Annotated in this window: 51 protein-coding genes and 6 pseudogenes (1 of these 57 only partly in view); 29 read left to right on the forward strand and 28 right to left on the reverse strand. The window is 73.0% G+C overall.

The window, feature by feature from the left end:
• Window positions 1–350 precede the first annotated feature (350 nt).
• Window positions 351–1313, forward strand: a complete 963-nt coding sequence (locus VE614_RS27785; RefSeq protein ID WP_324942973.1) for a hypothetical protein — start codon at window positions 351–353, stop codon at window positions 1311–1313.
• 22 nt (window positions 1314–1335) lie between these two features.
• Here the strand turns inward: VE614_RS27785 and VE614_RS27790 are convergent, their stop codons facing one another.
• Window positions 1336–1761, reverse strand: coding sequence for a Rieske (2Fe-2S) protein (locus tag VE614_RS27790; RefSeq protein WP_324942977.1), 426 nt, complete (start codon window positions 1759–1761; stop codon window positions 1336–1338).
• 201 nt (window positions 1762–1962) lie between these two features.
• Between VE614_RS27790 and VE614_RS27795 the strand changes: the two genes are divergently transcribed.
• Both VE614_RS27795 and VE614_RS27800 read left to right on the forward strand, forming a co-directional pair.
• Complete coding sequence (locus VE614_RS27795; RefSeq protein ID WP_324942980.1) at window positions 1963–3039, forward strand: LacI family DNA-binding transcriptional regulator; 1077 nt, start codon at window positions 1963–1965, stop codon at window positions 3037–3039.
• The gene (locus VE614_RS27800) at window positions 3036–3944 is read left to right on the forward strand and encodes a carbohydrate kinase (RefSeq protein WP_324942982.1); all 909 of its coding nucleotides are present in this window, start codon (window positions 3036–3038) and stop codon (window positions 3942–3944) included. The genes VE614_RS27795 and VE614_RS27800 overlap by 4 nt, the downstream gene beginning before the upstream one ends.
• A gap of 62 nt (window positions 3945–4006) precedes the next feature.
• On the opposite strand, the gene VE614_RS27805 is transcribed toward VE614_RS27800, so the two are convergent.
• Window positions 4007–4870 (reverse strand): helix-turn-helix domain-containing protein, encoded by an 864-nt coding sequence (locus VE614_RS27805; RefSeq protein ID WP_324942985.1) that lies wholly within the window; start codon window positions 4868–4870, stop codon window positions 4007–4009.
• A 100-nt stretch (window positions 4871–4970) separates the two neighbouring features.
• Between VE614_RS27805 and VE614_RS27810 the strand changes: the two genes are divergently transcribed.
• On the forward strand, window positions 4971–5537 hold the full coding sequence (locus tag VE614_RS27810; protein ID WP_324942987.1) for a YceI family protein: 567 nt from the start codon (window positions 4971–4973) through the stop codon (window positions 5535–5537).
• A gap of 70 nt (window positions 5538–5607) precedes the next feature.
• On the opposite strand, the gene uvrA is transcribed toward VE614_RS27810, so the two are convergent.
• Window positions 5608–8622 (reverse strand): excinuclease ABC subunit UvrA, encoded by a 3015-nt coding sequence (uvrA, locus tag VE614_RS27815; protein WP_324942989.1) that lies wholly within the window; start codon window positions 8620–8622, stop codon window positions 5608–5610.
• Window positions 8623–8845: 223 nt separating this feature from the next.
• Here uvrA and VE614_RS27820 point away from each other — a divergent pair, with 223 nt between their 5' ends.
• The 3 genes and pseudogenes from VE614_RS27820 to VE614_RS27830 all read left to right on the forward strand — a co-directional run.
• Window positions 8846–9532 (forward strand): maleylpyruvate isomerase family mycothiol-dependent enzyme, encoded by a 687-nt coding sequence (locus VE614_RS27820; protein WP_324942991.1) that lies wholly within the window; start codon window positions 8846–8848, stop codon window positions 9530–9532.
• Window positions 9533–9583: 51 nt separating this feature from the next.
• Window positions 9584–10240: an MBL fold metallo-hydrolase gene (locus tag VE614_RS27825; RefSeq protein ID WP_324942994.1), complete on the forward strand. Its 657-nt coding sequence runs from the start codon at window positions 9584–9586 to the stop codon at window positions 10238–10240.
• A 304-nt stretch (window positions 10241–10544) separates the two neighbouring features.
• Window positions 10545–10736, forward strand: a pseudogene (locus tag VE614_RS27830) (peptide ABC transporter ATP-binding protein); the annotation flags it as partial.
• Window positions 10737–10758: 22 nt separating this feature from the next.
• Here the strand turns inward: VE614_RS27830 and aroQ are convergent.
• Window positions 10759–11232 carry a type II 3-dehydroquinate dehydratase gene (gene aroQ, locus VE614_RS27835; protein WP_324942996.1) on the reverse strand — a complete coding sequence of 158 codons (474 nt, stop codon included), beginning with the start codon at window positions 11230–11232 and terminating at the stop codon, window positions 10759–10761.
• 96 nt (window positions 11233–11328) lie between these two features.
• On the opposite strand from aroQ, the gene VE614_RS27840 reads away from it, so the two are divergent.
• Together VE614_RS27840 and VE614_RS27845 are read left to right on the forward strand one after the other, a co-directional pair.
• On the forward strand, window positions 11329–12375 hold the full coding sequence (locus VE614_RS27840; protein WP_324942999.1) for a S66 peptidase family protein: 1047 nt from the start codon (window positions 11329–11331) through the stop codon (window positions 12373–12375).
• A gap of 95 nt (window positions 12376–12470) precedes the next feature.
• Window positions 12471–13748 carry an MFS transporter gene (locus VE614_RS27845; RefSeq protein WP_324943002.1) on the forward strand — a complete coding sequence of 426 codons (1278 nt, stop codon included), beginning with the start codon at window positions 12471–12473 and terminating at the stop codon, window positions 13746–13748.
• A 79-nt stretch (window positions 13749–13827) separates the two neighbouring features.
• On the opposite strand, the pseudogene VE614_RS27850 reads toward VE614_RS27845, so the two are convergent.
• From VE614_RS27850 to VE614_RS27875, 6 genes and pseudogenes are all read right to left on the reverse strand, one after another.
• Window positions 13828–13995: pseudogene (locus tag VE614_RS27850) on the reverse strand (ionic transporter y4hA); the annotation flags it as partial.
• A gap of 316 nt (window positions 13996–14311) precedes the next feature.
• Window positions 14312–15304 carry a TerC family protein gene (locus VE614_RS27855; protein WP_324943005.1) on the reverse strand — a complete coding sequence of 331 codons (993 nt, stop codon included), beginning with the start codon at window positions 15302–15304 and terminating at the stop codon, window positions 14312–14314.
• A gap of 263 nt (window positions 15305–15567) precedes the next feature.
• Window positions 15568–17556, reverse strand: coding sequence for a TerD family protein (locus VE614_RS27860; RefSeq protein WP_324943008.1), 1989 nt, complete (start codon window positions 17554–17556; stop codon window positions 15568–15570).
• A 59-nt stretch (window positions 17557–17615) separates the two neighbouring features.
• Complete coding sequence (locus tag VE614_RS27865) at window positions 17616–18194, reverse strand: TerD family protein (RefSeq protein ID WP_324943011.1); 579 nt, start codon at window positions 18192–18194, stop codon at window positions 17616–17618.
• 242 nt (window positions 18195–18436) lie between these two features.
• Complete coding sequence (gene uvrB / locus VE614_RS27870) at window positions 18437–20590, reverse strand: excinuclease ABC subunit UvrB (RefSeq protein ID WP_324943014.1); 2154 nt, start codon at window positions 20588–20590, stop codon at window positions 18437–18439.
• A 147-nt stretch (window positions 20591–20737) separates the two neighbouring features.
• The gene (locus tag VE614_RS27875; protein ID WP_324943017.1) at window positions 20738–21604 is read right to left on the reverse strand and encodes an MHYT domain-containing protein; all 867 of its coding nucleotides are present in this window, start codon (window positions 21602–21604) and stop codon (window positions 20738–20740) included.
• A 279-nt stretch (window positions 21605–21883) separates the two neighbouring features.
• Here VE614_RS27875 and VE614_RS27880 point away from each other — a divergent pair, with 279 nt between their 5' ends.
• Both VE614_RS27880 and VE614_RS27885 read left to right on the forward strand, forming a co-directional pair.
• A complete protein-coding gene (locus tag VE614_RS27880; protein WP_324943020.1) occupies window positions 21884–22759 on the forward strand; it encodes a glycerophosphodiester phosphodiesterase in 876 nt (291 codons plus the stop codon).
• A 75-nt stretch (window positions 22760–22834) separates the two neighbouring features.
• Window positions 22835–23398 carry a methylated-DNA--[protein]-cysteine S-methyltransferase gene (locus VE614_RS27885; RefSeq protein WP_324943023.1) on the forward strand — a complete coding sequence of 188 codons (564 nt, stop codon included), beginning with the start codon at window positions 22835–22837 and terminating at the stop codon, window positions 23396–23398.
• 40 nt (window positions 23399–23438) lie between these two features.
• On the opposite strand, the gene VE614_RS27890 is transcribed toward VE614_RS27885, so the two are convergent.
• Window positions 23439–23867 carry a VOC family protein gene (locus VE614_RS27890; RefSeq protein WP_324943026.1) on the reverse strand — a complete coding sequence of 143 codons (429 nt, stop codon included), beginning with the start codon at window positions 23865–23867 and terminating at the stop codon, window positions 23439–23441.
• A gap of 106 nt (window positions 23868–23973) precedes the next feature.
• On the opposite strand from VE614_RS27890, the gene VE614_RS27895 reads away from it, so the two are divergent.
• Together VE614_RS27895 and VE614_RS27900 are read left to right on the forward strand one after the other, a co-directional pair.
• Window positions 23974–24873: a pseudouridine-5'-phosphate glycosidase gene (locus VE614_RS27895; protein WP_324943229.1), complete on the forward strand. Its 900-nt coding sequence runs from the start codon at window positions 23974–23976 to the stop codon at window positions 24871–24873.
• Complete coding sequence (locus tag VE614_RS27900; RefSeq protein WP_324943029.1) at window positions 24870–25811, forward strand: carbohydrate kinase family protein; 942 nt, start codon at window positions 24870–24872, stop codon at window positions 25809–25811. The genes VE614_RS27895 and VE614_RS27900 overlap by 4 nt, the downstream gene beginning before the upstream one ends.
• Before the next feature lie 83 nt (window positions 25812–25894).
• Here VE614_RS27900 and VE614_RS27905 read toward each other — a convergent pair whose 3' ends face one another.
• Window positions 25895–26689 (reverse strand): methyltransferase domain-containing protein, encoded by a 795-nt coding sequence (locus VE614_RS27905; RefSeq protein WP_324943032.1) that lies wholly within the window; start codon window positions 26687–26689, stop codon window positions 25895–25897.
• 205 nt (window positions 26690–26894) lie between these two features.
• On the opposite strand from VE614_RS27905, the gene VE614_RS27910 reads away from it, so the two are divergent.
• On the forward strand, window positions 26895–28022 hold the full coding sequence (locus tag VE614_RS27910; protein WP_324943035.1) for a magnesium and cobalt transport protein CorA: 1128 nt from the start codon (window positions 26895–26897) through the stop codon (window positions 28020–28022).
• Window positions 28023–28033: 11 nt separating this feature from the next.
• On the opposite strand, the gene VE614_RS27915 is transcribed toward VE614_RS27910, so the two are convergent.
• Together VE614_RS27915 and VE614_RS27920 are read right to left on the reverse strand one after the other, a co-directional pair.
• Window positions 28034–28453, reverse strand: a complete 420-nt coding sequence (locus tag VE614_RS27915) for a CBS domain-containing protein (protein WP_324943038.1) — start codon at window positions 28451–28453, stop codon at window positions 28034–28036.
• A gap of 233 nt (window positions 28454–28686) precedes the next feature.
• A complete protein-coding gene (locus VE614_RS27920; RefSeq protein ID WP_324943040.1) occupies window positions 28687–29340 on the reverse strand; it encodes a uridine kinase in 654 nt (217 codons plus the stop codon).
• A 165-nt stretch (window positions 29341–29505) separates the two neighbouring features.
• Here VE614_RS27920 and VE614_RS27925 point away from each other — a divergent pair, with 165 nt between their 5' ends.
• The 3 genes from VE614_RS27925 to VE614_RS27935 all read left to right on the forward strand — a co-directional run bounded on the left by VE614_RS27925 (window position 29506) and on the right by VE614_RS27935 (window position 32523).
• Window positions 29506–30207 carry a DUF2293 domain-containing protein gene (locus tag VE614_RS27925; protein WP_324943043.1) on the forward strand — a complete coding sequence of 234 codons (702 nt, stop codon included), beginning with the start codon at window positions 29506–29508 and terminating at the stop codon, window positions 30205–30207.
• Between the two features lie 204 nt (window positions 30208–30411).
• Window positions 30412–30891 (forward strand): DUF1772 domain-containing protein, encoded by a 480-nt coding sequence (locus tag VE614_RS27930; protein ID WP_324943046.1) that lies wholly within the window; start codon window positions 30412–30414, stop codon window positions 30889–30891.
• A gap of 144 nt (window positions 30892–31035) precedes the next feature.
• Window positions 31036–32523 (forward strand): glutamate synthase subunit beta, encoded by a 1488-nt coding sequence (locus tag VE614_RS27935; protein ID WP_324943049.1) that lies wholly within the window; start codon window positions 31036–31038, stop codon window positions 32521–32523.
• A gap of 123 nt (window positions 32524–32646) precedes the next feature.
• Here the strand turns inward: VE614_RS27935 and VE614_RS27940 are convergent, their stop codons facing one another.
• Window positions 32647–33132, reverse strand: coding sequence for a carboxymuconolactone decarboxylase family protein (locus tag VE614_RS27940; protein ID WP_324943232.1), 486 nt, complete (start codon window positions 33130–33132; stop codon window positions 32647–32649).
• A 121-nt stretch (window positions 33133–33253) separates the two neighbouring features.
• On the opposite strand from VE614_RS27940, the gene VE614_RS27945 reads away from it, so the two are divergent.
• Window positions 33254–34702, forward strand: a complete 1449-nt coding sequence (locus VE614_RS27945) for a PLP-dependent aminotransferase family protein (RefSeq protein WP_324943052.1) — start codon at window positions 33254–33256, stop codon at window positions 34700–34702.
• 85 nt (window positions 34703–34787) lie between these two features.
• Here VE614_RS27945 and VE614_RS27950 read toward each other — a convergent pair.
• The 3 genes and pseudogenes from VE614_RS27950 to VE614_RS27960 form a co-directional block, all read right to left on the reverse strand.
• A pseudogene (locus VE614_RS27950) lies at window positions 34788–34937 on the reverse strand (SAM-dependent methyltransferase); the annotation flags it as partial.
• Between the two features lie 126 nt (window positions 34938–35063).
• Window positions 35064–35339, reverse strand: a complete 276-nt coding sequence (locus VE614_RS27955) for a DUF397 domain-containing protein (protein ID WP_324943055.1) — start codon at window positions 35337–35339, stop codon at window positions 35064–35066.
• A complete protein-coding gene (locus tag VE614_RS27960) occupies window positions 35340–36200 on the reverse strand; it encodes a helix-turn-helix transcriptional regulator (protein WP_324943058.1) in 861 nt (286 codons plus the stop codon).
• Between the two features lie 244 nt (window positions 36201–36444).
• Here VE614_RS27960 and VE614_RS27965 point away from each other — a divergent pair.
• The 3 genes and pseudogenes from VE614_RS27965 to VE614_RS27975 all read left to right on the forward strand — a co-directional run.
• Window positions 36445–37110: pseudogene (locus tag VE614_RS27965) on the forward strand (ATP-binding protein); the annotation flags it as partial.
• 248 nt (window positions 37111–37358) lie between these two features.
• Window positions 37359–37796, forward strand: a complete 438-nt coding sequence (locus tag VE614_RS27970) for a hypothetical protein (protein WP_324943060.1) — start codon at window positions 37359–37361, stop codon at window positions 37794–37796.
• A gap of 207 nt (window positions 37797–38003) precedes the next feature.
• Window positions 38004–39866, forward strand: coding sequence for an ABC transporter ATP-binding protein (locus VE614_RS27975; protein ID WP_324943235.1), 1863 nt, complete (start codon window positions 38004–38006; stop codon window positions 39864–39866).
• Window positions 39867–39885: 19 nt separating this feature from the next.
• Here the strand turns inward: VE614_RS27975 and VE614_RS27980 are convergent, their stop codons facing one another.
• A complete protein-coding gene (locus VE614_RS27980; protein ID WP_324943063.1) occupies window positions 39886–40068 on the reverse strand; it encodes a hypothetical protein in 183 nt (60 codons plus the stop codon).
• A gap of 311 nt (window positions 40069–40379) precedes the next feature.
• The gene (locus VE614_RS27985; RefSeq protein ID WP_324943066.1) at window positions 40380–41744 is read right to left on the reverse strand and encodes an amidohydrolase; all 1365 of its coding nucleotides are present in this window, start codon (window positions 41742–41744) and stop codon (window positions 40380–40382) included.
• Between the two features lie 137 nt (window positions 41745–41881).
• Between VE614_RS27985 and VE614_RS27990 the strand changes: the two genes are divergently transcribed.
• Window positions 41882–42820 carry an endonuclease/exonuclease/phosphatase family protein gene (locus VE614_RS27990; protein WP_324943068.1) on the forward strand — a complete coding sequence of 313 codons (939 nt, stop codon included), beginning with the start codon at window positions 41882–41884 and terminating at the stop codon, window positions 42818–42820.
• Window positions 42821–43079: 259 nt separating this feature from the next.
• On the opposite strand, the gene VE614_RS27995 is transcribed toward VE614_RS27990, so the two are convergent.
• Together VE614_RS27995 and VE614_RS28000 are read right to left on the reverse strand one after the other, a co-directional pair.
• Window positions 43080–44945 carry an FUSC family protein gene (locus VE614_RS27995; RefSeq protein ID WP_324943071.1) on the reverse strand — a complete coding sequence of 622 codons (1866 nt, stop codon included), beginning with the start codon at window positions 44943–44945 and terminating at the stop codon, window positions 43080–43082.
• 167 nt (window positions 44946–45112) lie between these two features.
• Window positions 45113–46150 (reverse strand): beta family protein, encoded by a 1038-nt coding sequence (locus tag VE614_RS28000; RefSeq protein WP_324943074.1) that lies wholly within the window; start codon window positions 46148–46150, stop codon window positions 45113–45115.
• Between the two features lie 172 nt (window positions 46151–46322).
• Between VE614_RS28000 and VE614_RS28005 the strand changes: the two genes are divergently transcribed.
• Both VE614_RS28005 and VE614_RS28010 read left to right on the forward strand, forming a co-directional pair.
• Entirely contained in the window at window positions 46323–48422 is a 2100-nt protein-coding gene (locus tag VE614_RS28005; RefSeq protein ID WP_324943077.1) for an AAA family ATPase, read from the forward strand.
• Window positions 48419–49618, forward strand: coding sequence for an McrC family protein (locus tag VE614_RS28010; RefSeq protein ID WP_324943081.1), 1200 nt, complete (start codon window positions 48419–48421; stop codon window positions 49616–49618). Before VE614_RS28005 ends, VE614_RS28010 begins: the two co-directional genes overlap by 4 nt.
• 87 nt (window positions 49619–49705) lie before the next feature.
• Here the strand turns inward: VE614_RS28010 and VE614_RS28015 are convergent.
• A pseudogene (locus VE614_RS28015) lies at window positions 49706–49989 on the reverse strand (nucleotidyltransferase domain-containing protein); the annotation flags it as partial.
• A gap of 230 nt (window positions 49990–50219) precedes the next feature.
• Between VE614_RS28015 and VE614_RS28020 the strand changes: the two are divergent.
• From VE614_RS28020 to VE614_RS28030, 3 genes and pseudogenes are all read left to right on the forward strand, one after another.
• Window positions 50220–50672 (forward strand): hypothetical protein, encoded by a 453-nt coding sequence (locus VE614_RS28020; protein WP_324943084.1) that lies wholly within the window; start codon window positions 50220–50222, stop codon window positions 50670–50672.
• Window positions 50669–50773 (forward strand): annotated as a pseudogene (locus tag VE614_RS28025) (RidA family protein); the annotation flags it as partial. The gene VE614_RS28020 and the pseudogene VE614_RS28025, both read left to right, overlap by 4 nt.
• A 44-nt stretch (window positions 50774–50817) precedes the next feature.
• A complete protein-coding gene (locus VE614_RS28030; protein ID WP_324943087.1) occupies window positions 50818–51285 on the forward strand; it encodes a GNAT family N-acetyltransferase in 468 nt (155 codons plus the stop codon).
• A 57-nt stretch (window positions 51286–51342) separates the two neighbouring features.
• Here VE614_RS28030 and pip read toward each other — a convergent pair whose 3' ends face one another.
• Both pip and VE614_RS28040 read right to left on the reverse strand, forming a co-directional pair.
• Window positions 51343–52311: a prolyl aminopeptidase gene (pip, locus tag VE614_RS28035; protein WP_324943089.1), complete on the reverse strand. Its 969-nt coding sequence runs from the start codon at window positions 52309–52311 to the stop codon at window positions 51343–51345.
• A 92-nt stretch (window positions 52312–52403) separates the two neighbouring features.
• A complete protein-coding gene (locus VE614_RS28040; RefSeq protein WP_324943091.1) occupies window positions 52404–53144 on the reverse strand; it encodes a uracil-DNA glycosylase in 741 nt (246 codons plus the stop codon).
• A 333-nt stretch (window positions 53145–53477) separates the two neighbouring features.
• On the opposite strand from VE614_RS28040, the gene VE614_RS28045 reads away from it, so the two are divergent.
• The gene (locus tag VE614_RS28045) at window positions 53478–53975 is read left to right on the forward strand and encodes an RNA-binding S4 domain-containing protein (RefSeq protein WP_324943238.1); all 498 of its coding nucleotides are present in this window, start codon (window positions 53478–53480) and stop codon (window positions 53973–53975) included.
• 20 nt (window positions 53976–53995) lie between these two features.
• Here the strand turns inward: VE614_RS28045 and VE614_RS28050 are convergent, their stop codons facing one another.
• Together VE614_RS28050 and VE614_RS28055 are read right to left on the reverse strand one after the other, a co-directional pair.
• Entirely contained in the window at window positions 53996–54478 is a 483-nt protein-coding gene (locus tag VE614_RS28050) for a DoxX family protein (RefSeq protein ID WP_324943094.1), read from the reverse strand.
• Between the two features lie 82 nt (window positions 54479–54560).
• Entirely contained in the window at window positions 54561–55256 is a 696-nt protein-coding gene (locus tag VE614_RS28055; protein WP_324943097.1) for a class I SAM-dependent methyltransferase, read from the reverse strand.
• A 162-nt stretch (window positions 55257–55418) separates the two neighbouring features.
• On the opposite strand from VE614_RS28055, the gene VE614_RS28060 reads away from it, so the two are divergent.
• Window positions 55419–55685: a DUF6343 family protein gene (locus tag VE614_RS28060; RefSeq protein WP_324943240.1), complete on the forward strand. Its 267-nt coding sequence runs from the start codon at window positions 55419–55421 to the stop codon at window positions 55683–55685.
• A 136-nt stretch (window positions 55686–55821) separates the two neighbouring features.
• Here the strand turns inward: VE614_RS28060 and VE614_RS28065 are convergent, their stop codons facing one another.
• Window positions 55822–55827: the 3' portion of a tetratricopeptide repeat protein gene (locus VE614_RS28065; protein WP_324943100.1), read on the reverse strand. It continues 372 nt past the right edge of the window; 6 of the gene's 378 nt are visible here — the last part of the coding sequence; its start codon lies beyond the right edge, outside the window — the gene reads right to left on this strand; its stop codon occupies window positions 55822–55824.

The raw sequence follows: 55827 nt of genomic DNA on the forward strand, positions 1-55827 counted from the left end.
GTCCGGGATCTGTCCCGGCTCGGGGCGGTAGCTGGAGGGGTCGGCCATGTCTCACACCCTACTGGCGAGGACCGACACTCCGGCGGGCCGTGGCCGGTGCCCGCGGCCTTCCGCGAGATGACGCAGGGGAGGGCACTCGTCGCGGGCAGGGGCGAACCTCGGCCAGGAGTGCGCCACGGTTGGGCTTCAGGTGTTGTCGGGGCTTGGTCAACACGCTTCAATGCGGGGGAACTCAGGGCCGTGAACCACGGCGTACGGATGTGAAGGACCCCCGACGCCGGCGGGGGTGGCCCCGCTCGGAACCCCCGCGAACGGTCTGACCAGCCGTTGTCATCCAGAAAGGCCCCTGCATGCCGCACGCCACACAGCACGCGGACGCCGCCCCCGACGTCGCCGCCGCGGACCTGGACCTGGACACGGCCCTGCGAGGCGGCCCCTTCCACGTCGCGCTGCGCGCCGCGATCGCCGCCCGCGGACTGCCCCTGCAGCGGGTGCAGCACCATCTGTCGCGGTACGGCGTGAAGGTCGGCGTCACGAGTCTGAGCTACTGGCAGCAGGGCGCCCGCCGGCCGCAGCGCCCCGAGTCGCTGCGCGCCGTCCGCGCGCTGGAGGAGATACTCCAGCTGCCCGACGAGTCGCTGATCCGGCTGCTCGCGGAGGCCGACGAGCGCTCCGCGCGGCGGCCCGCCACCCGCTCCTACCGGTCCCTCGTCGAGGCCTCGGACGTCCTGGACCGGCTGCTGGCCGAGCTGGGCGCCCGGCTCGACTGCGGTCTGCACATGCTCGGCCACCACGAGCGGGTGCGGATCGGGGCGCGCCGCGAGCTGGCGGCACGGGAGTCGCACCACATCGTGCGCGCCCACGAGGACGGCGTCGACCGCTTCGTGGCCGTGCACCACGGCGACCCCGGGTGCGCGCCGGAGCGGATGACCGTGCACGCCCTGGACAACTGCCGCACCGGGCGCGTGCGCTGGCACCGGCAGACGGGAGTGGTCGTCGCCGAGCTGCTCTTCGACACCCGGCTGCGGGCCGGGGACACGTTCCTCTTCCGGTACGGCGTCGAGGACGGCACGGCCGGGGCGTCGCGCGAGTACCTCCGCGGGTTCGGACCGGCGGGCGGGCAGTACGCGCTCCAGGTGCGGTTCGACGAGCGTGCCCTGCCGGTGCGCTGCCACCGCTTCACCCAGCACTCGGCTGCGGCGCCCCGCAGCGGCCGCCGGGAACTGGCCCTGACCGGCCGCCACCACTCGGTCCACCTCGTGGAGCCCCGGGTGCGGTCCGGGATCGTGGGCATCGCGTGGGACTGGGAGTGAGGGCCACGCCCTGAGGCAGGCGTCAGGCCTTCGGGCCCGCGACGATCCTTCCGTTCTCGCTGCGGACCGCCAGCTCCACCAGCGGCACCGTGGCCGGGGACTGCAGCACCTCGCCGGTCGCGGCGTCGAACTCGCTGCCGTGGCAGAAGCAGGTCAGCCGGGTCCCCTCCAGCTTGGTGATGGGGCAGCTCGCGTGCGTGCAGATCGTGCTGTACGCCTTCAGGGCGCCCTGCTCGTCGCGGCTGACCACCACGTTGTGCTCGCGGTAGAGCCGGGCGCCGCCCTTCGCGACCTCGCTCTCCGCCCCGAGGTCGACGGGCGCGGTCGGGGCGGCCGGGGCCTTGCGGGCGCCCTCCGGGGCGCAGGCGGCGAGGCCCAGCCCGGCGACGGGGGCGAGCGCGGCTCCGCGCAGGACGGTGCGGCGGCTCGCGGAGGGGCGGGCGGACATGGGGTCTCCCTGGTCTGGGCCGGTCGTGAGGCGTGGGGCGGTGGCGCCCGGGGGGGGGGTAAGCCGACGATAACCGGGGCCCGGTCCGCGGAGACCGGGTGGGGTGGCGGCGGCGCGTAAACGCTTGCGCAAGCGTTTACGCGCGTCCTCCGATGGGATACCTTGCCGCGCAGGACGCGAGGAGAACGAGGAGCGGACCGCATGCCGACCATGGCCGACGTGGCGCGCAGCGCCGGGGTCTCCGTGGCGACCGTCTCGCACGTGCTGAACGGCACCCGGCCCGTGCTGCCCCACACCCGCCAGGCCGTCCTCGACGCGATCGACGAACTCGGCTACACCCCGAACACCCTCGCCCGTTCCCTGGTGACCTCCCGCACCCGGTCCATCGGGCTCGCGGTGTCGGCGATCAGCAACCCGTACTTCACGGAGATCCTCCAGGGCGTCGAGGCCGCCGCCCTGGAGCACGGCTACGGCCTGCTCATCGCCGACCCGCACGACGACCCCCGGCACGAGCGCAAGGTCGTCCAGCTGCTGCACGAGCGCCGGGTGGACGGGATGATCGTCGCCCCGTCCGCCGACCCCCGCGAGCTCGTCGCCTATCTGCGCCGCCACAACGTGCCGGCCGTCCTCCTGGACCGCGTGCTCGACGACCGCGCGGAGGGCGCCCAGCGCTTCGACCAGGTCTGTGCGGAGAGCGCCGAGCCGATGACCCGGCTGGTCACCCATCTCGCCGGACTGGGCCACCGCCGGATCGGCCTGGTCGCGGGCCGGCCCGGGCTCAGCACCACCAGCGAGCGGATCACCGGCTACCGGCACGGCCTCGCGGCGGCCGGGCTGCCCTTCGAGGAACGGCTCCTGCTGCACGGCGACTCCGAGACGGCGGGCGGTGAACGGGCCACCGCGGCCCTGATGTCCCTGGCCGCGCCGCCGACCGCGCTGGTCACCGGCAACAACGCGATGACCATCGGCGCCCTGCGCGCCCTGCGGGAACGGGGCCGCACCGTGCCCGGCGACCTCGCGCTCGCCTGCTTCGACGACTTCGCCTGGGCGGATCTCTTCTCGCCCCGGCTCACCGCGATCGCCCAGCCCAGCAGGGAGCTGGGCGCGACGGCGGTGCGGGTGCTCCTGGAGCGCCTCGACGCGCCGGACCGGCCCGCCCGGACCGTGCGGCTGCCCTGCGCGTTCGTCCACCGCACCTCGTGCGGCTGTCCCGACCGGCCCCGGCGGCCGGATGCGTCCGAGGGGCCCCAGCGGCCCGAGAGAGGAGCCGACTCGTGATCGTCGTCGCCGGTGAGGCCCTGATCGACCTGGTACCGCAGGGCCCGGGTGCCCTGGCGAACCTGCGCCCGGCGCTCGGCGGCGGCCCGTACAACACGGCTGTCGCGCTCGGCCGGCTGGGATCCCCGGTCGCCTTCTGTTCGCGGGTCTCGTCCGACGCCTTCGGTGAGGCCCTGCTGGACGGGCTGCGCGAGGCGGGGGTGAACGTGTCGGGGGTGCAGCGCGGCACCGAGCCGACCACGCTCGCGGTCGCCACGATCGACGCACACGGCTCGGCCGCCTACTCCTTCTACGTCGACGGCACCGCCGACCGGCTGTTCACCGCGCCCGCCGCCCTCCCGACGGGGACCCGCGCGGTGTCCTTCGGCACCTGCTCGCTCGTCCTGGAGCCCGGGGCGAGTGCCTACGAGGAGCTGATGCGGGCCGCCGCCGGACAGGGGGTGTTCACCGCGCTCGACCCGAACGTCCGGGCGGGTCTCATCGCGGACGCGGACGCCTACCGGGCCCGGTTCCTGAAGTGGCTGCCGTCGGTGACGCTGCTGAAGCTGTCCGAGGAGGACGCGCGGTGGCTGGGCGGCACCCCGCGCGAGTGGCTGGCGGCCGGGCCCTCCGCCGTCGTGATCACCCGGGGCGGCGACGGGCTGACCGTCGTCACCCGGGACGGCGCGGAGTACTCCGTGCCGGGCGAGAAGGTCTCCGTCGTGGACACCATCGGCGCCGGCGACACGGTCAACGCGGCCCTGCTGCACGGCCTGGCCGAAGAGGACGCCCTCTCCCCCGCCGCGCTGGCCGGCCTGGGCGCCGACGGCTGGACCCGGCTGCTGCGGTTCGCGGCCCGCGCGGCGGCGATCACCTGCTCACGGGCGGGCGCGGAGCCGCCGTACGCGCAGGAGCTGGACGGCTGACGGACGGCTGTGTGCCGCCCACATCCGAACGGCCGGCGGCCCGGGCACGGTCCGCCGTCGGTTCAGCCGGCCCGGCCCACGGCCCGCAGGGCGCCCGGGTGGCGGCCGTCGAGGCGGTCCAGGGCGGCGGCCGTGGCTTCGTCGGCCGGCAGGTGCACGACGATCCGCTGGCCGTCGTCCGGCAGCGCCAGCGTCTCGTGCAGCAGCCGCAGCGGTCCGGCCTCCGGGTGCTCGACGCGCTGGCCGCCGACCCGCCGGGGGGCCGTCGCGAGATCGGCGAACCGGTCGGCGAACTCCGCACCCGCCGTCACCGTGAGTTCCTCGGCCAGCTCGGCGGCGTACGGGTCCCGCAGGGGCACGTCGTGCCGGAGCTGGGCGACCAGGTTGTCGGCCTCGCGTTCCCAGTCGGGATAGGCGTCGCGGGCGCGGGCGTCGGTGAACAGATGGCGGAGCAGGTTGGGGTGCTCGGCGTCGAGCACCCCGATCGGGCCGAACAGCCGGGCGTAGCCGGTGGTGTGGGCGAGGACGTCGCCGATCCAGTTGAGCACCACGGCGGGGGCGGGCTCCAGGCGTTCCAGGACGGCGCGCACCGTGGCGCGCGGGGTGCGGCTGAGCGGCGGGGCCGCGCCGCAGACCAGCGGGTCGCCGCCGTCCGCCTCCTTGACCAGGCGGCGCAGCACCATCCGGTCGCGCAGGGACAGGTCGAGCGCGTCGGCGAGAGCGCCGAGGACCTGGGCGGAGGGGTTGCGGTCCCGTCCCTGTTCCAGCCGGGTGAGGTACTCGACGCTGATGCCGGCGAGCGTGGCCAGTTCGGCGCGGCGCAGTCCGGGCGTGCGGCGGCGGGTCCCCGGGTGCAGCCCGACCTCCTCCGGGGTCACGGCCTCGCGCCAGGTCCGCAGATAGGTGCCCAACTCGTTGTCGCTCACCCCGCGAACGTACCAACGCCCGCGCGCGGGAGGGTGTCCCTGTGACTACCAGGCTTCGCCCGGTCTCCCTGCCGCGCCGCGCTGCCCCGAGGGTGGAGGCATGACGCAGAACGACTTCTCGAACACGCTGACCACCGCTCCCCTGCCGCTGGCGCCCGGTGACTGGGAGCTGGACCCGCTGCACTCGGCCGTCAACTTCACCATCCGCCACCTGGGGATCGCGAAGGTCCGGGGCCGCTTCGCCGATGTGCAGGCCGCCCTGCACGTCGGCGAGGCGTTGGCCGACGTGCGGGTGACCGCGGAGATCGCCCTGGCCTCCGTCGACACCGGGAACCCGGACCGGGACGCGCACGTCCGCGCGTCCGACCTGCTCGACGTGGAGAAACGGCCGACGATGACGTTCCGTTCGACACGGGTGTCGGGCGCGGGCGAGGACTGGACCATGGAGGGCGACCTGACGATCGGTGAGGTGACCCGTCCGGTGACGCTCGCCGTGGAGTTCGGCGGCGTGGTGGACGTGCCGGTGGACGGCTCCCGGCACGCCGGGTTCGAGGCGACGGGCGAGATCCGCCGCAGCGACTTCGGCCTCGGCTTCGCTCCGGGGCTGCTCGGTGACACGGTGAAGATCCAGCTGGACATGCAGTTCGTGGAGCCGCGGGGCGCCTGAGGCGGAGACGGACGCGCGGTGCCCCGGGGGAACGGGGGTCCCCCGGGGCACCGCGCGTCGGTGTGGGCGCTCAGGCCTTGCGGGCCCGCGTCGTCCTCTTCGCGGGCGCCGCCTTCTTGGTGGCCCCGGCCGCCTTCTTGGCCGCCGTGCCGTCGGCGCCCTTGGCGGCGGCCGTCTTCCTGGCCGCGGCCTTGGTGGCCGTCTTCCGCGCGGGGGCGCGCACCGGCTCGGCGTCGCTGATCCGGTCGGCGCCGAGGACGTCCCGCAGGAACTTGCCGGTGTGGCTGGCCGGCACCGCCGCGACCTGCTCGGGCGTGCCCTCGGCGACCACGAGACCGCCGCCCGCGCCGCCCTCGGGGCCCATGTCGACGAGCCAGTCGGCGGTCTTGATCACATCGAGGTTGTGCTCGATGACGATCACCGTGTTGCCCTTGTCGACCAGGCCCGACAGGACCGTCAGCAGCTTGCTGATGTCCTCGAAGTGCAGACCGGTGGTCGGCTCGTCCAGGACGTAGACCGTGCGGCCGGTGGAGCGCTTCTGCAGCTCGCTGGCGAGCTTGACGCGCTGGGCCTCGCCGCCGGACAGGGTGGTCGCGGACTGCCCGAGCCGGACGTAGCCGAGGCCGACGTCGTGGAGCGTCTTGAGGTGACGGTTGATCGCCGGGACGGCCTCGAAGAAGTGCATGGCCTCTTCGATCGGCATGTTCAGGACCTCGGCGATGGACTTGCCCTTGTAGTGGACCTCCAGGGTCTCCCGGTTGTACCGGGCGCCGTGGCAGACCTCGCACGGGACGTACACGTCCGGGAGGAAGTTCATCTCGATCTTGATCGTGCCGTCGCCCGCGCAGTTCTCGCAGCGGCCGCCCTTGACGTTGAAGGAGAAGCGGCCGGGCAGGTAGCCGCGGACCTTCGCCTCGGTGGTCTCGGCGAACAGCTTGCGGATGTGGTCGAAGACGCCGGTGTAGGTCGCCGGGTTCGACCGAGGGGTGCGGCCGATGGGCGACTGGTCGACGTGCACCACCTTGTCGACGAGGTCGTCGCCGTCCACGCGCGTGTGCCGCCCGGGGACGTTCCGCGCGCCGTTCAGCTCGCGGGCCAGGTGGGTGTAGAGGATGTCGTTGACCAGGGTCGACTTACCGGAGCCGGAGACGCCGGTGACCGCGGTGAAGACGCCCAACGGGAACGAGACGTCGATGTCCTGGAGGTTGTTCTCCCGGGCGCCGTGCACGGTGAGCTGCCGGGACGGGTCGATCGGGCGCCGGATGTCCGGCACCGGGATGGACTTCTTGCCCGACAGATACTGCCCGGTCTGCGACTCGGCGTTGGCGAGCAGCTCCTTCAGGGAGCCGCTGTGCACCACCTTGCCGCCGTGCTCACCGGCGCCGGGGCCGATGTCGACGATCCAGTCGGCGATCTTGATGGTGTCCTCGTCGTGCTCGACGACGATGAGCGTGTTGCCCATGTCGCGCAGCCGGACCAGGGTCTCGATCAGCCGGTGGTTGTCGCGCTGGTGCAGGCCGATCGACGGCTCGTCGAGGACGTAGAGAACGCCGACGAGGCCGGAGCCGATCTGGGTGGCCAGGCGGATGCGCTGAGCCTCGCCGCCGGAGAGGGTGCCGGCCGCGCGGTTCAGCGAGAGGTAGTCCAGGCCGACGTCGACGAGGAACCGCAGCCGCTCGTTGACCTCCTTCAGCACCCGCTCGGCGATCTTCTTGTCGCGGGCGTTGAGCTTCAGCTCGCCCAGGAAGTCCGCGCAGTCGCTGATGGACATCGCGGAGACCTCGGCGATCGACTTCCCCATGATCGTGACCGCGAGGACGATCGGCTTGAGGCGGGTGCCCTCACAGGTGGGGCAGGGCACCTCGCGCATATAGCCCTCGAAGCGCTCCCGGCTGGCGTCGGACTCGGCCTCGCTGTGCCGTCGCTTGACGAAGGGCACGGCGCCCTCGAAGGGCGTGGTGTACACCCGCTCGCGGCCGTACCGGTTGCGGTAGCGGACCTCGATCTGTGTCTTGTGGCCGTACAGCAGGGCCTTCCTGGCGCGCTGCGGCAGGCCCGCGAACGGGATGTCCGTGCGGAAGCCGAGCGCGTCGGCGAGGGCGCCGACCAGGCGGCCGAAGTAGTCCTTGGTGTGGCCGTGCGACCAGGGGTGGATGGCGCCCTCGTCCAGGGACTTGTCCGGGTCGGGGACGATCAGCTCCGGGTCGACCTCCATGCGCGTGCCGATGCCGGTGCACTCGGGGCAGGCGCCGAAAGGCGAGTTGAAGGAGAAGGAGCGGGGCTCCAGCTCCTCGAAGGACAGGTCGTCGTAGGCGCAGTACAGATGCTCGGAGTACATCCGCTCGCGCTCGGGGTCGTCCTCGGGGAGGTCGACGAAGTCGAGCACGACCATGCCGCCGGACAGACCGAGGGCGGTCTCCACGGAGTCGGTGAGGCGGCGCTTGGCGGACTCCTTCACCGTGAGGCGGTCGACGACCACCTCGATGGTGTGCTTCTCCTGCTTCTTCAGGGTGGGCGGGTTGGAGAGCTGGATCGTCTCGCCGTCCACCCGCGCGCGGGAGTAGCCCTTGGTCTGGAGGTCGGCGAAGAGATCGACGAACTCGCCCTTGCGCTCGCGCACCAGCGGCGAGAGCACCTGGAAGCGGCTCCCCTCCGGCAGCTCCAAAACCTTGTCCACGATGGCCTGCGGCGACTGGCGCGAGATCGGGCGGCCGCACTCGGGACAGTGCGGCTTGCCGATGCGGGCGAAGAGCAGTCGCAGGTAGTCGTAGACCTCGGTGATGGTGCCGACCGTCGAGCGCGGGTTGCGCGAGGTCGACTTCTGGTCGATGGAGACCGCCGGGGACAGGCCCTCGATGAAGTCGACGTCCGGCTTGTCCATCTGACCGAGGAACTGGCGGGCATACGAGGAGAGCGATTCCACGTAGCGCCGCTGGCCCTCGGCGAAGATCGTGTCGAAGGCCAGGGAGGACTTGCCCGACCCGGACAGGCCCGTGAAGACGATGAGCGAGTCACGAGGCAGGTCGAGCGAGACGTTCTTCAGGTTGTGCTCGCGCGCGCCACGGACGATGAGACGGTCGGCCACGCCGGTCCGCACCTTTCTTGAGAGAAGTGACAGGGGCGGGGCCCCCGTCGTTCCCAGACTAGGGGGAGCCACTGACAACGCCGGTCGGATTTCCCGGTCGCATAACAATCCCCGACCCTCCAGCATGCCCGACGCCGCCACCGACCATATAGCACGTGCATTCGATTTGCGGTCCTGGTCCGCCGCCTTCACCCGAAGGAGTGGCGGGGCTAGGGTCGGGCTCATGATTGATCACGCGCGTGACCTGGCGTCTGTACGGGAGGCGACCGAGCGGCTGCTGAGCGCAGCGGCCGGGCTGGACAACGCGGACGTGACGGAACCGTCACGGCTGCCGGGCTGGAGCCGCGGCCACGTCCTCGCCCATCTGGCCCGCAACGCGGACGCCCTCGTGAACGTCCTGGAGGGGCGTCCCATGTACGTCTCCGCCGAGGCCCGGGACGCCGACATCGAGCGGGACGCCGCGCGTCCCCTCGACGAGCAGCTCGCCGACGTCCGCGCGAGCGCGGAGCGGTTCCGGGCGGCGGGGGCGGCGCCCGCCGACTGGTCGCGGACCGTGGAGCTGCGCAACGGCGTCACCGACTCGGCGTCCCGGGTGCCGTTCCGGCGGTGGGTCGAGGTCGAGCTGCACCATGTGGACCTCGGCATCGGGTACGAGCTGGAGGATCTTCCGGCGGAGTTCGCCGAGCGGGAGATCGACTTCCTCGCCGACCGCTTCACCGGACACCCGGACGTGCCGCCGACCCGGCTGACGGACGGCACGCGCGCGTGGCGCACCGGCCGCGAGGCGGACGGCCCCGAGGTCACCGTGCGGGGCGCCCGCGCCGATCTGCTGGGCTGGCTCGCCGGCCGCCGCGACGGCTCGGCGCTGACCGTGGAGGGCGGGCCACTGCCCTCCCTGCCCCCGCTGTGAGCCTCTGCGACGACCTGCTCGGGGCGGGCCTCCCGCCCTAGACTGGCGGCCATGACGTACAGCGGACAGGTGACGGTCGGCGGCCCGGCGGACGTGCACGAGCTCAAGGACCTGATGATCACGAAGATCGCGGTCGGCCCGATGAACAACAACGCCTATCTGCTGCGTTGCCGGGCCACCGACGAGCAGCTGCTGATCGACGCGGCCAACGAGGCGCGGACCCTGCTCGGCATGATCGGTGACGACGGCATCGCGTCCGTCGTCACCACGCACCGGCACGGGGACCACTGGCAGGCCCTCGCCGAGGTCGTCGCGGCCACCGGGGCCCGCACGTACGCGGGCCGGGACGACGCCGAGGGCATCCCCGTGCCGACCGACGTCCTGGTCGACGACGGCGACGTCATCCGGGTGGGGCAGGTGGAGCTGACCGCGCGCCACCTCGTCGGCCACACACCCGGGTCGATCGCGCTCGTCTACGACGACCCGCACGGCCACCCCCATGTGTTCACGGGCGACTGTCTCTTCCCGGGCGGTGTGGGCAACACCCACAAGGATCCGAAGGCGTTCGCCAGCCTGATCCATGACGTGGAGACCAAGATCTTCGACGTCCTCCCGGACGAGACCTGGGTCTATCCGGGACACGGTGACGACACCACGCTGGGCGCGGAGCGTCCGCAGCTGCCGGAGTGGCACAAGCGGGGGTGGTGAACACCGCCTCGTGAACGTGGGAGCCCGGGCAGAGGGCGCGCGGTGCTCGACTCGCGCCCCGTGTGAATCGACTGCACGCTCCGGCGCCCCGCGCGCGCTCCCGGCGCACGGGGTTGCGCGGTTCACTGGAGACAGCCCCGCGCGGAACGACGGCTTCCGCGTGGCACGGGCCGCCGGTCCCTTCCTCCCGCCCTCGGCCGGCGGCCCACGGCCCGGCCCGGCAGGGCCTGTTCACAGGAACGCAACCCCCGTTCCCAGCCTGCGGACATTGACTGGCGTGACCTCGACAAACGCGGGCCGCGCTGTCAAGGACGACGGCATGACCATGGTGCTGGCGACACACGAGACGGGCTTCGCGCGGGAGGTCGCCGACCAGGTTTGTTTCCTGGACGGAGGGGTCGTGCTGGAGCGCGGGACCGCCGAGCAGGTCTTCGGCGACCCACGGCAGGAGCGCACACGGCGCTTTCTACGGCGCATCGTGGAGGCCGGGCGCCTGCAGGACCGCCCGCGCGCCGGTGTCACGCATTCGCGCGGGTCGGCCCGAGCAGCGCGGCGACCCGCTCCACGCCGAAGACATAGCCCTGGACACCGCATCCGGCGATGACGCCGTCGGCGCGCAGGGAGACGTAGGAGATGTGCCGGAACGACTCCCGCTTGTGGATGTTGGAGATGTGGACCTCCACCACCGGCATGCCGTCACAGGTGTTCAGCGCGTCGAACAGCGCGATGGAGGTGTGCGTGTAGGCGCCCGGGTTGATGACGATCCCGCAGTGGTTCTCCCGCGCCTCGTGGATCCAGTCGATCAACTCGCCCTCGTGGTTGGACTGGCGCAGGTCCACCGTGCCGCCGTGCGCGGCCGCCGCCTCGGCGCACCGCGCCTCGACGTCGGCGAGCGTCTCGGAGCCGTAGATCTCCGGCTGGCGCTGCCCGAGGAGGTTCAGGTTGGGGCCGTTGAGAATCATGATCGGGGCGTTGGCCAGGGTGCGGGGCACTGTTCCTCCGGTCCGTTCGGGGCGGTCCGGCGGGACCGCTGCTCGCCCCGGTTTATCACGGTGCGCCCACCGGGTGACCGCCCCTACCCTTCCGGCATGATCACACCCGCCTACCCGCCCAAGCCCTCGCCCGGCGACCGCATAGCCGTCGTCTCACCGGCCAGCGGTCTGCCCGGCCCGTTCCCGCTCCCCTACGAGCTGGGCCTGGAACGACTGCGCAGCGTGTACGGCCTCGAACCGGTCGAGTACCCGGCGACGCGGACGATGGGCGCGACGCCGCGGGAGCGGGCCGACGACCTCCACGCCGCCTTCGCCGACCCGGACATCAAGGCGGTGATCGCCTCGATCGGCGGCGACGACCAGATCACCGTGCTGCCGCTGCTGGACCGGGAGTTGATCCGCGCCCACCCCAAGCCGTTCGTCGGGATGAGCGACAACACCAATCTGCTGGCCTTTCTGCGCAACACCGGCATCGTCGGCTACCACGGCGCGAGCGTGATGGTCGAGCTGGGCCGCCCCGGCGCCATGCACCCGCTGACGGCCGACTCGCTGCGCGCGGCGCTGTTCACCTCCGGCCCCTACGAGCTGCGCCCGGCCGACCGCTGGAACGACGTGGACCGCGACTGGGCCGATCCCGCGACCTTCGACGAGGAACCGCAGTCCCGGCCCAGCACCGGCTGGACCTGGGTGAACGCCGACCGGGTGGTGGAGGGACGCAGCTGGGGCGGCAACCTGGAGATCCTCGGCTGGCTGCTGATGGCGGACCGCGAGATCGCCCGCGACCCGGCGGAGTACGACGGCGATGTGCTGTTCCTGGAGACCTCGGAGGAACTGCCGAGCGCCGCGGAGGTCTTCCGCACGCTGCGCAACATGGGCGAGCGCGGCCTGCTGCGGCGCTTCTCCGCGCTGCTGATGGCCCGGGCGAAGACCTGGTCGTTCGCCCACCCCAACAGCCCGGAGGAGGGCACCCGTTACGCCGCCGACCAGCGCGAGGCCGTCCTGCGCGCCATGCGCATCTATGCCCCCGGCACCCCCATCGTCTTCGATGTGGACTGCGGGCACACCGACCCCCAGCTGGTGATCCCGTACGGCGGCACCGTGCGCGTCGACGGGCCCGCCCGGCGCATTACGGTCACGTACTGACCGGGGACGGCCACCTCCACGCGCCCCCGTAACTCGCTGTCACTGTGGGTAGTTGACGCGGCATGCAAGACGTACGCACCGTAAGGACCCCCTCCATGCTGCGGCTCGCGACCGCCGCCCTGGCCGGCACGGCCATCGAGTTCTACGACTTCTTCGTCTACGGGACCGCGGCGGCGCTGGTCCTGGGACCGCTGTTCTTCCCGACCGTCTCGCCGCTGGCCGGCACCCTGGCCGCGTTCGCCACGTTCGGCGTGGGATTCGTGGCCCGGCCGCTCGGCTCGGTGCTCTTCGGGCACATCGGGGACCGGCACGGGCGCCGGCCGGTCCTCGTCGCCTCCCTGCTGCTGACGGGCGCCTCGACGGTCGCGGTCGGCTGCCTGCCGACGTACGGCGCGATCGGGACGGCCGCTCCGCTGCTCCTCGTCGTCCTGCGCTTTCTGCAAGGGCTGGGTCTCGGCGGGGAGTGGGGCGGGGCCGTGCTGCTGACCGTCGAGCACGCGCCCGCCGAGCGGCGCGCCCTGTGGTCGAGCTTCCCGCAGGTCGGACCCGCGGTGGGCTTCCTGCTCGCCAACGGCTCGATGCTGACCCTGTCGGCCACCCTGTCCGAGGCGGAGTTCGCCCGGTGGGGCTGGCGGGTGCCGTTCTGGGTGGCCGGGGTGCTGGCCGTGGTGGGGCTGTGGCTGCGCTCGTCGCTCGCCGAGAGCCCCCGCTTCCTGGAGATCGAGGAGCCCGCGCGCGTGCCGCTCGCCGAGGTCGTGCGCCACCACTGGCGGCTGGTCCTGCTCACCGCCGGCGCGCTCGCCGTCGGCTACGCGCTCTTCTACGCCGTCACCACCTGGTCCCTCGCCTACGCGACCGAGCGGCTGGGGGTCGGCCGCAGCGTCATGCTGGCCTGCGTGATGGCCGCCGTGGTGGTCAAGGGCGCGCTCACCCCGGTCGCGGCGGTGCTCGGCGACCGCTACGGGCGCCGGCCGATGTGCCTGACCGGCTGTACCGCCGCCGCCCTGTGGATGTTCCCGATGGTCGCGCTGCTCGCCACCGGCGCGCCGCTGCTGATGTTCGTCGGCTTCCTCGGCGCGATGCTCTCGTTCATCACGATGTTCGCGGTGGTCGCCGCCTATCTGCCCGAACTGTACGAACCCCGGGTGCGCTGCACCGGCGCCGCCGTCGGCTACAACCTGGGCGGAGTGGTCGGCGGTGCGCTCACTCCGATCGCGGCGACCGCGCTGGCCGAGCAGGGCGGACGGGTGCCGTGGGGGGTCGGGGCCTATCTGACCGGGATCGCGCTGCTCAGCCTCGGGTGCTTCGCGCTGCTGCCGGAGACCCGTCCGGTACCGGCGGCGGCGCCGAAACCGGCGCCGGTCCTGGACTGACCTCCGGGAGAGCCGGTCACGGGGGTGAGGGAGCGCGGCCACGAGCGGACGGAGCCGGGTCTCGGGTTGACCGAGCGGGTCATGGGTTGATCGCCGGTTCCAGGAAGGCCGCGAACAGCACCAGGTGGACGCCGCCCTGGAGCGGGGTGGCGCGGCCTGGTACGAACGTCAGCGAGGCCACGACCACCGTCAGGGCGAGCAGCACCATATGGGTGGAGCCGAGGCCGAGGACGAGCGGCCCGGACAGCGGTTCGTGAGCGACCTGAGCCGAGCGACCATGCGGCGATCGTCGCAGACGGTCCGGGGCTTCGCATTCCGGTCCGCGGACCGCTCGACGGTCCCGCTTTCGCTGGTCAGGTGGTCCTTCTGGCCGGCTGCCACATCTCCTCCCCGCGCTGGTGCTCGTCGCTCGGTCCCGGCGTCGCTCTGGTCGTTCGCTCTCCTTGCGGGGTCGTCGATGAGTGTCTCGGCACCCGGTGGGCAAAACGCGGCACCGGGAGCGGCGATCGGCGAGACGCCGCGGGCCGCTCCCGGTGCCGGGTGCAGGGTGTGGGACGACGCGGTCAGGCGTCGATGCTGTCCTTGGGGGCCCGCGTACCCGCCGCCTCCGCCCGGGCCTGCTTCCTGGAGGCCATCAGGCTGGTGATCGTGGTGACGATCAGGACGGTGCAGATCACGCCGAGGGAGACCGGGATGCTGATCTCCGGGACATGCACCCCGGACTCGTGCAGCGCGTGCAGCACCAGCTTGACGCCGATGAAGCCCAGGATGATCGACAGGCCGTACGACAGGTGGACCAGCTTCTTCAGCAGGCCGCCGATGAGGAAGTACAGCTGCCGCAGACCCATCAGGGCGAAGGCGTTCGCCGTGAAGACGATGTACGGGTCCTGCGTGAGGCCGAAGATCGCCGGGATGGAGTCCAGGGCGAACAGCACGTCGGTGGTGCCGATGGCGAGCATCACGACCAGCATCGGGGTCATGACCCGCTTGCCGTTCTCCTGGATCCACAGCTTGGTGCCGTGGTACCGGTCGGCCACGCCGAAGCGGCGCTCGGCGGCCTTGAGCAGCTTGTTCTCCTCGTACTCCTCGTCCTCCTGGTCGGCCCGTGCCTCCTGGACGAGCTTCCAGGCGGTCCAGATCAGGAAGGCGCCGAAGAGGTAGAACACCCACGAGAAGCTGGCGATGATCGCGGCGCCGGCGGCGATGAAGATCGCCCGCAGCACCAGGGCTATGAGAACACCGATGAGCAGCACCCGCTGCTGGTACTGCGACGGGACCGCGAACTTCGCCATGATCAGGACGAAGACGAAGAGGTTGTCGACGCTCAGCGACTTCTCGGTGATGAAGCCGGCGAAGAACTCTCCGGCCGGCTGGCCGCCGCCGAAGAAGAGCAGGCCGAGGCCGAACAGTCCGGCCAGGACGATCCAGACGACGGTCCAGATCCCGGCTTCCTTGATGGATACGTCATGGGGCTTGCGGCCGATGAAGAAATCGACCGCGATCAGGGCGGCGAGGCCCACGACCGTCAGGACCCACAGGGTCAGGGAAACTTCCACTGCGCCTCCGGCAGTACGTAACGGCGAACAGATCAGTCAGCGTCGTCGCGCTGCCGGAGGTCTCTTCCACCCAACGATGGGCCGACGCCCCGGGATCCGGCCGGATCCGTATTGACGGGTACGCCGCAGCAGACAGGGAGTACTCCCCTCCGTGCGGACAAGACTACCGAATCACCAAGGAAAGGTAAAGCGATCGGTAAAGGGAGAGCCAAGTGCGCTGGTCACGGGGCTTTACTTGCGCTTGGCCCAGTGGCCGGAGCCCCTCACCGGCGCCAGGCGCGGCGGGCCGCCGCGACCTGGGTGAGCACCTGCTGGAGCACCTGGCTGCCCGGCGGCGCGAGCGACGGCTCGTACGTCCAGGCGTGCCCGACCCAGGGGTCGGCGAGGTGGTCGTCCGGCACCGGCGTCAGTCGCAGCAGCGAACGCCACAGCGGGTCGAGCAGCGGGCCGTAGCCCACGGCGTCCTCCCGGTCGGCGACCATCATCAGATGGACACCGACGGCGGGGCCCTCGTCCGCGAGGTAGCGCAGCTGGGTGACCGCCCGGTCGTCGAATCCGTGCGGGAAGTCGTTGACCACCAGCAGGTGCTGGGAGGTGTCGAGGCCCGGCGGCAGCGCGTCGGCGGCCCCGCCGCGCACCGCCATCTGCACCAGGTCCACGCGCTGGGTGAGCTTGGCCAGGACCTCCGCCACCCCGGCGGCGCCCAGGGCGGGCGGCGCCGCGAGCACACCCGTCTGCACCAGCGGGGCCAGTGCCTGGGTGCCCGTGCCGGCCGGGTCGATGACGTACACGGTGTACTCGCCCGCCGGATGGACGGCGAGCAGCCGCGCCGCGTGCCCCACCGCCGACTCCATCGCCAGGCGGCGCATGTCGTGGGTGTCGGTGAACGAGCCGTCGAGCGAGCCCGTACGCCCGCTGTCGATCCACAGTCCGCGCTCCAGCGGCAGCCGCATCAGCAAGGGGATGCGCAGCTGGGCGCACTCCGACAGATGCAGGTCGCCGAGGCGCAGGGCCATCGGCAGTTCCATCGGCACCCGGTAGCCGTGCCAGACGGGGTTGTCCCAGCGGGCGTACGCCGGCGGCAGGGCGGGCTCGACGACGCCGGCCTCGGCGGTGAGCTGAGCGACGTCCCGGTCGAGGGCCTGACGGGCCTGGTCGACGAGCTGGGCGTGCTTGGCGCGGGCGGCCTCCCGGGCCGCGTCCGCCTGGCCGCCGATCCGGCTGCGCGGGTCGGAGAGGACCTGTTCCAGCTCCTTCTCCATGCGCGAGTCGGCGAAGTCGACGGCGCTGCGGTAGGCGGCCGTCGTGCGGGCCAGGTCCTCGAACATGCCCCAGACCTGGTTGTAGAGCCGCTCGTCCATCGTCCAGCCGGTCGCGTCACCCGCGACGGGCCGCGCGGGCTGCCCGGGGGCCGCCGGAGGCGCGGCCGGCGGGGGCGGAGGCGGGGCGGCGTTCCGCCGGCGCGGGTGGTGGTAGTCGATCGGGCCGCCGGCGGCGGGCGCGGCGGGCTGGGTGGGGCCGGAGGGGTCCGCAGGGACGGGGTCCGCGGGCGAGCCGGGCAGGGGGCCGGTGACGCCCTGGGGGCCCGGCGCGCCGTAGGGCGATCCGCTCGGGTCCGGGCCGAGGACGGGGGCGGCGGTCTGCCGGGTGCGGTCGCCGTCCGCCGTACGCGGCGGGGGCGCGGCCACCGAGCGGGCGACGCCCCGCGCCACCGCGTCGTTGATGGCGGTGGCGAGCCGGGGTGCCTCGGGCAGCCCCTGGTCGGTGAGGAGGTCGGCGAGGCCGCCGGCGTAGCCCTGGCCGACCGCGCGCACCTTCCAGGCGTCCTGCCGCCGGTAGAGCTCCAGGGCGACGACGGCCGTCTCGGCCTCCAGGCCGGTGAGGGTGAAGGTGGCGATCTCCGTGCCGTCGAGGCCGGTGACGGCGACGAACGGAGCGGCCACGGCACCGAAGCGGCCGGGGCCGCCCGCGGTGCCGACGGGGAGGGCGAGCAGCACATTGACCCGGTGCACCGTGTCCGGCATGGCGTCCAGATCCACCGCGAGACGGTGGTCGGCGGCCGCCTGGCGGGAGACTTCCAGGCCGGGCAGGGTGGGGGCGCCCGGATGGGCCACCCGCTCCACGCCGTGGACCTTTCCGTTCTCGTCGCTGAGCGTGGCCGCGGCCACGATCGGCGTGCCGGCCGAGACCCTGATCTCCAGACGGGCCTGGGAGAGCGGGTGATTCTGCCCCCGCACCAGCTCGGCCGTCATCGCCTTCGTCCCCCTGCTGTCGCTGTGTAGGTGTGTGGTGTGCCGCTCGCCCGGACGCGTCAGAGCAGCGGCAGGATGGACGGCATCAGGTCCTGGAAGGTGCGGCCGTTGGCCGGGGTGCCGAGGGCGGTCATCGACCAGCCGGTGCCCACGCGGTGCACCTTCGCCATGATCTGGGCCGTGTAGGCGCCGCCGCCCGCGAGGGTGTAGCGGGCCAGCTCCTGCCCGTTGGTCTCGTCGACCAGGCGGCAGAACGCGTTCTGCACCTCCTGGAAGGTCTGGCCCGTGAAGGAGTTCACGGTGAAGACGATCTGGTCGATGTGGACCGGGAGGCGCTGCAGGTCGACGAGGATCGCCTCGTCGTCGCCGCCCTGGCCGACACCGCCGACGAGGTTGTCGCCGGTGTGGCGCACCGAGCCGTCGTCGCTCACCAGGTGGCGGAAGAAGACGACGTCGACCGGCTGCTTGTCCGCGAACAGGACCGCGGAGGCGTCCAGGTCGATCTCGCGGGTGCGCGAGCCGAACAGGCCGCGCCGCGGGGCCGCCTGCCAGCCGAGACCCATACGGACCGCGCTCAGGCTGCCGCCGTCGTTCTTCTGCAGACTGATGGCCTGACCCTTGGTCATATTGACGGTCACGCGCTGTTTCCCCTCTCGGACAGTCCCCTGTTGCCGCGATGCCGCGGTTGACCTGAACCCTACGCAGGGGCACTGACAGTGCCGTACCCCGGACCTGACTTTGTGTCGGTCTTGCAACACAGCGCAGCCGGTGGCGGGGCCCGCGGGGCTGCCGGGGCCCCGGTTCCGCGCGGAAGCCCGGGCGCGGACCGGTGCGGGGCCGGGGCGCCGGTTCCGGGGCGGGACCGGCGCCCGGGCGGACGTCAGGACAGGCCCGCCTCCTTCATCTGGCGCAGTTCCTTCTTCATCTCCGAGACCTCGTCGCGCAGCCGGGCGGCGATCTCGAACTGGAGGTCCGCGGCGGCGGCCCGCATGCGGGCGGTCAGCTCCTCGATCTGCTCGGCGAGTTCGGCCGCCGGACGGTCGGTCGGCACCGTCTCCTTCGCCTTGCCCTTGGCCGTCTTGGCCTTGGTGGCCTTCGCGCCCTTGACCGAGTGCTCGGCGAGCGAGGGCACCGGGGCCTTGGTGCCGCGGCCGTCCTTCTTGGCCCGGTAGCCGCTGCCGAGCAGCTGCTCGGTGTCGACCTCCTCGCGGGCGATCTGCGCGACGATGTCGTTGATCTTCTTGCGCAGCGGTTGCGGGTCGACGCCGTTCGCCTCGTTGTACGCGATCTGCTTCTCCCGCCGGCGGTTGGTCTCGTCGATGGCCTTCTCCATCGCCGGGGTGATCTTGTCGGCGTACATGTGGACCTGGCCGGAGACGTTGCGCGCCGCGCGGCCGATGGTCTGGATCAGGGAGGTGCCGGAGCGCAGGAAGCCCTCCTTGTCGGCGTCGAGGATCGCCACCAGGGACACCTCGGGCAGGTCCAGGCCCTCGCGCAGCAGGTTGATGCCGACCAGGACGTCGTACTCGCCCGCGCGCAGTTCGCGCAGCAGCTCGACGCGGCGCAGGGTGTCGACGTCGCTGTGCAGGTAGCGGACCTGGATGCCGAGCTCCAGGAAGTACTCGGTCAGGTCCTCGGCCATCTTCTTGGTCAGGGTGGTGACCAGGACGCGTTCGTCACGCTCCACGCGGGCGCGGATCTCGTGCACCAGGTCGTCGATCTGGCCCTCGGTGGGCTTGACGACGACCTCGGGGTCGACCAGGCCGGTCGGGCGGATGATCTGCTCGACGAAGCCGTCCGCGCGGGACATCTCGTAGGTGCCCGGGGTCGCGGACAGGTAGACGGTCTGGCCGATGCGCTGCTGGAACTCCTCCCACTTCAGCGGGCGGTTGTCCAGGGCGGAGGGCAGCCGGAAGCCGTGGTCGACGAGGGTGCGCTTGCGGGAGGCGTCGCCCTCGTACATCGCGCCGATCTGCGGCACGGTGACGTGCGACTCGTCGATGACCAGGAGGAAGTCCTCCGGGAAGTAGTCGAGCAGGGTGTTGGGCGCGGAGCCGGGCGAGCGGCCGTCGAAGTGCATCGAGTAGTTCTCGACGCCGGAGCAGGTGCCGATCTGGCGCAGCATCTCCAGGTCGTAGGTGGTGCGCATGCGCAGCCGCTGGGCTTCCAGGAGCTTGCCCTGCTTCTCCAGCTCGGCCAGCCGCTCGGCCAGCTCCTTCTCGATGTCGTTGACGGCCCGCTCCATGCGTTCGGGGCCGGCGACGTAGTGGGAGGCGGGGAAGACGTAGAGCTGCTGGTCGTCGCTGACGATCTCGCCGGTGATCGGGTGGAGGGTGGACAGGGCCTCGATCTCGTCGCCGAACATCTCGATGCGGACGGCCAGCTCCTCGTAGACCGGGAAGATCTCGATGGTGTCGCCGCGGACCCGGAAGGTGCCCCGGGAGAAGGCCACGTCGTTGCGCGTGTACTGGATGTCCACGAAGCGGCGCAGCAGGTCGTCCCGGTCGATCTCCTCGCCGACCCGCAGGGGGACCATGCGGTCCACGTACTCCTGGGGTGTGCCCAGGCCGTAGATGCAGGACACGGAGGCGACCACGATGACGTCTCGGCGGGTGAGCAGCGAGTTGGTCGCGGAGTGGCGCAGCCGTTCGACCTCCTCGTTGATCGAGGAGTCCTTCTCGATGTAGGTGTCCGACTGGGGGACGTAGGCCTCGGGCTGGTAGTAGTCGTAGTACGAGACGAAGTACTCGACGGCGTTGTTCGGCAGCAGCTCGCGGAACTCGTTCGCCAGCTGGGCGGCCAGTGTCTTGTTCGGCGCCATGACCAGGGTGGGGCGCTGGAGCTTCTCGATCATCCACGCGGTGGTGGCGGACTTGCCGGTGCCGGTCGCGCCGAGCAGCACGACGTCCTTCTCGCCGGCTTCGATGCGCCGGGCGAGCTCGGCGATGGCCGCCGGCTGGTCGCCGCTCGGCTGGTAGGGGCTGACGACCTCGAAAGGCGCCACCGTACGTTCGATCTGGGAAACGGGCCGCATGTCATCCACCGTACGACTCGCCACTGACAAGCGGCTCTGATCAGCGTTTTCCGTTTCCGCGAGGTGCGGACGCGCGGGCCGCCGGCCGACGGCACCGGGCCCGGTCAGCGGATTCGCGGTCAGCGGTCAGCGGTCAGCGGTCAGCGGTCAGCGATTCTGCGGGGTGCGGGCGCGGCGGCCGACCGGACGGCGGCGGGCGTCGGCCGGGAAGCGGGTGCCCTGGTGGTGGACGGGGACGTGGGCCGGGACGCCCGGCTTGTCCTCCGGCCGCGGCCAGTCCGGCTTCCCCATGACCATCAACGGGTCGAACAGCACGACGACACCCGCGAGGCAGAGGAAGGCCAGCGGGCCGATCAGCATGGGGGCGAGCAGGGCCGCGGGCGAGTCGCCCGTGCCGGGGCCGCCGGTGCCGTGCAGGTGGACGCTCAGGGCGGCCATGCCGGTGTAGTGCATGCCGCTGACCGCCAGGCCCATGACGAGACTCGCGCCGATGCTCCACAGGAACCCTCTGACCTGGCCGGCCGCCCACAGGGCGGCGGTGGCGGCGGCCATGGCGATGACGACCGAGGCGGCGACGGTGAGGGTGTTGTACTCCAGTTGTGCGTTCAGACGCATTCCGGCCATGCCCAGGTAGTGCATGGAGGCGATGCCCAGACCCGTAAGGGTGCCGCCGGTGAACAGGGCGGTTCCGGTGGCGCCCCGGTAACCGACGATGAAGATCCCGACGCCCACCATGACGATGGCGACGGCCAGGCTGGCGAAGGTCGTCGGCTTGTCGTAGTGGATCGGCGCCTCCTCGACCGTGAACCCCATCATCGCGATGAAGTGCATGGTCCAGATGCCGGAGCCGATGGCCGCCGAGCCGAGGGCGAGCCAGCCCGGGCGCCAGGGTCCGGCCACGAGCATGGATCTGGTGGTGCAGCGCAGGCCGAGGGCGCCGCCGAGACAGGCCATGAGATAGGCCGCCAGCGGCGTGACGAGGCCGTAGCTGAATCCGTCGACCGTGCCTTGCATGCGCGGCTGCCCTTCCGCCCTCTTCCGTCCCGGAATTCCCTGAAAAGCTCCCCTTCCCACAACCGCCCGAGCGGTCAGGGTTGAGGCAGAGAGTATGACTCCCACCGGAATGGTCGAACGACTTTCCGGCAAAGAAACACGCCCCCGCCCCACTTGTGCGGCCCCGGTGAGGGGGCTCCGGCAGCGCCGTTCAATCTGTGGCCATCCCGCACTCGCCTCGCGTCGACCCTCTGCTGTCAGAGTTGTGCTGTCCGTGACCACTCGACGCGAGGAGTACGCATGCAGCCGCGCGCAGCCACCGCCACGACCGCCGCGCTCCTGGGGACCGCCGCCCTGCTGTTCCCGGCACCCGGCGCCCGGGCCGAACCCGCCGTGCAGCGGCCCGCCGTCATCGCCCACCGGGGAGCCTCCGCCTACGCGCCCGAGAACACCCTGGCCGCCGTCGACAAGGCGGCCGAGCTGGGCATCGAGTGGGTCGAGAACGACGTCCAGCGCACCAAGGACGGCCAACTCGTGGTGATCCACGACGACAGCCTGCGGCGCACCACCGACGTCGAGACGGTCTTCCCGGACCGGGCGCCGTGGCAGGTGAAGGACTTCACCGCCGCCGAGATCGCCCGCCTGGACGCCGGCAGCTGGTTCGGCCCCGCGTACGCGGGCGCGCGCGTGCCGACACTGAAGGAGTATCTGTGCCGCGTCGAGTCCCACCACCAGAAGCTGCTGCTGGAGATCAAGAAACCGGAGCTGTATCCGGGCATCGAGCGGGACACGCTCAAGGTTCTCGCCAACGAGGGCTGGCTCGACCAGGCGCATGTGGCGGGCCGGCTGGTGGTGCAGAGCTTCAGCGCGGACAGCATGCGGACCGTCCACCACCTGCGGCCCGCCGTCCGGACGGGATTCCTCGGCACGCCGCCCGTCGCGGAGCTGCCCCGGTACGCGCTGTTCGTGGACCAGATCAACCCCCCGTACGGCGCCCTCTCGACCGCTTACGTCTCCTCGGCGCACGCCATCTCCGGGGCGCACGGCCGCAAGCTGCGGGTCTCCACCTGGACCGTCGACTCCGCGGACACCGCCCGGACCGTCGCCTCGTACGGGGTGGACGGCATCATCACCAACCGGCCCGACGTCGTGCGGGAGGCGCTGGACGGGGAGTGACGGCGACCGGCTGTCGGGGAGTGACGGACGGGCGAGCGGCGGGCGTTGTCGGTGGCGGGCCGTACGGTGGACCGCATGGACAGCGATGGGCGGGACGAGCGGCGGGACGAGCGTGTCGTGTGGACGGTGGTCGGCACCGACATAGGCCCGCTGCTCCTGGCCGCGACCCGCGACGGCCTGGTCAACGTGGTGTTCCACGCCACGGACGCCGTGCGTGACAAGGCGCTGGACCGGCTCGCGTCCCGGCTGGGGACCGAGCCCGTCCAGGCACCCGGCTCCCCGCTGCTGGCCGAGGCGATACGCCAGGTCGAGTCCTACTTCACCGGGGCGCGGCAAGGCTTCGACCTGCCGCTGGACTGGTCGCTGATCTCCGGCTTCAACCGCCAGGTGCTGCGCGAGCTGGCGTCCGGCGTGCCGTACGGCACGGTCGTGGGCTACGGCGATCTCGCCGGCCGGGTCGGCCAGCCCGGCGCGGCGCAGGCGGTGGGGGCCGCGATGGGCGCCAATCCGCTCCCGGTCGTCGTGCCCTGCCACCGGGTCGTCGAGAGCGGCGGCGGGATCGGCGGCTTCGGCGGCGGTCTGGAGACCAAGCGGAAGCTGCTGGCCCTGGAGGGCGTGCTGCCCCAGCCGCTGTTCTGAGGCCCCTTCCCGTGCGCCGGCGCCGAGCCGCCGGGGCGCCTCAGGAGTAGTGGCGTGCCTCGAAGACGTTGCCGTCGGGGTCGCGGAAGTAGAAGCTCCGCCTGGCCATGCCGCGTGCGCCGTAGGAGTCGTGGGCGATGTCCGACACGGGGACGTCGTGTCCGCGCAGCCGGGTGCGCAGGGCGTCGAACGCGTCGGACGGCAGCGACAGACAGACGTGGTTGACGGGGTGGCCCGCGCTCCTCTTGGCCCCGGGCAGCATGGTCATGCGCTCCGCCATGCTGAGCGGGGCGAGATCGAGGATCGTCTCCTCGTTCACCCGGACGGAGGGGAAGGAGACCTCGCCCGCGGTGAAGCCGGTGACCCGGAGCGGTTCCAGGCCCACCGCCTTCGCGTAGAACTCCGCCGAGGCGACCGGGTCGCGCACCCAGAGGACGACATGGTCGAGACGTGTCGCGTTGTCGGTCATGCGTCCCAGGCTGGTGGTGTCCCCCACAGGCCGCAAGCGTTTGAGCGGGCCCGCCGACCGCCAGGGATGAGGGAAGACCGACGGAGGAGGCAGTCGCGTGACGCTGATGGTGTCGGAAGAGGTACGGGACGCGGTCGCCGCGGGTCGTCCCGTGGTGGCTCTGGAGTCCACGATCATCGCGCACGGGCTGCCCCGCCCGCGCAACCTCCAGGTGGCCCTGGAACTGGAGGAGGCCGTACGGCAGGAGGGAGCCGTCCCGGCGACGATCGCCGTCCTGGACGGGCGGCCGCGGGTCGGCCTGGACAAGGAGCAGGTGGAACGGATCGCCAACGAGGAGGGGATCCGCAAGCTGGGGCACCGCGATCTGGCACTCGCCGCCGCCACCGGGGCGAGCGGTGCGACCACGGTGTCGGCGACCGCGCTGCTCGCGGCCCGCGCGGGCGTCCGGGTGTTCGCCACCGGCGGGCTCGGCGGGGTGCACCGGCAGTGGACGGTGACGCAGGACGAGTCGGCCGACCTGGGCCTGCTGGCCCGTACCCGGATCACGGTGGTGTGCGCGGGGGTCAAGTCGATCCTCGACGTGCCCGCGACCTTGCAGCGGCTGGAGACGCTGGGCGTGGCGGTCGCCGGCTACGGCACGGACCGGTTCCCCGGCTTCTATCTGTCCGACTCGGGGCATCCGGTGGACTGGACCCTGGACAGCCCGGGTCAGGTCGCGGAGGTGATGCGGGCTCAGGACGCGCTGCGCCTTCCCGAGTCGGCGCTGATCGTGGCCAATCCGGTGCCGGAGCCCGAGCAGCTGGATCCCGAGCTGCACGCGCGCGTGCTCGCCGACGCGCTGCGCGCCTGCGACGCGGAGGGGGTCACCGGTCAGGCGGTCACGCCCTTCCTGCTCGACCACCTGGTGCGGCACACCGCGGGCGCCTCGCTGAACGCGAACCTGGCGGCGGTGCGGGGCAACGTACGGCTGGCGGCACGGATCGCGGCGGCCTGGGCCGGGGCGTGAGCGCGACCGGGGGCACGGCGGGGGCGGCGGCTCCCGGAGGTGGCGCGCTGCTGGTGGTCGGGGATGTGATCACGGATGTCGTCGCCCGGCACAGTGGCCCCTTGGCGCCGGGCACGGACACGGCCGCCGCGGTGCGCACCGTGCCCGGCGGGGCGGGTGCCAACGTGGCGTGCTGGGCGGCCCACTCGGGATGCGCGGAGGTACGGTTCCTCGGCCGGGCCGGGGCGGACGCGGTCGCCTGGCACGAGCGGGAGCTGGCCGCCTGCGGGGTGAGCGCGCGGCTCGTCGTCGACCCCGGGGCGCCCACGGGAACGGTGATCTGCCTCGTCGACACGGGCGCGGCGGCCGAACGGACCTTCCTCACCGACAGCGGGGCCTCCCTGCGGCTCGATCCCGGTGACTGGTCGGACGCGCTGCTCGACGGTGTCGTACGCCTGCATCTGTCGGGCTATCTGCTGTTCTCCGAGGCGAGCCGGGCACTCGTGGCGGTGGCCCTGGCGGCGGCACGCGCGCGCGGGGTGCCGGTGAGCCTGGATCCGGCGTCGGCCGGATTCCTCAAGGAGCTGGGAGCCGACCGCTTCCTGACGCTCGTCGACGGCGTGGAGGTGCTGCTGCCCAGCCGTGACGAGGCCTGTCTGCTGACCGGGCGGCGCGACGCGGCGGCAGCGGCGGCCGAGCTGAGCCGGAGCGTCCCCCTGGTGGTCGTCAAGCAGGGCGCCGAGGGTGCGCTGGTGGCCAGGTCCGGAGCCGTGACCGTACACGTCCCCGCCGTACCGACCACACCCCGGGACACCACGGGCGCCGGCGACGCCTTCACGGGCGCGTTCCTCGCGGCGCTCCTCACCGGCGCGGACGCGGAGACGGCGACGCGGGCGGGCTGTGCGGCGGGGGCCAGGGCGGTCGGGCAAGTGGGAGGAAGACCACCGATGCCGGGGTGACCCGAGGGCCGGGTGCCGGACCGGCCCGCCTTCGAAGCGTCGGCGCCGCCCTGGAAGGGGCCCAGGGACGATGCCCCCGCCCCTCACACCCGGCGCCCCCACGCCGAGATCATCGGCGGAGCGGCCAGGTCCATCGCGCCGGCGGCGATGTTCCCGAGGTGGCGGTCGATCTCCTGGGCGGTGGCGAGGCCCGCGGAGATCAGCTCGTCGCGGATCTGCCGGGTCGTCGTGGCCTCCAGCGCGGCGCAGGCCGACGAGGTGACGGGGAAGTACGCGTCTGCCTCGACGCGGCGCAGTCCGGCCGCGCGGAGCAGCCGTGGCAGGCCCCGCCCGAAGGCGAGGTCCGCGCCGCGCCCGGCGAGGAGCTGACGCAGTGCCTGGCGGAGCCGGTTCGCCAGCTGGTGCTCGGGGCCGTGCTCGTCGGGGCAGACGAGCGGCTGGAGGGCGAGGTCGAAATCCTCGACCAGCAGCCGTCCGCCGGGACGCAGTGCCTTGGCCATCGTCCGCAACGCGCGGGCGCAGTCGGGCACCTCGGCGAGCACCAGCCGGGCGTGGACGAGGTCGAACCCCTCCCCCGGCGGTTCCTCGACGCTCACGTCGTGGAGGCGGAGCTGCACCGGCGGGCGGGCGGGCACCGCGGCCCAGGAGGGGTCGAGGCCGGTCACGACGACCTTGCCGGTCGGACCGACCTTCTTGGCCAGCCAGGAGACGACGGTGGTACCGCCCGCGCCGACCTCCCAGCAGCGCCAGCCGGGGCCGACGCCGAACCCTTCCAGGTGCCGGAACGTCGTGGGGTCGAAGAGGGCGGCAAGGGCGGCGGACCGCTCCGCCGCCCCGGCCTGCCGGTGGTCCGGGAGATTCGCGTCGGTGAGCGTCATACCGAGATCATCCCACTTGTCCTACTTGTCCAGAGTGGCCGACGCTCCGAGGCTTCCCCCACCCTCCCCGAAGTCCCGTTGTCCACAAGCGGGAACAAAGCGGAATCCACGCCTTCCACAGGCTTTCCCGCCCTCGCTCAGCCACTGGCACACTGGCGCGACAGGCGCGGAAACGCGACGCGAGGATCCACGCGAGGAGATCCAGATGTCCATGGCAGGGAATCTGCGGAAGGTGACGAGTCTCGGCAGGGTCGGCGGCCTCCGCACGGTGGCACGGCTGGCCCGGCGGCGCCGGCCCGTCGACCTCAGTCACCCCGCCCGCTCCCCGCTGGGCTCCTCGGTCGTGAACTGCGTGGCGTACGAGGAGGGCGCCCGGGTCCCCCTCGGCGGCGACCTGGTCGACGCGGTGGAGCGGGTCCGCAAGCACGGTCGCGGTTTCGTCTGGCTCGGGCTGCACGAGCCGACGGTCCAGGAGTTCGCGGGCATCGCCGAGCTGTTCGACCTGCATCCGCTCGCGGTCGAGGACGCCATCGAGGCCCATCAGCGTCCGAAGGTGGAGCGGTACGGCGAGACGCTGTTCGCGGTGTTCAAGACGGTCTGCTACGTCGATCACGAGGTGCTGACGGCCACCAGCGAGGTGGTGGACACCGGCGAGATCATGGTGTTCGTCGGCGAGGACTTCGCGATCACCGTGCGCCACGGCCGGCACGGCTCGCTGGGCCCGCTGCGCGAGGACCTGGAGTCCCGGCCGGACCAGCTCGTCAAAGGGCCGTCAGCGGTGCTGCACGCGATCGCGGACAACGTCGTCGACGACTATCTCGGCGTCATCGACGCGGTCCACGCGGACATCGAGCAGGTCGAGACGGACGTCTTCGCGGAGGACGGTGCCCGGGCCGACCCGGGCCGCATCTACCAGCTCAAGCGGGAGTTGCTGGAACTGAAACGGGCCGTGGTCCCGCTCGGCCGGCCGCTGCTGGATCTCGCGGCCCGGCCGATACGGGTGGTGGACCCGGAGATACAGGCGTACTTCCGCGACGTCTCCGACCACCAGCTGCGCGCCGCGGAGCAGATCGCCGCCTTCGACGAACTGCTCAACTCGATCCTGCAGGCCCACCTCGCCCAGGTCACGGTCGCGCAGAACGAGGACATGCGGAAGATCACCGCGTGGGCCGCGATCGTCGCCGTGCCGACGATGGTGTGCGGGATGTACGGCATGAACTTCGACCACATGCCGGAGCTGCACTGGCGGTACGGCTACGGCATGGTCATCGGCGTCATATCGCTGGCGTGCCTGGCGCTGTACCGCGGCTTCCGGCGCAACGGCTGGCTCTGACCCCGCGGGCGTCAGCTCTTCGCGTAGACCCGCTCGGCCCACTCGGCGATCTGGTCCTCCGACAGATTCCGGACCAGGTCGGCCTCGCTGATCATGCCGACGAGGCGCTTGTTCTCGATGACGGGAAGGCGGCGGATCTGGTGATCCTCCATCTCCCGGAGCACCTCGCTGATGTCGGCGTCCGCCTCGATCCAGCGCGGCGTGCCCTGGGCCATCTCGCCCGCGGTGACCTTGGACGGGTCGCGGCCCATCGCCACGCAGCCCACGACGATGTCGCGGTCGGTGAGGATGCCGCAGAGCCGTTCGTTCTCGTCACTGATGGGCAGGGCGCCGACGCCCAGTTCACGCATCAGCTGGGCGGCGCGGTCCAGGGTCTCGTGGGCGGGGATCCACTGCGCACCGCGGTGCATGATGTCTCCGGCAGTGGTCATGAGGTACCTCCCGGTGCCGGACGGCCGGCGCGGCGCAGGGGGCACCGCTGGTCCCGGCGACCTTCATTCTGACCGCGCCCGCCGGCACCCGCACCCGGAGCGGGAGAGCGGCCGGAGCCCTCCGGATCGGCGCCGGGCAGGGTGGTCAGCCCCTCCACGCCGGATGGCCAGCACCTCCACGCCGGATGGCCAGCCCCTCCACGCCGGATGGCCAGCCGCTCCGCACGGGGCGGTCAGCCGCTCCATGCCGGGTGACGCGGATCGTCCGCCCGGACCAGGACGTCGGCCGTACCGGCGGGGTCGGTCTCGTCCTCGTAGCGCTCGAAGGCGGGAAGGGTCCAGCGGTCGGATTCGGGGGTGCGGCGGCGCAGGGCGCCCGGTGAGAGGAGGAGATGGACGGTCAGATCGAAGGGGAACCAGTGCCTCAGGAGGAGCGGCCCGTGCAGCAACAGCAGGCCGCCGGGCGGGAGTCGGATGTAAGGGCTGCGCGTGGCGCGGTCGGTCTCCGGGTCCCACAGATCGGGCAGGACCCGGCCGTCGCCGCCCGGTTCGAGCGGCCCGAAGACCTCGCGCCACAGCGCCCCGGTGTCGAGCCAGCCGTCGTAATAGGCCTCCACGTCCCGGTGGCCGTGCTCCAGCCGGAGGGAGGCGGGGCGCAGAAAGCCCTCCGCGCCGACGACGAGGGAGGGGCGGCCGCGCAGGCGCAGTGCCTCGTGGACACGCTCGGCGAGGTCCCCGGGCCGGGCCGCCGGGGCGCCGTCGAAGGCGATGCGCGGCCAGGGGCTGCCGTCGCCGGGCTTGTCACCGGGCTTCAGGTCGAGCAGCCGCTCGGCCAGAAGATCGCCGAGCCGGTCCCAGGTGATCGGTTCGAGTCGCACACGGCCCATGATGCGTCACGGGGCGGTCGGCACGGCCGGAGACCCGTCCCGCCGACGAGCCCGGCGGACGGCGGGCAGTTCGGGGGTGTCCTCCCTCATCGGGCCGGAGGAGGATGCCGGACCGGCGTGCGGTCGGCGGCGTGGCGCACGGGGGTGCGAGGGCATGAACCGGGTATGGCCGCCGTCTCCACGACTCCCCAGGCGCACCCAGGACTTCTCGCCGTCCAGCCGCTGAAGCGCAAGCGGTGTGCCGCGTGCCGGCGCGGCCCGCTGCCGCTGCTCGTCCTGGAGGGCGGAGCGCCGCGCTGCCTGGACTGCGCCGACCTCGGGCACCTGGTGTTCCTGCCGCGCGGCGACACGGCGCTGACCCGCAGGGCGCGCGAGGAGAGCGGGCTGTCGGTGGTGGTCGTACGGTTCAACCGGCGCAAGGGGCGCTACGAGCGGCAGGGCGTGCTCGTGGAGGCGACGGGGCTCGCCCGGGCCGAGCGGCGCTGCCTGGCGGACGCGGAGCTGCGGCGCCTGCGGCGGACGCGGGACGCGCGACGGCGCGCGGAGCGGGACGCGCGGTTCGCCTCGGCGTTCGCGACGGAGATACGGCGGCTGTTCCCCGCCTGCCCGGCCGAGCGGGCGCGGGAGATCGCCGCGCACGCCTCGGTGCGGGGCAGCGGACGGGTGGGCCGCAGCGCGGCGGGCCGGGCCCTGTCCGAGGCGGCGGTGGTCTCGGCGGTCGTGGCCTCCGTACGGCATCGGGACACGCCCTACGACCGGCTGCTCATGGACGGTGTGCCCCGGCACGTGGCGCGCGGGCGGATCGCGGCGGCCGTGGAGACGGTGCTCCGGGCCTGGCGGGAGGCGGAGACCGAATCAGCCGGGTGAGGCCGCGAAGCCGAAGCGGCGAGGGCCGGCGGTGTGCGGCGGGCGGTGCGGCGGGGGGGGTGGTGGACGCTCGCTCATGGGAGTGCGGCGCTCGGGCATGGCCCGGGGGTCCGGGTCCGGCTTGACTGGGAGGGCAGTCGGCGAGAGCGGACCGGACGGTGGCCCGACGGTGGCCGGACGGTCCCGGCGGGGGATGAGGACAACATGATCGACGGACCGTTTTTCGTGCTCACGGTGCTGGGAGTGCTCGGGACCGGCCTGGTGGCCGGCGTCTTCTGCGCCTTCTCCACCTTCGTGATGCGCGGGCTGGCCGCTCTCCCGCCCGCGCAGGGCGCCGCCGCGATGCAGGCGGTCAACGCGGCGGCGGTGCGGCCGGCCTTCATGGCCGTCTTCCTCGGATCCGCGGTGCTGTGCGCGGTGATCGCCGTGGTGACGTTCGCGCTGTGGCCGCGGGAGGGCGCGGTGGAACTGCTGCTGGGCAGCGCGCTGTATCTGTTCGGCTCCTTCGGGGTCACGGTGGTCGCCAACGTGCCGCGCAACGCCGCCCTGGGGCGGCTGCGGCCGGATACGGCGGAGGCCGCCGCGTACTGGTCGTCGTACCTGCGCGAGTGGGCGGTGTGGAACCACGCCCGGACGGTCGCCTCGGCCGCCGCCGCGCTCGCGTACGTGCTGGCGCTCACCTGACCGGGGAACCTGGAGGACCCGCTCTCCGCCCCTCCTGCGCACCCGGCAAACGGGACGTATCGTGTCCGAAGGAGTGCCGCCGATGCCGCACGGCCGTCGCACGCGTGCGCGAGATCGTACGCCAGGAAGCGTAGGGAGACGGCCATGGCCGATCCCAAGGGATTCATGACCACACCCCGCCGGGACTGGCCCCGCCGCCCCGTCACGCAACGGGTGCGGGACTGGAACGAGGTGTACGTCCCGGGCGCGCTGCTGCCCCTCATCGGCGAGCAGGCCGACCGCTGCATGGACTGCGGCGTCCCGTTCTGCCACCACGCCTGCCCGCTGGGCAATCTGATCCCCGAGTGGAACGACCTGGTCGCCCGCGCGGACTGGCGGGACGCGGCCGACCGGTTGCACGCCACGAACAACTTCCCCGAGTTCACCGGCCGGTTGTGCCCGGCGCCGTGCGAGGCGGGATGTGTGCTCGCCATCAACCAGCCGGCCGTGACCATCAAGAACGTGGAGTGCGCGATCGCCGACCGCGCCTGGGAGGAGGGGTTCACACCGCCGCGTCCGCCGGACCGGCTGTCCGGGCGGACGGTCGCGGTGATCGGCTCGGGCCCCACCGGGCTGGCCGCCGCCCAGCAGCTCACCCGGGCGGGGCACACGGTCGCCGTGTACGAGAAGGACGACCGGCTCGGCGGTCTGATGCGCTACGGCATCCCCGAGTTCAAGATGGAGAAGCACCACCTGGAGCGGCGGCTGGAGCAGATGCTGGCCGAGGGGACGAGGTTCCGCACCTCCACGGCGGTCGGGCGGGACGTCGACGCGGCGGAGCTGCGGGCCCGCTACGACGCCGTGGTGATCGCCACCGGGGCCACGGCATGGCGGGAACTGCCGCTGCCGGGGAGGGAGTTGGCCGGGGTGCACCAGGCGATGGAGTATCTGCCGCTGGCCAACCGGGTGTGCGAGGGCGATCTGGAGACCTCGCCGCTGTCCGCCGCCGGGAAGCACGTGGTGATCGTCGGCGGCGGTGACACGGGAGCCGACTGCCTGGGCACGGCCCTGCGGGAGGGCGCCGCGTCCGTGACCCAGCTGGACATCTACGCCCAGCCGGGCAGCGAGCGCGACGTGGACACCGAGCCCTGGCCGACGTACCCGCGGATCTACCGGCTGTCCGCCGCGCACGAGGAGGCCGGAGCACTGCGCACCGCACCGGCGGCGGACGCGGACGCCCGGCTGTTCGCGGCGTCGACGCTGCGCCTGACGGGCGACGCGGACGGGCATGTGCGCGCGCTCCATCTCGTCGAGGTGGACGCGCAGCGCCGCCCGCGGCCCGGGACCGGCCGGGCACTCCCCGCCGACCTGGTGCTGCTCGCCCTCGGCTTCTCCGGGCCGGACCGGGACGACGGCATCGTCGATCAGCTCGGGCTGACACTGGATCCGCGCGGCACCCTCGCCCGGGACGGCGGCTTCGCGACCGGTGTGCCGGGAGTCTTCGCGGCCGGGGACGCCGCCCGAGGGCAGTCGCTGATCGTGTGGGCGATCGCGGAGGGGCGGGCGGTCGCCGCGGCCGTCGACCGCCATCTGACGGGAAGCACCCGCCTGCCGGCACCGATCGGGCCGTACGACCGGCCGATGAGCGTGTAACGGGCGCCGGGGCCGTCCGTTGCGGCGATCCTGCCTCCGCGCGCGGCCCGGAGCGGGGCGCCGGCGGTGGCGTTCCCGCACGGCGGATTCCCGGCCGGCGCGCAGCCGGGGGCGGCGAGGCGCTCAGCGGCTGCGTTCGTCCGTGCCCGCGCGCTTCGCCGTGGCCAGGGCGACCCGGTTCCAGGTGTTGATCGCGAAGATCAGCGCCAGCACCTGGCCCAGTTCCTCCTCGTCGAAGTGGGCCGCGGCCTCGGCGTAGACCTCGTCCGGGACGCCGTGGCCGGCCACCAGGGTCACGGCCTCCGTCAGGGCGAGGGCGGCCTGCTCCCGCGCGGTGAAGAAGTGCCGGGCCTCGCGCCATACGGCGACCATGTGCAGCCGCTCCTCGCTCTCGCCGGCCCGGCGCGCGTCGCTCGTGTGCATATGGAGGCAGTACGCGCAGTGGTTGAGGTGCGAGGCGCGGATCTGGATCAGTTCGACCAGGGCCGGGTCCAGGCCCGCGCGGGCGGCGGCGTCGAAGCCGACGAGGGCGCGGAAGGCCTTGGGGGCGGAGCGGGCGAAGTCCAGGCGGGGCCGCTGCCCGGCGGCGGCCTCAGCCGTCCCGGCCATGTGCACGTTGTGCGCGTTCCGCGGAGTCTGCGTGTTCTGCGGGGTCTGCGTGTTCTGCGGGGTCTGCGTCGTCATGGCTTCAACCTATGGCTCCCAAAGACCGGGGGTAGGGTGCATTTCCATGGCTGATTCGTGGGTCAATGAGGCGGAGCGGATCGGCGCTGATCTGCACCTGGAGCTGTCGGGTCCGGGCGGGCGGCGGGCCGCGCTCATCCGGGCGCTGCGCGAGGCCGTACGCAGCGGACGGCTGGCGCCCGGCACCCGGCTGCCGCCCTACCGTTCGCTCGCCGCCGACCTGGGCGTCGCCCGCAACACGGTGGCCGACGCCTACGCCGAACTCGTCGCGGAGGGCTGGCTGACCGCCCGTCAGGGCTCCGGCACCCGGGTCGCCGACCGGGCCGAACCTCTCAAGGGCGCCGCGCGGGTGCCCAAAAAGGCACCTCCACGCGCGCGTGGCCCCCGCTACGACCTGCGCCAGGGCACCCCGGACGTGTCGGCGTTCCCCCGCGCGGACTGGCTCGCCTCCTATCGCCGCGCCCTTCAGCAGGCTCCCAACGAGGTGTTCGGGCCCGGCGATCCGGCGGGCCGCCGGGAGCTGCGCGAGGCGCTGACCGAGTACCTGGCACGCGCGCGCGGGGTACGCACCACGCCGGAGCGCATCGTCATCTGCTCCGGCTTCGCCCACGCCCTGCGGCTGCTGTTCCAGCAGAGCGGCCCCGGCGGGGGTGCGGCCGTCCTGCGGGGTCCGCTGGCCGTCGAGTCGTACGGGCTCGGCTTCCACCGTGATCTGCTGACCGCGGCCGGCGTGCGCACGGTCCCGCTGCCCCTTGACGAGGACGGCGCGCGGGTCGACCTGCTGGCGCGCGAGCGGGCCGTACTGCTCACGCCCGCGCACCAGTTCCCCACCGGCGGGCCGCTGCACCCGGCTCGCCGGGCCGCCGTGGTCGACTGGGCACGCGCGCGTGGAGGGGTGGTTCTGGAGGATGACTACGACGGTGAGTTCCGCTACGACCGCAAGCCCGTCGGCGCGGTCCAGGGCCTCGATCCGGAGCGGGTGATCTACCTCGGCTCGGTCAGCAAGAGCCTGTCGCCGGCGCTGCGGCTGGGCTGGATGGTGCTGCCGGAGCGGTACGTCGACGGCGTTCTCGCGGCCAAGGGCGAGCGGGAGGCGTGGGCGAGCGTGCTCGACCAGCTGAGCCTCGCCGACTTCCTCGCCCGTGGGGCGTACGACCGTCATGTGCGCCGGATGCGGCAGCGCTACCGGAGCCGCCGGGACCGGCTCGTGGCCGCGCTCGCCGAGCGGGCGCCGCACATCGGGGTCACGGGCGTCGCGGCGGGTCTGCACGCCGTGCTGCGGCTGCCGCCGGGCACCGAGCGGTCCGCCGTCAAGGCGGCCACATGGCAGGGCATCGCCCTTGACGGGCTGACCGAGTTCCGCCACCCGGAGGCCGCCACGGCGGCGCCGGACGGACTCGTCTCGGACGGGCTCGTCGTGGGCTACGCGACGCCCTCCGAGCACGCGTACACGGCCGCGCTGGAGGCGCTGTGCGGGGTGCTGCCGCCGGCGTGAGGCGAGCGGCAGCGGCGAACGGCGCTCCGCGCGGAAGCGCCCCCACACGGGAAGCGACCCACTCGGGAGGCGCCCCACTCGGGAGGCGCCCCCGGGTCCGGGCGAGCATCTGCCGGCCCATCTCCTCGTCGACGGGGCAGTTGTCCTTGCCGCCGAGATACCAGTCGTACATCCGCGCGGGATGCGGCTTGGCGGTGTCGGTCCGGATGGCGCCGGCGGGGTCCCGCCCGGTCATACGGCACTCCGTAGGCGTCTGGGGGCGCACAGGGCGTGCTGGGCGATCAGTTCGGTACCGAGAGAAGGAGGTCGACCGGAAGAATCAGGCAGGGCACAGGCGGCGAAGAAGAGAGAACGGGCCGGATCACGACAGCAGGAAGTCCGCCACCCCCGCCTTGGCCCCTTCGATGAACGCCGTCATCTCGTCGGCTGTGTAGATCAGCGCCGGCCCGTCCGGGTCGGTGGACTGCCGGACGGCGATCCGGCCGTCGGCGAGCTTCATCGCCTCCAGGCAGTTGCCCCCGTTGCCGCCGCTCCACGGCTTGTGCCAGCCCTCGCTGCCCAGCTCCCGCGCGGGCATGCCGTTGTAGATCCGCTCCGCGCGGACCCTCGGCTGGGGCTGGGACGTGATGCGATCCATTCACAGCTCCTTGCGGAGATCCCGCAGGATCTCCTTCGTGCGTTGTGCCGTGGCGGCCTGCGCCGCCATGCGGTCCATGACCTCCAGGTGGGTCGCCACCTCGGGGCGCGCGTCGAGGTAGACGGCGCCGGTCAGGTACTCGCTGTAGACCATGTCCGGCAGTTCGGGCATGGCGAATCGGAACAGCACGAAGGGCCCGTAGGTGCCGGGATGCGGCCCCGTGGAGAACGGGACGACCTGCAACGTCACATGGGGCAGCTTCGTGGCGTCGAGCAGCTTGTCGATCTGCGCGCGCATCACCTCCGGCCCGCCGACCGGACGGCGCAGCGCCGTCTCGTCCATCACCATCCACAGCCGGGGGGCGTCCGGCCGGGTGAGCAGTTCCTGTCGTCGCATGCGCAGGGCGACATGCCGCTCGATGTCCTCGGGGCGGGTCTGGCCGACGGCCCCCGAGGTGAGCACCCCGCGCGCGTAGTCCTCGGTCTGGAGCAGACCGGGGACGAAGTGCGGTTCGTAGCTGCGGATGAGGCTGGCGGCGCCCTCCAGGCTGACGTACATGGAGAACCAGCCGGGCAGGATGTCGTGGAAGCGCTGCCACCAGCCGGGCCGGTTGGCGTCCTCGGCCAGCCGGACGAACGCCTCGGCCTCGTCGTCGGGGACGCCGTAGGCCTTCAGGAGCAGTTGGACGTACGGAATCTTGAGCGCGACCTCGGCGGTCTCCATACGGCGGACCGTGGCGGGGGCGACATGGAGGACGCGGGCGGCCTCCTCGCGCTTGAGACCCGCGCGTTCCCGCAGGTCCTGTAGGCGCCGGCCGAGGACGACCTGGCCGACCGTCGGCGCGGACCGCGGCTCGCTCACGCTCCACCCACCTCCAGTAAGGGATTCCGGACAGCCCGGCGGCGCCAATCGAAGACCTATTCGAAGGTCTGAACCGGCCAGAGCTGGCCGATCGACACCGGCCGAAAGCCGGTGCAAACCAGCCATAATCAGGCGGTACTGACCTTCGACGATCCCAAGTGGCGCCGCTCGACGTGCTGTTGCGAGCAGTGTGCCATGGCCGTTCAGAGAGTCACACCGCACTCTGCAATTTTCAGAGTGACACTTGCCAAGTGTTCACGCCGGGGAGATAGTGGCAAGCGTGATTCCGTCCGCGCCCTTAGGAACAGACGCCACCGCAGGCCGCCCGTTCGGCCTGGGTGCCGATGGGGGTTTCCCCGCTCGGCCCTGGTCGAGCGCGGGGGAGGCAGCCGTCCCCTCCGGGGGCGCCGCCGAGCGCCGGTTCCGCTTCGAACTGGCCGCGCACCCGGGCTCTCCCGCGCAGGCCAGACGCCTGACCCGGGCCCGGCTGACCGGCTGGTCGGTCTGCGAGGACACCTGTGACTCGGCCGCCCTTGTGGTGTCCGAGCTGGTCACCAACGCCATCGTGCACACCGCGAGCGACGTCGTCGTCTGCGAGCTGCACGACGGTGACGACCTGGTGCGCATAGCGGTGCGCGACCAGGGATGCGCGCCCGGCGAGCCCTGTCCGTCCCCCCAACGGCCCGACGAGGAGCACGGGAGGGGGCTGCTTCTCGTCGACGCCCTGAGCCATGCCTGGGGCGCCCAGGAGCAGGGGCCCGGCGGTCTGCTGGTCTGGGCCGAGCTGCCCCGCCAGGCGGAGGCCCCTCACCCGGCCGAGGCGCCGCGCGCCGACCTGGGCTGGGGCGCCCGCCCCAAGCCGGACCGCTCGGACGGCGGCGCGGGCGAGGAGGACGAGGCGGAGGCGCAGGACCTGATGGCGGACGACGAGCAGGGCCGTACCCCGGCGCCGCCGCAGGCCCGTACCCCGGCGCCGCCGCAGGCCCGTACGCCCGCCGCACCGCACGACCACACCCCGGCCCCCGCGCATGCCCGCACGTCCGCCGCGGCACACGGCCGTGGCGCACCGGAGCACTCCTCCACCCGGCCCGAGTCACACCATCGAACGGGGGCCCCGGGAGTCCCCCCGTTCGGGCGGGGCCGCGCCTGGGGGAGCGTGTGACGCCCGCGTCCGGCGGCGGGCAGGTGCGCAATCTGGACACGCTGATCCGCCTGGGACGCGGGCTGTCCACGCCCGGTACGCCCGCTGCGCCCGGCCGGCTGAGCGTCCCCGACGGGATGAGCGCCCCGCTGGGCTGTGACGCGGTCGGGATGCCCGCCCGCTTCGGCCCGCAGGTGGTGCCCCGGCTGCCCCGCGTGGGATGCGTGTACGCCGGCGACGCGCACTGGTGGTGGCTGGTCCCGTCCGACTCCGACTACGCCCTGGAGTGGCCCGCCCCCGCGCGGTACGTGATCGGCGCGGTCGTCCCCGACGCCCCGCGTCTCATCCGCCGGCCGGACGGCGAGCTGCCGTACACCCCGCCGATACCCCTGTACCTGACCCTGTGCCGGCTCACCGGGACCACACCGAGCTGGTCACAGGTGGTCAGCGCGTAGCGCCGCCCCGGCGCGGACCACGCGGCGCACGCCCGCGCACCCTCGCCCCACCGCGTTGCGCCCTGCCCCGCGACGGTCCACGCCGCGATAGTGGCCCTTCGTGGGGACCCGGGGAGGCGGACGGTGGGGACGAAGGGCGACGGAACGCGGACGGAGCAGCCGTCCGACTCGGAGCGGCTGCTGTTCGGCGGCCCCCTGCGCTACGACATGGGCTGGAACCAGCACTCCGACGCGTTCCTGGAACTGACCTTCCGGGCGATGGTCCGGCGGCTGCCCGCCCTGCTCTCCGCCAGCCTGCGCCTGGCCCGCCAGGCCGACCGCCGCGCCGCGCGGATCGTGCTGGCCGCCGAGACCGGCCGGGGCGCGGCCCAGGCGGTGAGCCTGCTCGCGGTGAACAGCGCGCTCGGCGGTCTGATGGGCGGCGGCCCGATCGAGGACCGCTTGCGCGGCGCCGTTCCGGCCCTCGCCGTCATGGCCGTCGTACTGCTGGTGAGCGCCCTGCTGCGGGCCGTGTCGACGTACGCCACCGGCCGGCTGGAGCCCAAGGTCGAACGGGTGGCGACCGAGCTGTACCTGGAGCGGGCCGCGGCCGTGGAGCTGGCCGCCATCGAGGACCACACCTTCCACAAGCTGCTCGACACCGCGCAGTACGGCGCCGCCTCCGCCCGGCGGATGATCATGTACGGCACCCGCGTGGTGAACGCGATGATCTCCCTGATCGCGGCGGCCGGTGTGCTGACCGTGCTGCATCCCCTGCTGCTGCCGCTCCTCGTCACCATGACGCTGCCCAGCGCCTGGAGCGCGCTGACCAACGCCCGGCGGCGCTACGAGTCCTTCCACACCTGGGTGCAGCACGCGCGCGCGGGGCACCTGATCAGCGGACTGCTCACGGAACCGGCCGCCGCCCCGGAGATCCGGCTGCACGGCGTCGGTCCCTTTCTGCTGCGCCACTTCCGCGCGATGTCGGAGTCGGCGGAGGCCGAGCAGGCCCGGCTGGCCCGGCTGGCGGCCCGCACCGGCCTGATCGCGGCGGCCTGGACGGGTCTCGCCGCGGTGGCGACGTACGCCACGCTCGGCGGTCTGCTGCTCGCCGGGGCGATGTCCCTGGCGGTGGCCGGTACGGCCGTGATCGCCGTGCGCACCGGCTCCGCCAGCCTGGACTCACTGGTCCTGGAGGTGAACCAGCTGCACGAGGAGGCGCTGTTCGTGGGCGATCTGGAACGCCTGTACGCGGAGGCGGCCAAGCGGGCGATCCCGGCCGGCGGTACGGCCCTGCCGGAGGATCCGCGCGAGATCCGCTTCGAGAACGTCACGTTCGGCTATCCGGGCGAGTCCGCGCGGCCCGCCCTCGACGACATCACGCTCACCGTGCCGCTCGGCCGGATCGTCGCCCTGGTCGGCGAGAACGGCTCCGGCAAGACCACCCTGGTCAAGCTGCTGGCCGGTCTGTACACCCCGGACCGGGGCCGCATCCTGTGGGACGGCGTGGACGCGGCGACCGCGGACCGGCGGCTGCTGGCCGAGCGGATCGCGATGGTGGCGCAGGACTTCAAGCGCTGGCCGTTCACGGCGCGGGTGAACGTCGCCGTGGGCCGCCCGTCCGTCCCGGTGGCCGAGGAGCGGCTCGCGGCGGCGGTCGAGGAGGCCGGCGCCGAGGAGGTGATCGCGGGTCTGCCGCGAGGTCTGGACACCTTGCTGGCCCGTCACTTCAGCGGCGGGCACGAGCTGTCCGGCGGGCAGTGGCAGCGGCTGGGCATCGCCCGCGCGGCCTACCGGCGCGGCGGCATCCTGATCGTGGACGAGCCGACGGCGGCCCTCGACGCCCGCGCCGAGCTGGAGGTGTTCGAGAGGATCCGGGCCCTGGCCGGGACCGGTCAGACCGTCGTCCTCATCACCCACCGGCTGGCGTCCGTCCGTCACGCGGACCTGGTGCACGTTCTGGAGCAGGGCCGGCTCGTGGAGTCGGGCACCCCGGACGAGCTGCTGGCCAAGGGCGGCCTCTACGCCGAGCTGTACGGGCTGCAGGCGGAGCAGTTCACCGCGCGGGTGCCCGCCCCGAAGGCGGGCTGATCCCGCTCGTCTCGTGCGCTCACGCGGCGGCGTCCGCGGTGGCCTTCTCGCGGACGATCACCAGGAACGTGTCCGTGGCGAGATCCATGACGACCTCGGCCGGCAGACCCTCCGCGCGCCGTGCGTGCGCGAACTCCTCGGCCGGCCACGAACCGCGAGGACCCCCGGCGGGAAAGCGCTCGATCACCGTTCGCTCGTTCACCCTGCACCTCCAGAAAGCGTCGTACGTGTACGAGTTAACGCCTGCCGGAGGCCAAACGCCTCGTTCATGACGTGACCGAGATGCAGTTGACATCCTTTCACCACTGGCGGTCAGCCGCCTCACGGGAAACAGATGTCCCGGCCGCCCGGACGCGAGGGCTTTCTCGGCCAGGTATCGAAGCGTCTTTTCGGCCAGGCGCCGAACCGCCTTCCCCGGCCCAGGCACCGAACCGCTGCCCGGCCAGGTACCGAATGGGCCTGCCGCCGGATGCCGTAGCGGCCTCTCACCCGGGTGTCGTACCGCCGTTCGGGTCAGGTGTCGTAGCGCTGCACGCGCCGCCCGTGGCCGCGGTCGAGGAGGGCGGGCAGCCGCTCCCCCAACTCGCGGACGATCGACGGCACGTCCAGGGTCAGCAGTTCGCCGTCGCGCATCAGGACGCGGCCGTCGACGATCGTGGTGCGGACGTCGGAGGAGCGCGCGCTGTGCACCAGGGTCGCGGCGAGGTCGTGCACGGGCTGGGTGTGCGGGCCGGTGAGGTCGACCAGGACGATGTCCGCGCGGTGCCCCGGTGCGAGGGAGCCGACGACGCCGTCGAGGCCGACCGCGCGGGCGCTCTGCAGGGTGGCGTGGTGCAGGGCCTGACGCGAGGTGAGCCATCGGGGGTCGCCCTCGGCCGCCTTCTGGACGAGGGCGGTGAGCGCCATGGACTCCCAGACGTCGAGGGAGTTGTTGGAGGCGGCGCCGTCCGTGGCGAGGCCCACGGGGACGCCGACCGCGCGCAGGGCCCGTACCGGCGTGGTGGTGGGCCAGGCGAACTTCAGGTACCCGCGCGGTGCGCTGGCGACGGCGACCCGCCCGCCGGCCCGCTCCAGGACGGGCAGGTCACGCTCGGTGATGCCGGTGCCGTGGGCGACCAGCACATCGGTGTCGAGCAGGCCGGTGCGCTCCAGGACCTCGATCGGGGTGACGCCGTGCCGGGCGAGGCTGGTCTCGGTCTGGCCACGGTTCTCGGCGGCGTGCAGATGTACCGGCAGGCCGTGCTCGCGGGCCAGGCCCGCGGTGGCGGCGAGGCCGGCGTCGTCGACCGTGTAGGGGGCGTGCGGGGCCAGGGCGGTGGTGATCCGGCCGCCGGCGCCGCCCCGGTGCCGTAGCGCGAACTCCAGGGACCGCTCGCGGCCCTGAGGACCCTGGGACGAGAAGAACGCCTCGCCCAGATGGGCCCGGATCCCGCACTCCTCGACGACGGCGGCGACCGCGTCCATGGCGAAGTAGTGGTCCGCGAAGCACGTGACACCGCCCCGGATCATCTCCGCGCACGCCAGCCGCGCGCCCAGTTCGACGTCCCGCGCGGTGAGGTTGGACTCGACGGGCCAGACGACGTCGTTGAACCACTCCTCGGTGGGCAGATCCTCGGCGACCCCGCGCAGCGCGACCATCGGGGCGTGCGTGTGGCAGTTCACCAGGCCGGGCAGGGCGGCCTGCCCGCGCGCGTCGACGCGCTCGGCGGCGGGCAGCCCGGCGGCGTCCGCGGCGCTGGTGACGGCGGTGATGACTCCGTCGCGCACGACGATCGCGGCGTCGTCCCGGAAGGTGATCCGCTCGTGGTCGGCCTGCCCCTCGACATGCACGAGGGCGGTGCATCCCGTGATGATGAGGTCGGCGGGAGAAGTCGTCATCACGCCAACGTACGGCGGGGTGGTACCGCGTCGTGGGCCGAACCGCGCATCCGGTTCCGGCCGGCCGCGGGGCGGCCCGGACCCCACGGCCCGGCCTCACCACAGCCCGCCACCAGGCTCTGCGAAAGGGGCCCGGCATGCTGATAGGCACCTGGAATCTGGAGAATCTCTATCGGCCCGGCGGCCTGTTCGGCCCGGGGGACCAGGCCGCGTACGAGACCAAGCTCGCCTCCCTCGCCGCCGTGATCACCGAGCTGGATCCGGACCTGCTGGGGCTCCAGGAGATCGGTGAGCCGGTGGCGCTGGCCGACCTGGTCGGCCTGCTGGACGGTGAGTGGCACACCGCGGTCTCCGCGTGTCCCGACGCCCGGGGCATCCGGGTCGGTTTCCTCAGCCGTACCCCGCTGCGCCCGCTGGCCGACACGACGGCGTTCCCGGGCCCGCTGCGCCCGGTGCAGACGGACGACGTCGGGCAGACCACGGAGGCGGCCGGGCGCGGTCTGCTGGCCGTGGAGACGGAGGGCGTGAGCCTCGCGGTCGCGCATCTGAAGTCCAAGCTGCTGACATACCCGGTCAACCGTTTCCATCCGCACGACGAGGGCGAGCGCGCCCGCTACGGCGCCTACGCGCTGCACCGCCGGGCCGCCGAGGCGACGGCGCTGCGCGCGCTGGCCGACGCGCTGCTCGCGGGCGACGGCCGGGACCGGGACGTGGTGGTCCTGGGCGACCTCAACGACGAGGTGCAGGCGGCGACCACACAGATCCTGCTCGGGCCGCCCGGGTCGGAGATCGGCACGGGCGGATTCGACCGGCCCGACCAGGGCGACGCGGCCCGGCTGTGGAACGTGGCCCCGCTCATCCCGGCCGAGCAGCGCTATTCGCGGATCAACTCCGGGCGCCGCGAGTTGATCGACCATGTGCTGCTCAGCCACCGCCTGGTCCACCGGGTGACGGCCGCGGGCACCGGGCTGCCCGGCGGGACGGCCCCCCGGCTGCCCTCGGTCGACGCCGACCCGGCCGGGCGCCGTGACGCGCCGGGCTCGGACCACGCCCCGGTGTGGGTACGGATCGGCTAGCGGCGGCGGGGGCCTGCCGGACGCCGGGCCCGTGCCGGGGGCCGTGCCCGGGACGCCGGGCCCGTGCCGGGGGCCTGATCCGGGTCCGGGCCTGATCCGGGTCCGGGCCTGATCCGGGTCCGGGGCCGGGGTCCGTGCCGCGGCCGGGGTCCGTGCCGGGGCCGGTATCCGCGCCCGCAGGCCGGGGTCCATGCCCCGGAGGCGGCCCGTGCCCGGAGGCGGCGGTCGAAGGCCGCCCCGGCTCCCGGAGCCGCCGGGGCTAGCCGACGGCGGACAGACCGGCGGCCCGCAGCCTGACGCGCTCCTCGGCGAGGGCGGGCAGGAGGCCGAGGACGTCGGCCTCCTCGACCTCGGCGAGGAGGCGGTCGAGCCGGCGGGCGTGCCCGGGGGTGAGCCGCCCGGTGTCGTCGAGGTGCACGGCGCAGGCGGTCACGGTGTCGACGAGCCGTTCCAGCACGGCCGCCAGCCGGTCCGTGCCCTCGGTGTGCCGGGCGAGGGCGGGCAGTTCTGCGGCGGCGACGGAGATCGCCGCACGGGCCTCGGCGAGGGTGCGGTAGGCCTCGCGGCGCAGCACCCAGCGCGCGGGGCGGTCGCCGGATCCGCCGATCACCTGGGCGAGATAGGCATGCGCGGCGCCGCCCGCCGCCGCGAGCCGGGACCGTACCCCGCCGCCGCGCTCCCCCGGCAGCGGCAGATGCCCGACGACCAGCACGATCGCGCAGGCCAGCAGGGTCTCGCCGATCCGGCTCGCGGAGGCCTGCGGCTCCCCGCCGATCATCACCAGGGCGAGCACGAGCGTCGTCACCACGGCGGTCTGCGCGGCGAAGTGCCGGGTGGCGACCGGGATCAGCGCGCCGCTGACCACGACGAGGGCCACGAGTCCCGCGGGCCGCGGCACCGCGGCGGCGACGCCGGCGAACAGCAGCGCCCCGAGGACGGTCCCCGCCGCGCGGCACAGCACCCGCGAGGCGAGCGGCCCGAGGTCGGGCTTGACGAGGAAGACGGCGGTGGCGGGGAGCCAGTACCAGTGGGCGTGGTGCAGCACCTGGGCGACGGCGACGGCAGTGCCGAAGGAGAGGGCGACCCGCACCCCGTACTCCCGCCCGGCGGGCCCGGTCGCGGTGCGCAGCAGCTGCCGCGCCGTCCGCAAGCGGGTGTGCAGCGCCTCACCCTCACCCCGGTCGAAGGCCTCGGCGGCGCGCAGCAGCGCCTCGTCCAGGGCCCGCAACGCGGGCGCGGAGCGCGCGGGAGCGGGCAGCGGCCCCGTGTGCGTGTTGCCGCGCACGGCCGCGGCGAGCCGCCCGGGTGCCCGGGCGACCCGAGCGGAGACCGGTTCCCCGGCCCAGGCGAGCGCGGTGGCGGCCTCCGCGAGGGGCAGCGCGGCGGCGTACTGGGCGTGCAGTCGCCGCTCGGCCGCGGTCCCCGCACAGCGCCGCAGGCGGGGCCCGGCGAGGGCGTCCTGGGCGTGGTCGAGGGCGGCGGTCAGCGCGGCCCGCCGGGCGGTGGCGTCCGGGCCGCCGGCGGCGCCGAGCAGATCGGCGACGGCGTCGTACACCCCCGCGAGGGCGCCCCGCTCCCCGTCGAACCGGTAGTCGCCCGCGAACGCCCCGGGCGTGGGGAGCACCAGCCGCAGTGCCAGCAGCCACCCGGCCCCGCCGAGGAAGACCGCGCCCCGCAGCCACCCCGGCTCGGGCAGCGGCATCCCGGCCCCCACGGCACAGCCGACGAGCAACTGCGTCCCCGCCCCCGAGGCGACGGGCCCGACGGCACTGACACATCCGGCGACCAGCCCCAGCCCGGCCAGCAGCACCGTCAGCCCGGCCGCCCCGCCGTACTGCCCCGCGTACGTCCCGACCACCATCCCGGCCGCCCCGGCCACCGCCGGCACCCCGAGCCGCTTGACTGCGGCCCGTCGGCTGCCGGGCCGGTCGTTGATCCCCGCGAGCATCGCCGCGATGGCGGCGACGACCCCGGCCGAGGCCCGCCCCGCCGCCACGGCCCCCGCCACCAGCGGCCCCGCGGCCAACGCCCCCCGCACCACCGCGTTCCACGGCACCGGCCCACGCTGCGCGCGCAGCGCATGGGCCAGCCAGAGAGGCAGTACGGGCACGACACGACGAGACACGGGGCTCCTGTCGGGACGAGGGCGGGGTGTGCCTTCGGGCGACGGCGGCCGGGCAGTGGGTGTGGTGCCACGGTAGGGGGCGTTCGCGGCGGGGGTGGGACGGGAGTGTTGCGGGGGTGTGACGGCCGGGTGGGGAGGTGACCTCCTTACGTGCGGCCGGACGGACGTCAGCCGTCCGGCCGGCCGGCCTGCCGGGCGACGAAGGTGATGTGCTGGACGTGCCCCTTCTCCACCCACACCCCCGGGTTCCCCGCGCTCGTCTGCCGGCCTGGTCGCGCCTGCTCCTGCAACCACAGTTCGCCCGCGCTGGCCGACGGGCGGAACTCGGGATCGGCCACGATGCGTGCGGCGAGGTCCCGCATTCTGCTCTCCTCGCCGCTGCCCCACCGGGCGCCCTTGCCGATCAGGAAGTGAGCGTCGGTGGTGTAGCGGGGTTTCTCGTAACCCCTGCCTCCTCCTGGCCGCGTATCGCCACTCCGTGGGTGGAGCGTCGAGTAGTCGCCGTAGACGAGCCGCGCGCCCTGCTCGGCGAGCCGGTCCCGGACCGTGTGCCAGACCTGCCGCTCCAGCCTCGGCCACTCGGTCAGATCGTCGTCCTTCAGTTCCCTGGCCTCCCAAGGGAAGGAACCCCCCAGCAGCACGACGGTCCGCCAGTCCGCCGATGGGCCGACCTCCCGCCAGCCGCGCAGGGCTTCCGCGGCGGCCTGGTCGGCGCTTCGGACGGCGTACAGGTCCAGGAGGAGATCCAGTTCGAGGCCGTGCGCTCGGCCGGCCAGCACACGGCAGTCCGCGCCGAGGCCCGTCCCCGGCGGTGTGTCCAGCCGCACCCGCAGGCCGAGCCCGGTGCCCTGCTCCCGGGCGATCGACACCGCGGCGTCCTGCTGCGCGGGATGACGCTCGGGGCCGGTGACCGGCCGCAGCCCGGTTCCCAGCAAGGTGTGGGACAGTTCCCCCCACACGTGGACGACCGCGTCGAGCGCGCACTCGGCGTTGCGGGTGTCGAGCCACCCGGGATGCAGGCCGGGTCCGTCACGCAGCGCCCTCGCCTTCTTCCGCGAGAACTCCGTGAGTTCGGCAGCCGTCGCGGGCGGCGGGATCGTCCAGAGTGGGTGCACGCCCTCCCTGACGGCGGGTTCGAGATGTCGGAATGCGGAGAGTGCCGCGTCCCTCACCGGCAACCCCGGAACGTACGCAGGTAACGCCATACCCACCCCCGGTGTCCGTTCGTGACAGAAACGGTTACACCGCCGGACAGACTCCGGAAGAGCACCTTCGGGACACGTCTCGTCCGCCGAACGCGCCACTCCTCGCGGGGCTCGTCAGGCACTCTGGTGATCCGATACCAGGCGCAGCCGTGCCGAGCCGTGACAGGAGCCCATGTTGAGCACCCCGCCCACCCTGCTGTCCCGCGCCAAGCCCCGCCTCAGGCGGGCGATGGAGATCCTGGCGGAAGAGAGGGACGGGCTGCACTTCAGCGAACTGTGGCAGCGCGTCCTCGCCGAATTCCCCCTCGACCCGGACGAGATCGAGGTCCGCCAGGCCACGGACCAGAGCAAGGGCGAGAACACCTGGATGTGGCAGACGTCGGACTGTGTCCTCGCGGGCATGCTGGTCAAGCGCGACGGCGTCTGGTCCGCCACCCATCTCGCTCGGCGCCGGCTGGCGGAGAACCCGGGCCCCGTGGAGTTCTTCGACGTGGCCAAGCAGGCGTTCTCCTACTGGCAGGCGCACCGGGCCGGGTACGCCTACGCGGCCCGGCTCTGCGGCGCGGTGCGCCCTGGCCACTGGATGGACCTCGGGGAACTCGCCGCGGAGACCGGGCTCGACAGGTCCCGGCTGGCCGCCTGGCTGTGGGGGACGCGGCCCAAGGGATGGCATCGGGTCCTCGACGAGAACGGTCGGGCTCCGGAGGAGATTCACGCGGACTCGCGCGAACTCGCCGAGTTGGGCGCCCTCCTGAGCGGTGAGGGCATCGGCGGGGGCACGGACACGCGGGTCGGCGTCAAGGATGCCAAGGAGGTGCTGGCCGCCGAGGACGCGCGGCGCGGCAGCGGTCAGAACGCCTGGCTGCTCCGGTACGACTCCTGGATCGAGACATTCGTCGACCCGCTGGAATGGTTCGACGAAGGCTTCTGCTCTCTCCAGACCGATCTGGACAAGCTGACCGGTCCCGTCTCGTCGGAAGAACTGGCCGTGCTGGTCGAGGTCCGGTACGCGCGCAGCCTGTCCAGGCGGCAGCGGGCACGCCTGGCGCGGGACCTGGACCGGTTCCTCAATCTCATGCATCCGAACGACCATGTGGCGGTCGCCCACGGCGGCAAGTTGTGGCTGGGCACCGTCACGGGGGACGCGGAAGTGGAGCACCACGCGCAGGCCGGTAGCTGGCTGCGACGCCCCGTGCAGTGGCTCAGCGTCCCCCTCGACCAGGCCGGGCTTCCCGAGGAACTACAGGCCGCCGTCGCCAGCGAGCAGAACGTCGTGGACCTCACCCAGCTGCTCGACAAGGTGCGGGAACTGGCCGAGGCGGCGGACGTCGGCCCGGAGGAGGACACGCCCAAGGCCCTGCCGACCCCCGGCGTCACCCTGCCGGAGCCGGACGCCGCCCTCGCCGAGGACCTGCTCGTGACCACGGAGTGGCTGGAAGAGGTCCGCTCCCTCCTCGCCGACCGCAAGCAGCTGATCTTCTACGGCCCGCCCGGCACGGGCAAGACGTACCTCGCCCTGCACATCGCCGAGCACCTGGCGGGCGACCGGCGGGCGGTGAAACTGGTGCAGTTCCATCCCTCGTACAGCTACGAGGACTTCATCGCGGGATACCGGCCCGTCCAGCAGACCGGCGGGCCCGCACAGGGAACGCTGGGCTTCGAGCTGCGGGAGGGACCCTTCCTCGACCTGGTCGCAGCGGCCAAGAACAACCCGGGGACGCCCCACTTCCTCATCGTCGACGAGATCAACAGGGCCAATCTGGCGAAGGTCTTCGGCGAGCTGTATTTCGTCCTGGAGTACCGCACCAGGCCGGTGGACCTGCTGTACAAGGGCGAGTTCACGATGCCGTCCAATGTCTTCATCATCGGCACCATGAACACGGCGGACCGGTCGATCGCCTTGGTGGACGCGGCCATGCGCCGCCGCTTCGCCTTCCTGCCCCTCCACCCGGACGACGAGCCCACCCGAGACCTGCTCGCCGCGTGGATCGCCCGTGAGCACCCGGACTCCGAGGAGGACGTGGCCGCTCTGCACCGGACTCTCAACGCGCGCATCGAGGACAAGGACTTCAAGATCGGCCCGTCGTACCTGATGCGGGACTCCGTGTATCGCGAAGGCGGCCTCGAAAGGGTCTGGCGCACCTCGATCCTGCCTCTCCTGGAGGAGCACCACTACGGCGACGGCACGGACGTAGTGCGCCGTTACGGTCTGGAAGCCATCCGTCGCGCCGTCGCCACGGCCCCGGCCGCGGCCACCGGGGACCCGGAGTGACGTTCACCCGGCGACTCGACCTCACCGAGCGGGGCGGCTGGACACCGGCCCGGCTGCCCCCGGCCACGGGGCAGGCGCTCGCCGCGTCAGGGGTCGTCGAGGCGCGCCCGGACCCGTACGATCCGACCCGCTGGGAGGTGCGGCCGCTCACCAGGGCCGGTGCGGTACGGATCGCCGGTGTGGACGTGTCCATCGCTCCGAAGATCCCCGTCCGGCGGCTCTTCTTCCTCCTCGGCTACACGGCCGACCCGACGCGAGGCTGGCGCACCGAAGAGGAACTGGTGGAGACCGCGGCGCACGCCGGTGTCGTGCCCGCCTTGGCCCATGCCTTCGAGCGGCTCGCGGACCGCGCTCTGCGGCAGGGCCTGCTCCAGGGCTACCGCACGGTGAACGACGCGCTTCCCGTCGTCCGAGGGCGCGTGCGGACCACCGACCAGATGCGCCGACGGTACGGGGTACCGCTTCCCGTGGAGGTGACGTACGACGAGTTCACCGTCGACATCCCGGAGAACCAGTTGCTCCTCGCGGCGGCCGAGCGTCTGCTGCGGCTGCCGGACGTCCCGGCCGACACACGGCACCGGCTGCTGCGGCTTCGCGCCAGGCTCGGTGACGTCAGCCCGCTGGTGCCCGGCCGTCCGCTGCCCCGCTGGCGGTCCAGCCGGCTCAACACGCGCTATCGGGCGCCGTGCCGGTTCGCGGAACTGCTCCTGAACGGGACGTCCGTGGAGCACCGGCGCGGAGACGCCCGCGTCGACGGCTTCCTCTTCGATCTGGCGAAGGTCTTCGAGGACTTCGTGTGCACCGCTCTCGCCCAGGCGTTGCGCCCGTACGGCGGTCGGTGCCGCGCCCAGGCCCGGCACCACCTGGACGAGGCTTCCGAGATCGTGCTGAGGCCCGATCTGGTGCACTATTCGGACGACGGCGTGCCGCTGGCGGTGGCCGATGCGAAGTACAAGGCCGAGAAACCGGAGGGTTTCCCCGCGGCGGACCTGTACCAGATGCTGGCCTACTGCACCGCGCTGGGCCTGCCCGCCGGGCACCTGATCTACGCGAAGGGCAACGAGCCGCAGGCCAGACATACGGTGCGCCACGCCGGAACGGTGATCACTCAGCACGCCCTGGAGCTGGACGAGGAACCGTCTCGTCTGCTCGCCGCGGTAGGACGCATCGCGGCGCGCCTCGCGACCGGTCCGTGAACAGGACGACTCGGTGAAGTCCACGCACCCTCCCCCTCAGCCATGGGTCCTCCCCTGAACGGCTTCGTCGAGGAGTTCCTCGGCCTGCCAGCGTCCGGCGGCGGAGTGGCGGAGTTTGTCCGGGTAGCGCTCGGGACGCGGCGGGGTGCCGCGCAGGGGCCGGTTGACCGCGAGTTCGGCGACGACCGGATAGCTGGGGATCCCGGCGAGATGGAACAGCAGCGGCTCGACCCGGAACCGCCCCTCCCCCGCCTCCGCCAGCTCGTGCTCCACCACGTCGAGGTCCCGGTAGTGCACGTCCACGCGCCGGTCGTCGATGGTCAGCCAGCCGCCTCCGTTGAACACGCCCCGCCCCATCCGCCGACCTTAGATGACCGAGTCGGTGAGGGCGGGCATCGGCGGCTCCGGAGGTCGTACGGGCATGGCATCGGTCGTACCGGTGGTGCGGCCAGGCTCCCCCGGCAACTCGCCGCCGCCAACCCGAAATCCGATCCCTGGACGCCGGTCCGGCGGTTCTTTCGGACGACCTGCGGAGCGATTGTCGGTGGGGCGGGTTATCAATGAAGTCGTCACGCAGTGTGATGACGACAGGGGGACAGTGATGACGACGCAGGACAGGTCTCGTGATGGCCGGCCGCAGCGGTCCCGGCCGGCCCGGACGCATGTGTCGGTGGCCGGGCTGCGGGCCCGGGGGTGGACCGCCGCTCTGGTGCGCCAGCTCCTCGGTGAGCCCGACCTGCTGCGCCCCCACCCGCTCTTCCGCACCGCCCGGCAGATCCGCCTCTACCGCGCGGAGCGCGTGGAAGCCGCCGAACGCGGCGAGGAGTTCCGGGCCGTGGCGGCCGCCGCCGCACGGCGTTCGGCCGCGGCGCGCACGGCCGCCCTGCGCAGGCGCCGGACGCCCCGCCGCCCGGGCTCGACGGGCTTCGGCGACGACGACACGCGCCGGCGCGAGGGCGGCTCCGGCCGAATTCGGATGCGGTCGCGCCCCGGTACACCGGATGATCGGCCGAGGTTCCGCCGTACGTCCCGACAGCTCCAGGAGCGCCCGTGATCCAGCGCGTCACCGTCCCCGGCCTCTTCCCGCCGCCGCGGTACTCCCACGCCTCCGTGGTGGAGGCCGGGACGAGACTGGCCTTTCTCGCCGGTCAGCTCGTGGAGATCACGGCCACCGCCGTGGTGCCCGGGGAGGTGCGCCCGTGACACCGGCCGTGGTCCTGCGCCGGGCCACCGGGCACGACGCCCTCCCCGCCGCCGACGTATGGCTGCGGTCCTTCGCCGCCGCGCTGCCGGGTGTCGTGCGGGCCCACTCCGACGACGCGGTCCGCGACTGGTTCCGGCACGTGGTCGTGCCACGGCAGGAGACCTGGGTCGCCGAGGCGGCGGACGGGTCGGGGACGGCCGGGGTGATGGTGCTCGACGGGGCGGAGCTGTCGCAGCTGTACCTCGACCCAGGCTGGCGCGGGCGCGGTCTCGGCGACCGGTTCGTCACGCTGGCCAAGGAGCGCCGGCCGGAGGGCCTGGACCTGTGGACCTTCCAGGTCAACGGACCCGCCCAGCGCTTCTACGAGCGGCATGGCTTCGTCGCGGCCGAGTGGACGGACGGCAGCGGGAACGAGGAGCGGGAGCCGGACGTGCGCTACGTCTGGCGACCGGCCGCCGTGTAGCCGGCCCCCGGCCTGCGGCACCACTGCGGCGAAGCCCGCCTGGACCGGGCGTCGCGGTCAGGACCGGCGGCGGGCGTACGCGTCCGTCGCCGCGACCAGCAGCTCCGCGATCCCGGTCGCGCCCGCGTTGTGCCCGGCCCGGTCCACGATCCGCAGCTCGCTGCCGGGCCAGGCGTGGTGCAGCCGCCAGGCGACGCCCAGGAGGTTGCCGAAGTCGAGGGCGCCCTGGACGAGGGTGCCGGGGATGCCCTTCAGCAGGTGGGCGTCGCGCAGCACCACCCCCTCGTCATTGCCCTCGCCGAGGAAGTGGTCGTGGCCCCAGTAGTGCGTGACGGTGCGCGCGAAGCCCATGCGGAACGCCGGGTCCTCGTAGCGCTCCACCGAGCGCGGCGCGGCGGGCATGATCGCCGTCTCCCAATCGGTCCAGCCGCGGGCCGCCCGCTCCCGCACCTGGGGATCCGGGGACTCCAGCAGACGGCTGTAGGCGGCGGCGAGATTGCCGTTCCGCTCCTCCTCGGGCACCAGGGCGACGAACCGCTCGAACGCCTCGGGGAAGATCCTCCCCAAGCCCCGGGTCATCAGGGCGACTTCGGGGTTCGAACCGGTGGCGATGCCGGTGAGCACCAGCTCCGAGACCACTCCGGGATGCGTCTGCGCGTACCGCAGCCCGAGCACCGATCCCCACGATCCACCCCACACCAGCCAACGCTCGATGCCCAGATGCCGGCGCAGCAGCTCCAGGTCGGCCATGACGTGGGCGGTCGTGTTGACGCTCATGTCGGTCTCGTAGGCACTCGCATGCGGCGTCGAGCGCCCGCAGCCGCGCTGGTCGAGCTGGACGACTCGATAGGTCGCGGGGTCGAACAGGCGCCGGAAGTAGGGCAGGCTCCCGGAGCCGGGCCCGCCGTGCAGCACCAGCGCGGGCTTGCCGCGCGGGTTACCGCTGGCCTGCCAGTGGACGCGGTTGCCGTCACCGACGTCGAGCATGCCGTGGTCGTACGGTTCGATCTCCGGGTACAGGGCCATCCGGGCAACGTAACGCGTCCGGTACGGCAGTTCCACGCCCCGTACGGCAGTTCCACATCTCCGTGTCTCCGCGTCTCCGCGTCTCCGCGTCTCTACGTCCGGTGCGGCAGGCCGGCCGCGGTCGCCGCCGTGCGCAGCACCTCCCGCAGCATCGCGGGGGTGAGCCGGCCGGTGAAGGTGTTGCGCTGACTGACGTGGAAGCAGCCGAAGACGTCCAGGCCGCTCGATACCTCGCCGCCGCCAGATCCGTGAGCATCTCCGGGAGCGGCCAGCCGGACGTGGGCGCCGTGCCCGAACACGGGACGCGGCCTCGGCACCGTCCATCCCGCCTCCGTGAACGCGGGCAGTGCGGCCTGCCAGCCGAACGCGCCGAGCACCACCGCGGCCCGCAGCGTGGGACGCAGCAACCGCAGCTCCTGGACCAGCCAGGAACGGCAGGTGTCCCGTTCCCCCGGGGTCGGCTTGTTCGCGGGCGGTGCGCAGTGCACGGGCGCGGTGACGCGGACGCCGGACAGCTCCAGGCCGTCGCCGGCCCGCACCGAGGTGGGCTGCGAGGCGAGCCCCACGTCGTACAGCGCCTGGTACAGCACGTCTCCCGAGCGGTCGCCGGTGAACATCCGGCCGGTGCGGTTGCCGCCGTGCGCGGCCGGAGCGAGGCCGACGATCAGCAGCCGGGCGTCCGCCGGACCGAATCCGGGGACGGGGCGGCCCCAGTACGTCCAGTCGGCGAAGGCGGCGCGCTTGGTGCGGGCCACTTCCTCCCGCCAGGCGACCAGCCGTGGGCAGGCGGCACAGCCAGCGAGGCGCGCGTCCAGGTCGGCCAGGCTTTCCATGCCTCAACGGTACGGGGGCGGCGTTAAGGTCGGGGCATGGCTTCCGAGCGTACGGACAGGAACAGGGGCGACGGCCACAGCGGGAACCGCCGGCACAGCGCCGAGGGGCCGGACGGCCCGCCCCTCGCCGACCAGGCGCAGGCGCGGGCGTCGACCGTGCGAGCACGCTCGACCGCTGACACCCCTGACACCCCTGACGCCCCGGCCTCCCCGGACACCGCCGCATCCCCGGCCGGGTACCAGGGCCCCCGCTCACACCACGCCCGGGCCGAAGACGGAACCAGCGGAACCAGCGGAACCAGTGGAGGCACCGGAGACACCCCGGTCCCCGCCGTGGACCCCCAGGTCGCCGCCGCGATCGCCGCCGCCGAGGCCGCCGCACCGGCGAGTGGGGAGACCGTGCGCATCGACAGCTGGATCTGGGCGGTCCGGCTGATCAAAAGCCGGTCCCTCGGCGCCGCCGCCTGCAAGGGCGGGCATGTCCGGGTGAACGGTGAGCGGGTCAAGCCCGCCCACGCCGTACGGATCGGCGACGAGGTGCGCCTGCGGCAGGAGGGCCGGGAGCGGATCGTCGTCGTCAAACGCCTGATCCGCAAGCGCGTCGGCGCCCCGGTGGCCGTGCAGTGCTACATCGACAACAGCCCACCGCCCCCGCCCCGCGAGGCCGTGGCCCCCGCCGGTATCCGCGACCGCGGCGCCGGCCGTCCGACCAAGCGCGACCGCCGGGAGCTGGAACGCCTCCGCGGCCTCGGGGGTTTCGGCTTCGGAGGTCTCGGAACCCCCGGAGGCCGCCCCGAAGGCCGGCCCGGAGGGCGCCCCGAAGGGCGATGACCGTGCGGTCACACGTCGGCTCACACCGACGGCCACATCCGCCCCACATGCCGCACCCGCCGCACCCGCCGCAGCAGCTCCGTGGTGTGCCCTCGCCGTGCCCAGGCGACGAGGGCCAGCGGCACCAGAAGGATCAGCGGTGTCGCCGCGTCCTCCCCGTCGAACACGGTGAGCTGGACGATGAACGCGCCGGCCATCAGCCCGCTCAGCGCCAGCGACTGCAGCAGCGGGAGCGACAGGGCGACGGCCCCGGCGAGTTCGAGCACACCGATGGTGTACATCCCCGCGTCGCCCCAGCCCATCCGCTCGAACGGCTCGACGGCAGAGGGGTGCGCGACCAGCTTGGGCAGCGCGCTGGCGATCCCGAAGAAGAGGGCGAGCGGCACCTGCACCGCACGCAGCGCGAAACGAGCCGATCGACCACGCGAAGTCGTGACGGGGGCAGCGTTGACGGAGGCATTGCTGACGGGGGCATTGCTGACGGAGGCGGCGGTCTCGGACATGGAGGTCTCCTGGGGAAGCGGTCCGTGAGGTCACGGAGACAGACCCGCGCCCACCGGGAAACTCATCGCCGCACGGGCCTGTCTACCGCCCCACCGGCACCGCTCTCACCCATACCCGATCGTCCGTCAGATACCGGTCCACCCTGAGCCCCGCCTCCCCCAGTGCTTCCTCGAACTGCTCCTTCGTCAGAGGCCGGGCGCGGAACATCTGGGTCCAGGTCGCGTCCGGGAACTCGTACTCCGCGCGCACCGAGCGCACGCCGTCGCCGACCGGGTCCGACGACACGATCCGTACGGTGAAACCTCTGGGGTCGACCCGCTCGCGCGGCACGTTCGTGTGGTAGTCCTCGCCCTCCCGCTGGATCAGTACACAACCGTCCTCCGCCACGTGCCGCAGGCAGGTCCGCAGCAGTCCGCGCCGCACCTCCGTGTCCCCGGTGTGCACGAGGAACGAGGCCAGCAGCACCGCGTCGAACATCTCGCCCAGGTCCAGGTCCTCGATGGGGCTGAGGACCGTGCGCGCCCCGCGGACGCGCTCCAGCATCTCGGGGGACTCGTCCACCGCCGTCACCCGGTACCCCCGCTCCACCAGTGGGTGCGTCATCCGTCCCACGCCGCTGCCCAGCTCCAGCACCCGCGCGCCCGCCGGCACCGCGGAGGCGACGAGGTCCGGCTCGGGCCCGGCCGGGAGCCGTGAGTAGAGCTCTACCGCGCAGCCGTCCGGGGTGATCGCCCCGGGCCCCGTCCCCTGATGCCCCGCTCGTATTCTCAGCTCCATACCCGGCCAACGGCCCGCCCCCGCACGCCCGTTCCCCTCCACCTCCACACCACCCGTTCGAGTGACACCGAGCCCAGCAGATCCCTGATCGGGGGCCACTGGCGCCGCACTGGAACGGAACGGCACACGGGGGTACGTTTCAGGGAGGAGGCCGTGATCCCGATGCGTACCGGCAGTGAGCCGAGGACCGCGCGCAGTGCGCTGCGGGCGCGGTTCTGGCTGAGCGTGTGGGGGATGGTCTGGGCGATCTTCGGCACGGCGGCCTTCGCGCTGGCGGGGCGGATCGGCTGGGCCATCGCCTGCGGAGTCCTGTGGCTGGTGGTCACGATCGACATGGCGGTGATCCTCCGGCACATCCGCCAGGGCCCGCACTACCAGCCCGGCCCAGATGTCCCGCCGTACCGGCCTCCGGAGGGCCCTGCGCACTAGCGGAGCCGAGCCCCCGCAGCGGAGCCGAGCCCCGCAGCGAAACCGAGCCCCCGCGGCGGAGGCGAGCACCCCCTCAACGGAGGCGATCACTAGCCCTCGGCGGACGCAAGCACCCCTCAGCGAGGACGAGCGCCCCTCAGTC

Source organism: Streptomyces sp., from assembly GCF_035645055.1.
Taxonomy (GTDB): Bacteria; Actinomycetota; Actinomycetes; order Streptomycetales; family Streptomycetaceae; genus Streptomyces.

Bases quoted from the DNA above. Each gene is read 5' to 3' on its own strand.
- VE614_RS27785 (WP_324942973.1), top strand. From the start codon at position 351: ATGCCGCACGCCACACAGCACGCGGACGCCGCCCCCGACGTCGCCGCC.
- VE614_RS27790 (WP_324942977.1), bottom strand. From the start codon at position 1,761: ATGTCCGCCCGCCCCTCCGCGAGCCGCCGCACCGTCCTGCGCGGAGCC.
- VE614_RS27795 (WP_324942980.1), top strand. From the start codon at position 1,963: ATGCCGACCATGGCCGACGTGGCGCGCAGCGCCGGGGTCTCCGTGGCG.
- VE614_RS27810 (WP_324942987.1), top strand. From the start codon at position 4,971: ATGACGCAGAACGACTTCTCGAACACGCTGACCACCGCTCCCCTGCCG.
- VE614_RS27820 (WP_324942991.1), top strand. From the start codon at position 8,846: ATGATTGATCACGCGCGTGACCTGGCGTCTGTACGGGAGGCGACCGAG.
- VE614_RS27825 (WP_324942994.1), top strand. From the start codon at position 9,584: ATGACGTACAGCGGACAGGTGACGGTCGGCGGCCCGGCGGACGTGCAC.
- VE614_RS27840 (WP_324942999.1), top strand. From the start codon at position 11,329: ATGATCACACCCGCCTACCCGCCCAAGCCCTCGCCCGGCGACCGCATA.
- VE614_RS27845 (WP_324943002.1), top strand. From the start codon at position 12,471: ATGCTGCGGCTCGCGACCGCCGCCCTGGCCGGCACGGCCATCGAGTTC.
- VE614_RS27860 (WP_324943008.1), bottom strand. From the start codon at position 17,556: ATGACGGCCGAGCTGGTGCGGGGGCAGAATCACCCGCTCTCCCAGGCC.
- uvrB (WP_324943014.1), bottom strand. From the start codon at position 20,590: ATGCGGCCCGTTTCCCAGATCGAACGTACGGTGGCGCCTTTCGAGGTC.
- VE614_RS27875 (WP_324943017.1), bottom strand. From the start codon at position 21,604: ATGCAAGGCACGGTCGACGGATTCAGCTACGGCCTCGTCACGCCGCTG.
- VE614_RS27880 (WP_324943020.1), top strand. From the start codon at position 21,884: ATGCAGCCGCGCGCAGCCACCGCCACGACCGCCGCGCTCCTGGGGACC.
- VE614_RS27885 (WP_324943023.1), top strand. From the start codon at position 22,835: ATGGACAGCGATGGGCGGGACGAGCGGCGGGACGAGCGTGTCGTGTGG.
- VE614_RS27890 (WP_324943026.1), bottom strand. From the start codon at position 23,867: ATGACCGACAACGCGACACGTCTCGACCATGTCGTCCTCTGGGTGCGC.
- VE614_RS27895 (WP_324943229.1), top strand. From the start codon at position 23,974: ATGGTGTCGGAAGAGGTACGGGACGCGGTCGCCGCGGGTCGTCCCGTG.
- VE614_RS27905 (WP_324943032.1), bottom strand. From the start codon at position 26,689: ATGACGCTCACCGACGCGAATCTCCCGGACCACCGGCAGGCCGGGGCG.
- VE614_RS27910 (WP_324943035.1), top strand. From the start codon at position 26,895: ATGTCCATGGCAGGGAATCTGCGGAAGGTGACGAGTCTCGGCAGGGTC.
- VE614_RS27915 (WP_324943038.1), bottom strand. From the start codon at position 28,453: ATGACCACTGCCGGAGACATCATGCACCGCGGTGCGCAGTGGATCCCC.
- VE614_RS27920 (WP_324943040.1), bottom strand. From the start codon at position 29,340: ATGGGCCGTGTGCGACTCGAACCGATCACCTGGGACCGGCTCGGCGAT.
- VE614_RS27925 (WP_324943043.1), top strand. From the start codon at position 29,506: ATGGCCGCCGTCTCCACGACTCCCCAGGCGCACCCAGGACTTCTCGCC.
- VE614_RS27930 (WP_324943046.1), top strand. From the start codon at position 30,412: ATGATCGACGGACCGTTTTTCGTGCTCACGGTGCTGGGAGTGCTCGGG.
- VE614_RS27935 (WP_324943049.1), top strand. From the start codon at position 31,036: ATGGCCGATCCCAAGGGATTCATGACCACACCCCGCCGGGACTGGCCC.
- VE614_RS27940 (WP_324943232.1), bottom strand. From the start codon at position 33,132: ATGGCCGGGACGGCTGAGGCCGCCGCCGGGCAGCGGCCCCGCCTGGAC.
- VE614_RS27945 (WP_324943052.1), top strand. From the start codon at position 33,254: ATGGCTGATTCGTGGGTCAATGAGGCGGAGCGGATCGGCGCTGATCTG.
- VE614_RS27955 (WP_324943055.1), bottom strand. From the start codon at position 35,339: ATGGATCGCATCACGTCCCAGCCCCAGCCGAGGGTCCGCGCGGAGCGG.
- VE614_RS27975 (WP_324943235.1), top strand. From the start codon at position 38,004: ATGGGCTGGAACCAGCACTCCGACGCGTTCCTGGAACTGACCTTCCGG.
- VE614_RS27985 (WP_324943066.1), bottom strand. From the start codon at position 41,744: ATGACGACTTCTCCCGCCGACCTCATCATCACGGGATGCACCGCCCTC.
- VE614_RS27990 (WP_324943068.1), top strand. From the start codon at position 41,882: ATGCTGATAGGCACCTGGAATCTGGAGAATCTCTATCGGCCCGGCGGC.
- VE614_RS28000 (WP_324943074.1), bottom strand. From the start codon at position 46,150: ATGGCGTTACCTGCGTACGTTCCGGGGTTGCCGGTGAGGGACGCGGCA.
- VE614_RS28005 (WP_324943077.1), top strand. From the start codon at position 46,323: ATGTTGAGCACCCCGCCCACCCTGCTGTCCCGCGCCAAGCCCCGCCTC.
- VE614_RS28020 (WP_324943084.1), top strand. From the start codon at position 50,220: ATGACGACGCAGGACAGGTCTCGTGATGGCCGGCCGCAGCGGTCCCGG.
- pip (WP_324943089.1), bottom strand. From the start codon at position 52,311: ATGGCCCTGTACCCGGAGATCGAACCGTACGACCACGGCATGCTCGAC.
- VE614_RS28040 (WP_324943091.1), bottom strand. From the start codon at position 53,144: ATGGAAAGCCTGGCCGACCTGGACGCGCGCCTCGCTGGCTGTGCCGCC.
- VE614_RS28050 (WP_324943094.1), bottom strand. From the start codon at position 54,478: ATGTCCGAGACCGCCGCCTCCGTCAGCAATGCCCCCGTCAGCAATGCC.
- VE614_RS28055 (WP_324943097.1), bottom strand. From the start codon at position 55,256: ATGGAGCTGAGAATACGAGCGGGGCATCAGGGGACGGGGCCCGGGGCG.
- VE614_RS28060 (WP_324943240.1), top strand. From the start codon at position 55,419: ATGCGTACCGGCAGTGAGCCGAGGACCGCGCGCAGTGCGCTGCGGGCG.